The sequence below is a fragment of the Paenibacillus xinjiangensis genome (genome assembly GCF_059686975.1).
In genome coordinates this window covers 57,672-115,342 of record NZ_JCAALS010000012.1, presented here as the reverse complement: position 1 = coordinate 115,342, position 57,671 = coordinate 57,672, and the positions used below count along the sequence as shown (strand labels likewise).

Genomic DNA, 57,671 nt, shown 5'->3' with positions numbered 1-57,671 from the left:
GCGAATATTCGTATCCCCTTTAATAAACCACAATAATTCACTGACAATTAAGCGAAATGGAACGCGTTTCGTCGTTATAATCGGAAAACCTTTGTTTAGATCAAATCTCATCTGATAGCCGAACGTTGATATCGTTCCCGTACCCGTTCGGTCCTCTTTTCTAGTACCATGCTGCTGGACATGCCGGAGCAGCTCTAAATATTCGTTCTCGTTTGTATACTTCGTCATTGCCAATCAGCCCCCTGACCTTGTTTCTTTGTGTGAACACACTCCATTTATTTTAACATTTAGAGAGCAATCTGTCTTTCCTGTTTTCATAACTTCTAATATAAGGATATGCAAAAAGAGGCCCGCATGCTATATCAGCTGCGCAGCCTCTTCCTATACTTTACTAGTGCAAATTCTATATATTACTTAACTACTGTATGAATCGGATGTCCGAGTGCAACTTCCGCTGCATCAAGAACGATCTCTCCAAGTGTAGGATGCGCATGAATAGTTAGAGCAACATCTTCAAGCGTAGCACCCATCTCGATAGCAAGACCGAGCTCAGCAATCATGTTGGAAGCTTCCGTACCAATAATTTGTGCGCCAAGTACAAGGCCAGTATCTGCATCCGCAACAAGCTTCACGAAGCCTTCAGTCGCGTTAAGCGACATTGCGCGTCCGTTGATTGCGAATGGGAATTTGCCGACTTTTGTATTGTGGCCTTTTTCCTTTGCTTCTTTCTCGCTGTAACCAACGCTTGCGCATTCTGGATCAGAGAAGCATACAGCAGGCACACATTTGTAATCAATAACGCTTGGCAAGCCAGAGATAGCTTCTGCAGCTACACGGCCTTCATACATCGCTTTGTGCGCAAGCGCAGGTCCAGCAATAATGTCGCCAATTGCATAGATGTGTGGGTTGCTAGTACGGCATTGGCCGTCCACTTCAACCAGACCACGATCAGTGACGTTTACGCCTGCAAGGTCAAGACCGAGTTCGCCATCTGTGTTAGGACGACGTCCAACCGTAACGAGCAGGTAATCTGCAGTTACAGTCTCTTCTTTGTCGCCTACTTTGTAAGTGAGTGTAACATCATTGTCTGTTTGCACAGCGCTTTGCGCGAGTGCACCAGTAACGATATCCACTTTTGTACCTTTAAGCTTCTTAGCCACGATGTTGGACATATCTTTATCAAAGCCTGGAAGAATGGTGTCTCCACCCTCGATCACTGTAACTTTAGTGCCGAATTTGGAATACATTTGACCAAGCTCGATACCGATATAACCGCCACCGATAACGATGATGCTCTTAGGAATTTCAGGCAGCGACAACGCGCCAGTCGAAGATACGATACGTTTGCTGAACGGGAATGGCTTCAGCTCGATCGGACGGGAGCCTGTAGCAATAATACAGTTCTTGAACCGGTAACGAGGCGCTTCTTGATCATTGAAGACACGCGCTTCGTTCTCGTTGATGAACATAACCTCGCCGTTGAAATAATCGACTTTGTTCGCTTTCAGCAAAGAAGCAACGCCGCCAGTCAATTTCTTAACGATTCCGTTCTTGAAATCTTGTACTTTATTCCATTCAACCTTAACGTCGCTAGCCGTAATGCCGAATGCTGACGCATGGCTGATGGATTCATATTGATGAGATGCTGAGATAAGCGCTTTGGAAGGGATACAGCCTACGTTCAAGCATACGCCACCTACGTTTTCTTTCTCAACAACCAATACGCTTTGTCCAAGCTGTGCTGCACGAATAGCTGCAACATAACCGCCAGGGCCTGCACCGATGACTAGAGTGTCAATATCTAATGAAGCGTCTCCTACTACCATGTTCTTACACCTCCATGATGAATAGTTCTGGTTGACCCAGAAGCAGTTTAATATGGTTCATAAAGTTCTGTGCTGTTGCACCATCAATTAGACGGTGGTCGAAGCTGAGTGAAAGAGCCATGACTGGAGCAGCGACAATTTCACCGTTGCGAACAATAGCTTTTTCGGAGATACGGCCTGTTCCAAGGATAGCGACTTCAGGGAAGTTGATAACCGGTGTGAAGAACATACCGCCTGCAGAACCGATATTAGAGATTGTAATCGTGCTGCCTCTTAGCTCGTTCGCAGTCAGTTTACCGTCACGTCCACGAACCGCAAGGTCACGAATGGAGTCAGCAACCATGAAGATGTTTTTACGATCAGCATCCTCGATAACCGGAACGATCAAGCCGTTATCCGTATCTGTTGCAATACCGATGTTGTAATATTTGCGAAGAACGATTTCTTGATTAGCTTCATCAAGCGTAGCGTTCATGATTGGGAATTGGCGGCAAGCTGCTACAAGTGCCTTCACAATGAACGGCAGGTAAGTCAGCTTGGAACCTTTTTTCTCTGCATAAGGCTTATATTTGGAACGAAGGGCAACAAGCTCTGTTACATCAACCTCATCCATGATCGTTACATGAGGAGCTGTGTAGACAGATTTCACCATAGCGTTAGCAATCGCTTTGCGGATACCTTTGAACGGTACACGCTCTTCTGGACGGTAAGCTGTGCCAGCTGCTACAGGAGCTGCTGCTTTCTTATCTCCAGCATCGCTTGCTACTGCTGCTGTCTCTTGTGCTGGAGCTTCTGTTGATGCAGCTGGAGCTGCAGCGCCGTTGAAGCCAGTTACATCATCACGAGTAATACGGCCGTTTTTGCCAGTACCGCTCACTTGAGTGAGATCAACGTTTTGCTCACGTGCGAATTTACGAACGCTAGGTGTAGCTAGTACGGCTTCGCTCGTTGCTTTTGGTGCTTCAGTTGCTGCTGCAGGAGCTGATTGTGCTGGAGCAGCTGCTGGCGCTTCCGCTTGTGGAGCTTCAGCTGGAGCTTCTGCACCCTCAGGCAATTCGCCTTCAGCATCAATAATAGCGACAACCTCTCCTACATGACATACTTGACCGTCTTTAACGAATACTTCAAGAACTGTACCGTTAACTGGACAAGGGACTTCAACAATCGCCTTATCATTCTGTACTTCCATTACAATGTCGTCATCTGTTACCTTGTCACCTGGTTTAATATGCACTTTGATAATTTCGCCTTCGTGCAAGCCTTCGCCAAGCTCCGGGAACTTATATTCAAATTTAGCCACCGTGAGTACCTCCTTTACATTATGCCGCAATAAATTCTGTTACGGACTGTACCGCTGTATATATAGTAATTATTAGAAGTTCAACACTTTATTGGCAGCTGCAACGATGCGAGCTGGTGTAGGCAGCCAAGCATCTTCGATTTGAGCATATGGATACACAGTATCTGGGCCCGCAACACGAAGAACTGGCGCTTCAAGGTGAAGAATCGCTTTTTCGTTGATTTGTGCAATAACCTCCGCCGCTACGCCAGACGTTTTTTGCGCTTCTTGCACGACGATAGCACGGTTGGTTTTTTTGATTGATGCAACGAGTGTGTCGATATCGAGAGGTACCAGGGAGCGAAGGTCAATAACCTCTGCTTTCACACCGTTCTTCTCAAGCTCATCCGCTGCTTTCACAGCAGTGTGTACCATCATGCCGTAAGCAATGATCGTAACATCGCTGCCTTCACGAACAACGTTCGCTTTGCCGATCTCAACGGTGTATTCGCCTTCTGGAACTTCAGCACGGAATGCGCGATACAAGTTCAGATGCTCCATGAAGAATACAGGATCATTATCGCGAATAGCTGAGATCATTAGGCCTTTTGCATCGTAAGGGTTCGAAGGAATGACAACCTTCATGCCTGGTGTTTGTACAGCCAAGCCTTCCAGGGAATCCGTGTGCAGCTCAGCCGCTTTAACGCCGCCGCCGAAAGGCGTACGGAATACGATTGGCGCGTTGTAGCGTCCGCCAGAGCGGTAACGCATACGAGCAGCTTGTACGAACATCTGATCAAGTGCTTCATAGATGAAGCCTACGAATTGAATTTCAGCAATTGGACGGAAGCCTTGAATACCCATACCTACAGCCAATCCGCCAATAGCAGATTCAGCTAGAGGTGTATCAAAAACGCGCTCCTCGCCGAATTCCTCTTGCAGTCCTTCCGTTACACGGAATACACCGCCTACTTTACCAACGTCCTCACCGAAGATAAGTACGTTCTCGTCACGTTTGAGCTCGACGCGCATCGCGTCGCGAATTGCTTCCAACATATTCATTTGTGCCATTATAGTCAGATCCTCCCTCATTTTTGCTTCAAGCAAAACTCATTCAGCTGCTTATTCGAAATCAGCCTTTTGTTCTTCCAGATACTGAGGCGTATTCTCGAACATCGAATCAATCAAGCCTGCAACTGTCATTTTCTCAGTAGCTTCTGCTTTTTTGATATGCTCGTTCACTGTTGCTTTCGCTTCTTCCTTCACGCGGTTCGTATCTTCTTCCGTCCAAAGGCCTTTTTTCTCCAAGAACTTGCCGAAACGAGTGAGTGGATCTTTCAGAGCCCATTCAGCTTCCTCGTCTTTAGTCCGATATTTCGTAGCGTCATCTGCCAAGGAATGCGGACGGAAACGGTAAGTCAGCATTTCGATCAAGGTTGCGCCTTCACCGTTGCGGCCGCGCTCAGCAGCTTCGGATACAGCTTTGATAACTGCAAGTACGTCCATGCCGTCTACTTGAACACCTGTGATGCCGGCAGCAACCGCTTTATGAGCGATAGACAATGCTGCTGTCTGCTTCTCGAAAGGCGTTGTGATAGCATAACGGTTGTTTTGTACTGCAAAAATGACTGGAAGCTTGAATGCTCCAGCATAGTTAAGACCTTCGTAGAAGTCGCCTTCTGACGAACCGCCGTCACCTGTATAAGTAATAGCTACGCGCTTCTGGCCGCGTTTCTTGAATGCCATTGCTACGCCTGTAGCATGCAGGATTTGTGCGCCGATAATGATTTGTGGCATAAGCACATGCACGTCTTCAGGAATTTGGCCACCGTGCTGGTGTCCACGGGAATATAGGAATGCTTGATACAGTGGAAGGCCATGCCATACCAGCTGCGGCATATCGCGATAACCAGGAGCGATGAAATCATCTTTATTCAAAGCATACTCACTGCCTATCATCGAAGCTTCTTGACCAGATACTGGTGCATAGAAACCAAGACGGCCTTGACGGCCCAGGTTTACAGCACGTTCGTCCCAAGTGCGAGTGAATACCATGCGATACATAATTTCTTTTAATTGTTCATCCGTAAGATCCGGCATAAGGTCCGGATTAACGACGTCACCGTCGAGAGACAATACAGATAGCGGTTTTACAGGTTCTGTTTGAACTTCATATGGCAGTTTGCTAAGCAGTTTGCTCATTTTGAACGCTCACCTCAATCATTAATATTTGAAAATCGAAGCTCTCTGTTATAGAATTATTATAAACCTGTTTACTCAAAATGGTCAAAGCAAAAAACAAAAAAACCGTTGTTTTTTCGTACATTCAACCGTTTGTGTAAAGAAATTGTATATGTAACAGACTTGTTTATTCTGTATAACAGCATAATACAATCAACGGAATTGGATCTTTCTCCCTATATTTAAGGCTTGTCAGATTCAAAGACTTAGTTATACCTTACTATTGTTTACCCACAAGCACTGCATTCCATTCAATCACGGAGGGATTAATCATGACGGACGAACGATATTTGAAGCGCACCGTACTAAAAGAAACAGTAGCAAGCCGTTATTTGCCAGAAGGAGAGCGTAATCTTCGCGTCTATTTGCCACCAGGCTATAATGAAGTGCTGAGCTACCCCGTTGTCTATTGTCAGGATGGTGAGGATTTCTTCAACTTCGGACGTATTGCTACAACAGCGAACCGTATTATTCTGGATGAAGGCGTTGAGCCCTTCATTATAGTAGGCGTAGATGTGGACAAGAAGGTCCGTACCTCCGAATATACACCGAATGGCGAGCGTCATGCGAATTACGTCCGTTTTTTCGGTGAGGAGCTCATTCCTTTTATTGAAGCCAAATATCCGATCCGACGTGACCCAGAGCAGCGCTTGCTTGCCGGCGACTCGCTGGGAGGTACAGTTTCCTTCCACCTCGCTCTCACTTATCCGGAGCTGTTCACCAGAGTGATGTCCTTATCGGGCGCTTATTATGAGCGTTCGCATGAGATCATGCAAGAATCGGCCGACCTATCATGGCTTACGATGTACATGATCGTCGGACTGCAAGAGACTGAATATGAAACAGAGAGCGGTGTATTCGATTTCGTCGCCATTAATAGGGAAGCCAGATCTATCCTTGAGCAAAAAGGCGTAACAATCAGCTACACGGAGAAAGACGGCAAGCATCAATGGGGGTTCTGGCAGCAGGAAATTCCAGAAGCACTCGAGTACTTCCTTCAAGAATAGCCGAGCACTACAATAACAAAAGCCGCAACCGTTGATTCATCAATGGTTGCGGCTTTTGTTGCTCTTGGAGATTAGAGAGAATAGAGCTGCAGATCAGCCTTCACTCGCTCAAGAAGTCGCTTGGAGCCCTCTTCTACCAGCTCATATACAAATTCAAAGTTACCTGTGTAATAGGGATCAGGCACCTCTGTCGTTTCTTTCTCTGGAAGCAAGTCCATAAATTTAAAAATAGCAGCATTCCCGCCAGCCTTATCCTCGAATGAAGCAATAATCTGCTGAACATCCCGTTCATTCTTGCTGTCCATGCACACAATATAGTCATATGCGGCTTGGTCTTGCCCAGTGAACTGTCTTGCCTTCATGCCATCATAAGAAATTCCTTTGCTATCGAGAAGCTTCCGCGTTCCTTCATGAGGCTGATGGCCGATATGCCAATCCCCTGTACCCGCAGAGTCTACTTCAATCCGATCCCCGAGGGATTCTTTCTCTACCAAATGACGGAATACTGCTTCAGCCATTGGAGAACGGCAAATGTTGCCTAGACATACGAATAATACACGAGCTTTCATGACTGCACTCCCTCCTAGTTCGAACTATTTGCTTTGAGTGATCTTCGTGGCAGCTTCCACTTGTAATAGACGGAGAGCATACGCAGCGTAATAATAACAACGAATAAGAATAATAAGTCCAGCGTTGAATGAAACCAGCCCTGTCCAATGGCAAGGCCCGCGAGCATTGCCCATACGGCATAAATCTCATCCTTCAATACAAGAGGCTTCCTGCCAGCCAATACATCGCGTATAATACCGCCGCCAATTCCGGTTAGCATAGCTGCAACTAATACAGCACTAATCGGATGGTTCATTTCTGTTGCATACAGCGCACCTTGAATCGCGAAGGCTGACAAGCCGATTGCATCGAAGAAAGCTTCGCTTTTACGCCACTTGGAGATCCATGAGGTTGGGAGCAGAAAAGCTATCGTCATGGCGATAATCGCTATTTTGAGCAAATAGCCTTGATTCCACAAAGTCGTAACAGGCATACCGATCAATAAATTCCGCATGACCCCGCCTCCGAAGGCTGTCACTAATCCAAGTACAAACACACCTAGAATATCATACTCTTCCTCCATCGCTACAATCGCACCGCTCACTGCGAAAGCTACTGTACCAATGATGCTGAATAGACCGAAGATGTCCAAATTCAACCTCTACTCCTCCGCTTTGTTATGACCGATCTGGCATCTCCAGTCGGCACTGTCCTTTCCCATTTTAGCCTCGCTTATTCGGTTACGCAACGACTAGTTATTCTCTTTTTCGTTCTTTTTCAGCAAAACAGGTGGTTTTATAGTGTGCATTCGCTATATACTGACATTTGTGAACTGATATTGAAAGGATGAAAGTCATGAAGAGGCGAGTCATAATATGTACAGGCGGCAATCTGGGCAGCTGGGCCCTTTCCTATATTCAAGCTGACGATGTCTTAATTGGTGCAGACAAAGGGGCGTTATTCCTAGTAAAGCAAGGCCTGCAGCCTCACACTGCTATAGGTGATTTCGATTCCGTTACTGAGAAGCAGCTTGAGAGGATTCAACAAAATAGCATGGAAACCATCACCTGTGATCCCATTGATAAAAACTATACCGACACCGAGATGGCATTCCGCCGCGCGCTTAATCTGGAACCATCCGAAATTCTACTCCTGGGCGCACTCGGAAGCCGATTTGACCATTCACTCGCGAACGTTCATTTGCTTGCTCTCGCAGAAGAGCGTCACATCCCTGCTTCAATAATAGATGAGCATAACCGCATATCCCTTGCAAGCAGCATGCAGCAGCTGACCAAGGGCGAATTCAGCAACGTGTCCTTGCTTCCCTTGACGGAGAAGGTTACTGGTGTAACTCTTCACGGCTTCCAATATCCTCTGCATGAAGCGACACTAACCATTGGGCAATCGTTAGGAATCAGCAACATTATAATCAATAGGGTTGGCACTGTATCCGTACAGCAAGGCTTATTGCTCGTTATACAAAGCAGGGACTAGAGAAGCTTATGGCTGCTCTAGTCCCTCTTAGCATAGTTAACTGTTAAACGTATTAATCTTCATCTGCTTTTGTTTCAATCGATAGTCCTTCCACAAATTTCCGTCCCATCAGCTTTCGGATTTTGCGATTTTCTTTTGTCTCGAACACGATATCTAGATCATAATCAGCACCTGGATACAGCTTCTCTCTAGTAATCGACAGCCTTAGCCGCTTATGATTGAACTTCATTTTGCGTCCCTGCACTTGGACAACGACTTCACCTCGTTCATCAGCAGGCAGATAGACGATACCATTACGCTTTAAGGGATAGATCCATACCGAATCGCCTATCTCCAGCACAGGGAGCTTTTTCTTCTCAGGGACTTCTGCCTTCTCGAGACTGTGCTCTGTTATGCAGACCTCCGCTTCTCGCCTATTCATTAGACCTCCAAGATCATTCTCCTTCTCCGTTTCATCGCTGACAGCAAGTAATTCCGTCTGTCGATTCTCGGCCAGCTCCTCAGCTCGTTTCATTACATTCTCAGGCAATCCGTATCGCCTAGCAATAACGAACGCATGACTCTCTCCCGCTTCACCAATCTCTAATCGATATAAAGGGCGCAGCGTCTCTGGATCAAAAGCCATTCTCGCATTCATACAGCCAGGCGTACGTGAAGCATATCTTTTGATCTCATTAAAATGTGTCGTCGCCGCTGTCAATGACTTGCGCTTCAGCAGCTCTTCAAGAACGGCAATCGATAAGGCGATGCCTTCTCCCGGATCTGTCCCAGCAGCCAGCTCATCCAGCAGCAGCAAAGAATGTCCATCCGCTGCTTCCAGCATCTGCCTCAGTACATCTATGTGGGAGGAGAAGGTGCTGAGCGACTGCTCTAAGCTTTGACCATCTCCCACATCAGCAATTATATGACGAAACAGCCCGAAGCAGCTTCCCTCTTTCACTGGTACCAGCAGGCCCGATTGCACCATTAGGGCAAGAAGCCCGATTGTCTTAAGTGATACTGTCTTCCCCCCTGTATTCGGACCTGTAATGACCAACTGCCGCCACTGAAAGCCGAGTTCAACAGTAAGCGGCTCCCCACCGCTGCCCAGCAGTGGATGCCGAGCCTCCACCAGCCGAATCACAGGCTCATCCCTTACTATAACTGGCTTGCCATTATAGGAGTAGGACAGCTTCCCTCTCGCCATTATGAAATCGAACGTCGCCATCGCTTCTACGTTAGCCCTAAGCTCTGAGGAATAAGCCTCTGCCAAGTCCGACAATCCAGACAATATGACAGTCCTCTCCCTCTCTTCCTCCATGGCCCACTGGGATAGCTCCGTCTGCAGCTCCGCTACATCAATGGGTTCAATGAATAGTGTCTGGCCGCTTGCCGATTCATCCCAGACTGTACCGGGAACCTGCTTCCTGAACTCGCGCTTCACGGCAATCACGGATCTGCCGCTGCGCTTGCTGACAATAGGCTCTTGAAGAGCTGACTTATATTTGCTTAGCGCTGCCTCTACTCTACGTTGAATTTTATCCTCAATGGCGATCATATGCCTTCTTATTCTTGCTAGCTCACCACTCGCTTGATCGGTCAGACGACCATAGCGTATACATCTCGCCAGCTCTTCGCGAAGCTTCGGACAATCGTACATCGAATCCGCATATCCAGCTATCGTACTCGCTATCGTTCGCTTGCTGTCCATATAACGCTTCATTTGCGCTACCGAGATCAGCCAAATATGAAGCTGCTCTAGCTCACTCTCAGAATAGATTTTCCCTTTGCCAAGGAGAGACAGGAATACATCTATTCCATCCATTGCCGATAAGGGAATGCTGGCACCTGAAGCTAACAAAGCCACTGCCTCCTCCGTCTCTGTAAGCCATGCTCTGACCTGGTTCTTATTAGAGCTTGGTACATGCTTAACAGCCAATGCGCTTCCTGCCGGAGAAACCGTATACCCTACCAGCTGTTCCTTCAACTTGTCATATTCCAATCGTTTCAATGATGCTTCATTCATTGCTTAATCCACTCCTATTTCATTAGTGAGGTTGAATAAAATAAAAAAAACAGGAACAGAACGCATGAGCGCTCCATTCCTGTTTCAATAGCCAGCTTTTCATCTTGCATTCCAAGCTATACGTGTAGAAGACAATAGGACATACAATCGCAGTCCCTGCTTGAACCCTATTCGTATAAGCATATAAGAACGCAAAAAACCGTGCTGCAAGAGCACGGTGAAAAGGCCGCTGACCAATGTCATTTCAGGCGGAATCCACATGTTCTTAACTCATGGTATCGGAACAGGATCCAAGACGTCGCAATAGAAGCATGACATAGCTGAAAATTCAGCCAGCATGACCTATCCTTCGTTCCTGATCGAAGTCCGATCTATCCAATTAGGAGTTAAGAACACCTGTAATCATTAAAATTGCCCCTTCCAAAATGACACGATTCATTTTATTCATCAATTACTTCTCCATCAGTCTACGACAACGATAGCCTTGTCGTCAACTAGCTGATCATACACAAATTTCCATCCCTATCTCAGCGAATGCTGTATGAGCAGGGATAGCATAATCTATACATAGATTTATATCATGCGACATGTGGGTGAACAGAACCTTCTTGGGCTTCCATTCCTCAAGAAGCACAAGCGCTTCCGTCACATCGTATACCGATCGTGTATCGTAATCGAAATTCTCCTTATAGAAGCTGGTCCCAAGCACGAGCAGATCCAGCCCATATAATGGCTTCTGCTGCTCATCGGTCAATCCGATGGCATCGGAGCAATATGCCCATGACTTGCCAGACAGTGCATTATCGAAGCGAAAGGCGTACGAATAGCCATTCTTCCCGTGATTGACCCGCCATGCGTTAACCTGCCACTGTCCGAATGATGTCGGCTGATCAAGTGGAATGAACGTTATCTGTCTCTGCAGCCATGGGAACCTTGCGAGTACTTCAGTGATGACTTCTGATGGCGCATAAGCTTCACCAAGCCTGCCAAGCCATCGACAGGCATCAGCCCATTCGACGAGTCCACCAATATGGTCAAAATGTGCATGCGTGATCAGAATGCGATTCACGAAGCGAAGTCCTGCCGCCTCCATCTGCTTGCCCCAATCCGGTCCACAGTCAATCATCATCGTCCCGACATCGGGATCATCGAGCTGGACTAATGAACGCAGACGCCTGTTCCTGCCTGTCAAGCGAGCTTCCATACACACTTCACAGTCGCAATATACGCGAGGCACCCCCATGGAATCGCCTGTGCCACGAAACGTGATTCGCATCATAGCGGCAGCAGCGCTACCATATCCCTGCTGCGAAGCTCATTCATCATATCGAGCCAAGCCTGTGGCTTGTTCGGCAATGCAGCATAATAGCCCTCTAGAAACTCTACAACAAGTGCAGCAGGAATCTGATTTAACTCCTCATCTACAGGCAGGAAGCTTAGATTCAATCCTTCTACTGCTTGCCCTTCATGATCCCAAGATGGATGAACATAGTTCAGATTCAGACGTTTATAGCCAATATGAGACAGAACCTCTCTACGTACATAAGGATTCATCGGAGTTACCCCGCCGAATTCATGCTCTACGCTTAGATATGGATCGTAGATTTCTGCGAACATACCGATGGACACAGTTCCTGACTCAGCTTCAAGTCTAGCCAAGTCTTTCTCTCTATTGCTGAGCAGGAAGCGGCCAATCCCTTGAGAATGCTTACCAATAATAGTGAAATCAGTCATTGCTACTCTCAACTCCGAGTAATAGCGATACTCCGTAGAACCGACTACTTCACCATCCTCTATCGCAACGTATACATGGATCGACGGATCTTCAAGCGGCTCTCTCCACAGATCATAGGCTAGAACCTCCTCCGGAGGGAAAATACGCTTCAGCAAGGCATGTAATGAAGCGAAGTAAGCATCGTCAATAGACGTAATGCGATGATAGATCATATATCCATTCTCCTTTTTCACACGACTAGTATAATTAAAAAACTACCTCTATTAACCGCTCGATTTCGGCATCCGAGAGAAACGGATTGCGCCATTCCATAAAAACCGCGTTGTTCACAGATTCCTCGTCGTCTAGATAATTCTTAGCGATCCCAACCGGGGTACGCCCACAGCGCAGCAGGAACGTCACAACCGGGTCTTTGAATGTACCTCTCATGACTTGCTCCAGATAGTGTTCGGGCGTCATCTGAGCTGCATATCGATGATAGCCAGGCATACGTCCTGCTCCAAGCAGCCTCTGAAGTCCAAGCTGAACAACTGTCTCATACATCGTCTGCATGAGCCATTTGCCAATACCGGTCTTACGATATGCAGGTATAACACAAATATCTGCTATGTACAGTGTATTGCCATTGGGATTGTGATTGCGAATATAGCCGTTATCGGTAATGGTCCCCCAGTCATGTGAATGCTCATAATCAGACGGATCAACGATAAGCCCTGTCATGGAGCCAACAATCATCCCGTTGATGACAGCACATAGCGCACCTTCAGGGAAGCGATTCACATGCTCTGTCAATTGTGCATTGTTCCACCATAGCTCCTCTGGATAGGGTGCAGGGAAGCTCTCTCGCTGCACATCTATTAACGAATCGAAGTCATTGCTCGTATAACGCCGAATAATAGCTTGAACAGGCACTCCATCTGGATTAAAAACGTACAGCTTCTTCAGCAATATTGCTCTCCCCTTCCCCATGCGGATGGTTAGAGACTGGTTATTCCCAGTCTGTATACAGATCCGTTCTGCGATCACGCCAGGTTGTTACCGAGCCGCTCGATCTTACCTCTTCCAGCAGTTGAAGATCAAGATCAGCAACGATGAGCATATCATCATTAATGACTCCTTCACTGAGAATGCCTGCAGGTGGGAATGGAATATCATTAGGTGCAATTATCGCTGCCTGACCATAATTCGCTCGCATGAAATCAACCTTGCGCAGCGAGCCTACTGTCCCAGTAGTAACGATATAAAGCTGATTCTCTACTGCTCGTGCATGACAGCAGTATCTTACGCGGTAGAAGCCGTGGCGGTCATCGGTGCAGGAAGGACAAAAGATCACATTCGCCCCTTTGGCGCGTGCCATACGTACGATCTCAGGAAATTCAATATCATAGCAAGTAAGCATAGCTATCGTTCCGAACTCTGTATCGAATACGGCCAGTCCTTCACCTGGCGACATATTCCAATCAGACACCTCTGTTGGCGTTAGATGGATTTTATCCTGCCATTCGGATGGAATAAATGCGCGCAATTACGGCGCTTTCCCTCTCCTGCATCAATTACATGCGTTCCTCCTACAATATAGACGTCGTATTCAGAGGCCAGCTTGCAGAATAGCTGCTCATATTGCGCTGTGAATTCAGGCAGCCTCTCGATAGGCAGTGGGTTTCCGCTGTCATCCCCGATGGATAACAGCTAGGTAGTCATAAATTCCGGGAATAGAACGAATTGCGTTCCGTATTCGGAAGCATTGCGCACATAATGAGTGACTTGCTCAGCGAATTGTTCGAAGGAAGTAATATCCGCTAATTTGTATTGGACAGAAGCTACACGGTATTTCAATAAGGCTCCCCCTTATTTTCTTTGCTTGAATTGAAGTGTAATGGTTGTGCCAAGATCCGGCAGACTGAACACATCCACCTTGCCCTCATGCAAATCGATAATTCGCTTAGCAATGGATAAGCCTAGACCTACGCCGCCTGTTGCCCGGCTGCGAGCGCCATCCACTCGATAGAATCGTTCGAACATATGGGGAATCTCATTCTCTGGGATTCCGATTCCCTTATCTTTAACCTCGATTTTGACAATGTTCTTGATCAGGGAGACAGATACTTCGATTGGATCTTTACTATATTTAATTGCATTATCCAGCAGAATCACTAGAAGCTGCCTGATCTTATCTTTGTCTCCATACAAACGAACTACCTTCGACATCGATTTCACGCGAATCGGCCGTTGGAATGTCGTCTGCAGCATACCTGCCAGCTCATCAACGACGACCACAACATCGAACAGTTCCTGACGAAGCCAGTCCTCTTGCTCAGCCTCCGCCAGCATCAGCATAGACTTGGTCAAGTTCTGCAGCCTTGTTGCTTCACGGTCTATCGCTTCAATCGCTTCATTCCGGACATTCTCATCATCTCTTCCCCAGCGCTTCAGCATGCCCGCATAGCTGCTGATAACCGTAAGCGGAGTCTTGAGCTCATGCGAAGCATCAGCTACGAACTGCTTCTGCCTGGCGAAGGTTCGATCAAGTCGTTCAATCATCTGATTGAACGCTCGGACAAGCTGTTGAAGCTCGGCAGATTCCTCATGAGAAGTCGTCTCGATCATCCGGAGCTTCCCGCTTCGGTCAATTTCCCGCATCGTATTAACCATCTGCTGCATTGGAGCGGTTAAGCGCGAGGTGAACCAATACGTCCCGAATATCGCGAACAAGATCGCGCCGCCGCTCGTAACCGTAAGTGCTGCCACGAGAATTTGCAAATAATCGTCAAGCTCGTTCAGAACGCGGTTAACCTCCAGCATCGCCACGACATCGGAGCCTGCATATAGCGGCACACGCATATACAGAATGCGTTCACTTGACTTGGAGATCATGCCAGTATCATGCTGCCGCTGGAATGCTGCTGGCAGATTGAGCAGGACAGGGTCAGAGCCTGTAATATTAACGACCTTATTGTCGGGCAGTACGATCCGGATCATTTCATTCACATTGTAATATTCACTTAGCAGATCTGAATCGTACAAGCCCTTCCCATTCTGAATTTGCGGGTTCTCCAGCATGAGGTTCACTTTATTCCCGATGACGCGCTCTTCGCTCTCCGTTGTAATTTTAATCACATAGAAGTATACGAATATATTGAATAAAATCAGAATAAAGATCAGCCAAAATATGGTGAACAGCGTAAATCGTTTACGCAGTGTCATGCGTCAGGCTCCTTTATCATATAGCCTACACCGCGGACCGTATGAATCAGCTTATGACGATAACCCTTGTCCAGCTTTTGCCGCAAATAACGAATATAGACATCGACCAGATTGGTCTCCCCAATAAAGTCATAGCCCCATACCTCGGATAAAATGTCTTCGCGAGACTTCTCCTCATTCTTATTCTCGACCAGATAGACGAGCAATTCGAATTCACGAGGTGTCAGCTCAATAACGATATCTTTACGGAACACCTTACGCGTGCGCAGCTCAATCGTCAGATCACCAACTTTGATAAGATCAGAGCCTTCCGACTCTTTCGGGTATTGCTGGAATATCCGCAATATGTTGCGGACACGTGCCAGCAGCTCCTCCATCGCGAAGGGTTTCGTTATATAATCATTAGCTCCATGCTCGAAGCCGCTCACCTTGTCAGGTACGGTATCTCTTGCTGTAAGCAGAATCACAGGGACAGCGTTGCCAGCTTGACGCAAGCGGCGAAGCACCTCAATACCGTTCAGCTCCGGCAGCATGACATCCAACAGAACAAGCTCCCATTCACCTGTAGATGCCATCTCGTAGCCAATACGCCCATCTTCTGCGGTACCAACCGTATAGCCTTCATGCTCCAGCTCCAGCTGCAATACACGAGAAATACCAGCTTCATCTTCTACTATTAGTACTCTTTCATTCATTCTAGATGCTCACCTGCTTCCCGAAATCCTTATAGGACTCGTTTTTTTAATCATAATGAAGCTTTATTTCAAATGCAAGCAGGCCGCACCGCAGTTGCTGGGTCCGGCCTGCTTGCTTGAATAACGTGTGTACGGCCAGTGGATTAGGACTGGCTCTGCATCGACCATGCTTCAACATCCCACGTTTTGGTCACCCAGTCTTCATAGAATTCCGGTTCGTGGGATACAAGAACAACCGTGCCTTTGAACGCCTTAAGGGCACGCTTGAGCTCTGCCTTGGCCGTAACGTCCAGATGGTTCGTCGGCTCATCGAATAGAATCCAGTTGCTCTCATGCAGCATCAGCTTACATAGACGCACCTTCGCTTGCTCACCACCGCTCAATTGATTGAGCGCACGAGTGATATGCTCGTTCTTCAATCCACAGCGTGCTAGCGCAGCCCGAACCTCATGCTGATTCATGAAGGAGAAATCATTCCATACATCGTCAAGCGGCGTCATCGTCGGCGCTTTGGCCTCTTGCTCGAAGTATGCCGGATGCAGGTAATCTCCTCTATACAGCTTGCCATCCAGCTCTGGAACCACACCTAGAATGGTTTTGAGAAGAGTTGACTTACCCACCCCATTGCAGCCTACGATCGCAATTTTGTCGCCACGCTCGATAAGCATATCCATCTTAGGCAGCAGCGGCTTATTATATCCGATAACAAGCCCTTCCGCTTCGAACACCGTTTTGCCGCTCGTGCGGGATTCCTTGAAGTTGAAGGTCGGCTTAGCCGCTTCCTCCGGCTTGTCGATCCGATCAATCTTATCCAGCTGCTTCTCACGGCTCTTAGCACGGCCCGAGGTAGATGCCCGCGCTTTGTTTTTATTAATAAAATCTTCCTGTTTCTTAATATAATCCTTTTGCTTCTCATATGCCTCAATATGCTGAGCCTTATTCATATCCGCCATCTCAAGAAACTTCTCATAATTCGCGGTGTAGCGAGTCAGCTTCGAGAATTCCAGATGATAAATGACATTAGTGACTTGATTCATAAAGCCGGTATCGTGTGAAATGAGAACGAAGGCATAAGGATACGACTTCAAATAGTTCGTAAGCCAGTTAATATGCTCCTCATCCAAATAGTTCGTAGGCTCATCCAGCAATAGGACCGTAGGCTTCTCAAGAAGCAGCTTAGCAAGCAGTACCTTCGTTCTCTGACCGCCGCTGAGTGCTGTTACATCTCGATCCAGACCAATGGCATTCAGACCGAGACCATTAGCCATTTCGTCTACCTTCACATCAATGAGATAGAAGTCGCCAATATCAAGCTCTTCCTGAATTTCTCCCATTCGTTCAAGAAGCACCTCAAGCTTATCTACATCCGCATCACCCATTTGCGAAGCAATGTCATTCAGCTCCTGCTCTAGCTGCAGCATAGGCAGAAAGGCTTCCTTCAGCACATCCCGAATCGTCTTGCCCTCTGCCAGCTTCGTGTGCTGATCCAAGTAACCGTAACGAACTCTCGGTGTCCACTCGACCTTGCCCTCATCCTTCAGCAGCTTGCCGGTCAAAATATTCATCATCGTGGATTTTCCAGTTCCGTTGGCACCAACTAGGCCAACATGCTCGCCGGCAAGCAAGCGGAACGAGACGTTTCTAAATAATACCCGATCTCCAAACGTATGAGATAATTGCTCTACCGTTAACAAACTCATTTATACTCTATCTCCATTCATGGCTATGTTTATCTATTTATTCATTCTTAGTCAATAAAGACCGTCTCATTGTACCATAAGATCTATCTCTTGTATCCTGTCGGATTGGAGCCACTTCATTACGGGCTGTAAGGCCTTCTCTAATGGCCGGCGCATAGTATCGTCTTCCGTCGCCCATTTGCCACTCCACATTATATTCAGCCAGCTCGCGAATGGAAGCTGGGGAATAGCCGCAATTGGACGCTCAGGCAGCATGGACATCCATTCCTTACGGCCTTTGAACACCGTATCCTTATTAAGGATCCACTCGACTTGTCCCCCGCGTGCTTGCAGCTCTTGCGTGTGATGCAGGATGTACTGCAGCCGCTTGCTATCCCACTTCGATAGAAAAGGATCAGCTACAACAACCACAGCATGCGATTGCATCAGCCAACGGCTTACCAGCTCGTTATCCGCACAGCTTGGAATATCAATGAGCCGAATTCCCTTGTGATGCTGATTTAATTGGAGCATCAATTTCTCAACCTCATCAGCTGTATTCTCCACATTATTCTGTCGTTGTGCATACCAAGTCACTCCGTGTTCATGCCAGGAGTGGCCGTAGCCCTGACCATGCTGTACTTGAACAGGCATGGGCGCTGATTGCAGAAGTGTCCCCCATTCCGGTCTAACGGAAGGGAATTCCCCTGCTGCAACGTTCAATTTCTCTCTTCCTAGCAGCTTCGCTATTGTTATGGCTGTGAATGTAGCTCCAGAGCCAGGAGAAAGCGGAAGAATGGTAAGGGTAATTCCTGCCTGCTTCCGACTATAAGTGGGTAGACCAGAGGCGGTCATTCGATCATTCTCCGCGGCAATTAGCGGAAGAAGCTCATCCTCTGCTTCTTCCATTGCAGAATATCGCTGCTCTTTGTGCCACTGAAGCATTTTACCAAGTATGCGCTTGAAATTCGGTGGCACATCTCCTTGCAATAAGCGCATGGGATCACTCGCTCCCCCTTGGGTATGAGATGCCTCGTAATAACGGCCCCCACTTAACAGATAGTACAGCAGCGCACCTAGCCCATACATATCGGTTCGAGCATCACTTTGTCCTCCCGCCTCTCCTTGCTCTGGTGCTGCGAAGCCTGGTGTACCGAGCAGCATCGTATCCTGAGAAGCCTCAGACTTGAACTGTCTAGCGATGCCGAAATCAATTAATCTTACATGGCCATTCTCTTCGACCATTACGTTGGACGGCTTCAGATCACGATGAATAATTCGGGGCATCTGCTTGTGCAGATAAGCAAGGGCAGAGCATAGCTGCAGCGCTATTCTCAGAACCTCCTGGAAGGATAAACAACGCCCATACTTCGCGAATCGGGCACCAATCGTCTCCCCATGCACGAATTCCATGACAAGCGCTGCTGCCTGCTCTAGTTCGATGGTGAAGTAATCGATCATCAACGGCAGGTTAGGATGATGCAGTCGAATAAGCAGACTGGCTTCATCCGTCACTTGATTAGCTTGAACCGACTTTGCTTCAGCAGCAGCTGCCGTTACTTTAATAGCCCGCAGCTTTCCCTGAAGCTTCAAATCCTCAGCAGCATATACCGTACCCATTCCACCGCTTCCGAGCTTGCCAACAATTCGGTAGCGATCACAGATGATGCTTCCTGTCTCCCATATCGCATACCTCTCTGGTTTCCCCATCTCACTCATCACAATTGCCCTCCTGAACGCCAAAAAATCCCGATCTGAAACGATGAATGGATTAGCACTCATCATCAGATCGGGATTCTTTCCCGTTATTTATTCATTAGAAACAGAGTACCATAATTTCAATTTTGTCTCAAGAATGGTACGCCTCATTCATCTCTAGGATCATCTGATCCCCGCCAGCCTGTCTCCAACTAGCAATAGCCTGCTCGAACCCTTCCTCGTCTATGATGCCTAATATGTAGGAATAGGTAGCATTATGAATAATGGATCTGAGCTCACTCCCTCGCTCATTCTGTGTCACCGATTCCAGCGCCTCCGCTGGATTATAGACAATAAAGGTTCGGTTATCGTCATTCAACGTATCACTCTTGTCGCGTAAGGGATCACCGAACAGCTTGAACGATGGATTACTCATGCCCATCAACGAAATAAGCGGACGCACCTCCAGCTCCCATCTGTCGCCTTCCCCTTCAATCAGCTCCATAGCACCGCTATCCTTCATCCGGTAATGAACATCTTCCAATCCATAATTCAATAGGTTATACAGCTCTGGTTCAGCTAATTGGTCAAAAAAAGACAATATCCGCTTAAGCACCTCCTCCGTCTTCACTTCAGTCTTAGGAAAGACAAACATCCCGTTATGGCCGGACTGGGACCAGACATGAGGCAGTCCATCCGGACCATTAATCCGATTCACCATATCAATCTCAGCTAATGGATTAAGCTTCACCGCTGCCGCATGCAGATTGCGCGCATCGTCCATATTGCCGATATACATCCCCGCTTTGCCTTGAATGAATTCTTCCCATTGCTGCTGCTTGCTCATGACAGCGAACTGATCATTAATAAGCTTCTCTTCATAGAGAGTATGCATGAACCTCATAGCCTCTTTGTAACCATCGAACATGAATTCGGGTAATAGCCGACCATCCTTCAAGCCCCATTCATTCGGTGATCCGAAGTAAGAGGCCAGTGTCTGGAAAGCGCCGAACTTCAGGTCATTGCGATCAGTTAGCCCGAAGGTATCTGCTAATCCATTGCCGTCGGGATCCTCATTCTTGAACGCTTTGATGATCTCATACAAGCTTTCCAGATCATGCGGCGGCTGCAATCCAAGACGCTCGAGCCAATCTTTACGATAGATGACGCCTTGCCTGGATAAATCTCGCTCCCTGTAGATCCCATATAGCTTGTTATCAATCGAGATATTAGTCAGAATGGTCTCATCCATCCGGCTAAGATTCGGATAATCCTTCAAATAGGGACCAATCTCCCAGAAAGCCCCCGACCTGACCGCACTGAGAAATGCGGAGTTCTTAATATCCTGTATCGTAACGATTTGTGTCAGCGCTTCCGATGCGAGCGCAATATTCAGCTTATCCTCTTTCAAATTATCCGGAACCCACACAATAGATAGATCAGTATTCGTCAATTCTTCTAGGTGATCAATCACAAGGTCAGAGGGCGGTTGTGCCGTATATAATACCGTTGTCCAGGTCAAGCTCAGCCTGCTGCCCGCCGAATCCTGCACGGAAGCTCCATCAAGCAATGTCTTCTGCTGACAGCCGAAGAGAACAGCTGAAATAACGCAGGCACCTAGTGCAGCAGCAGCTATTGGTCGAAGGTGGTGACGGATATTAAACCTCATAGTCATTACCCCTTATTCTCTGTTATAATTAGGGTCATACACCTATATATGTGAATTGGAGGCCCCCCTTGAGTAAACTACCCAGTCGATACTTTTTGCAAATTCTTATCTTCGGTTTTATTATTAGCTCGCTTCCTGTTATCATTGTTGGGTTATTCTCGTATATCAAGTCTTCTGAAACCATACAACAAAATGTAAACGATTCCAAGTTGCAGCAGCTTCAGCAAATGCAGATGAATGTGGAGCAGGTCATGCGTACGGTTGATCATTCCGTTAATTACTTCGTAAACTCTTCATTCTTGAAATCTACCATTGAAGAGCCTCTAACTGTTACTCAATTCCAATTATTCAACCAAATTAAGCAAGAAGTCAACCATTTGCAAACATTTGATACAGGAATTGAAAATATTGTTCTGTTAAGCAGCAATCAGAACTGGTACATTGACAACTCAGGGCTCTATCGGCTTGATGAGCTGTCTACAAAGCAGGAGCTTCTCGATTATATGTCGCTTCCCTTCGACTCCCAGTGGATTACCGAAGCGGCGGAGGATACAATCCTGCTCGGACCTTCCGCCAGCCGTTGTTCTTATGGCATTAGTCTCGTCAAAAAGCTGCCACTGACCTCTTCCAATAAGAATGGTCTGGCTATTACAACGATTCCTTCCTGCTATATGAGCAATCTGCTGTCCTTCGACAAGAACAATGAAGCTATTCTTGTATTTGATGAACAGGGCAAGCTGATTATGAAGCAGAATGAGGAGCTTCTCCATGCGACTGATGACTACAGCACCTTATTCAATAATATAGCTGTCAGTAAAGAGGCGAATGCACAGTTCGATGCTGCACTGGATGGCACCGACTATACGATTACTTACCGTATATCGAATTACAACGGTTGGACTTATGCATCCGTCACTTCACTTCATGCGTTGTCCAAGCAATCACGGGCTATCGGCTGGTTCACGGCCATTATGTGCTTGACCCTGCTCGTCATTACCCTGCTGGTCACATGGTTCGGCTCCAATCGCCTGTATAAGCCAATCGAACGTCTATTCGCTAATGTATTCCACTTATTTCCATCTAAGCATGCCAAGCCTAGTGAAGATGGATTTGTCTATATTGCAGAACAGATCAGCCATGTGATACAAGCGAAGACGGAGCTTGAGAGTACCATGCAGACACAGATTGAGCAGCTCCGTACCCTATTTATGATGAAGCTGTACCAAGGCAAGAATAATGAACGGACGATCAGCGAGCGTCTTCATACTCTCTCTTATCCAAGCGATTACCATGGATATACCGTGATGATTCTGCGCATTCCTTCTTTTGAAGGCACAGCCTATGAGAGCAGTGACACTGATCTGTTATTGTTCGCTATCAACAATATGGTTGAAGAGCTTATCTCACCTGAGCTCAGGCTAACGCCAATCGTGTATGAGCAGTCACAGGTTAACCTGCTGCTTAACCGCACGAATGCTTCACAGGAGCCATTCATTGCGAGCATCCTGCCTATCATCCAGACCATTCTGGATACAGTTAAGCAGGTGCTTAATCTGACGGTTAAAGTCGGAATAAGCGGTTATCATGAGAAACTAAAAAAAGCCAATACTGCCCTTCAAGAAGGTCAGGAGGCCTATAAGCACTTGGCTCGATTCGGGGATTCACCGCTTATGTTCTACCGGGATCTGCCGCAGAAATATGCATTCAACACTTCTTATCCCGTTCGCTTGCAGACCGAGCTTAACGATGCAATCACTATTGCAGATCGGAATAAAGCAGAAGAAGCGCTTCAAGAGCTGTTCACTCATATTTTCAAACAGAATTTAGGGACACATGACTTCGAGCTCGTCACAGCCAGACTGTTGATTGATCTCATCCACTTGTCACAATCCTTGGGCATTCATGAGATGAGGTTCGCGGATCATTCTTCATTATTCGATCACTTGTTCAAGCTACATTCGGCTAAGGAAGTGAAGGGATGGTTCAGCAGCTCTATAATTGAACCGATTATTGTAGCAGTCGAGGAGCGTACACAATCGCAGTATAAGAATATCTCGGAGGAAATCATTCATATTATTCATCAGCAGTATGATCAGGAATTGACACTAGAGGCCATCGCTGCGCTCATGCATTATAACGCCAATTATGTAAGCAGCGTCTTCCGCAAGGAGACCGGCGTACCATTCAGCGAGTATTTAGCAGCTCATCGTCACCGGATTGCGTTAGAGCTATTAAAGGATACGCCTATGTCTGTCAAAGAAATATCAGAGAAGCTGCAATATAACAACTCCCAGAACTTCATCCGCTCATTCCGCAAAACAGAAGGCATAACGCCAGGCAAGTACCGAGAGCTGCATCAAGCCAATTAATGAGAAATGCGCCCCATCTCTACGCATGTGAGAACGATCTGCACTGTGCAGATCGTTCTCGCTTGTAGGTTAATTCCAAGCTAGTGACTTCTCTTGATTACTGGCCATGTTGGCCTGTTATTGATTCTTTCCTTAAGAAAATAATTTGCGTGGCGGCTGAAGTGGAGACTCAGCTACACCTGCCAGCTTATACAAAAGTGAACGAATTAGAACAGCTTGTGTGCCAGCGTTCATGTCCCCCTCCACCTTCCCCTCTCCTATGCATACAGGCAAGGGAAGATCAGGGTCATGTTCCTCTTCCTTGATTTGGGCGACGTTAGGAGCAGGCGGCGAACGATGAAGCTCTCTTGAGAAGCCTCCATCCGACCGCAATAGCCTTCGCATATTGCTATACGTAGCTGTCATGAGGCTCAGAAGCTCCCGATTATTCCTCTTCACATTCATATAGGAGAGTAGATGCACTGGATTGCGAATATAACACATATCTACAGCTTCATCCTCTGCAACTGTTCGTATGATGGACTCGTAGATTGTTTCCTCCAATGGCAGAGGCCTATTAAACCGATCATAATATAAATGCAGCTTGAAGGTCCCCGATAATTGAACATAGCGGGAGCCTTCACCCCACAATCCCGTTGCTTGATTCTGAAATTCACCCAAAAAATCAAATGCTGTACTCAAATAAGGATCACGAGCCTTTTTCTCCATTTGAGATAAATAGGCAGCTGTAACAGCAATACGGTCACATGCGCGCCAACTGTTCCGCATATTTACACGTTCCAGCCATTCTCTATAGGCCCTTGGAGTTTCCATATAGCTGGGCAATGAATGTTGAGCTAGTGGGAGCGGGAATAAAGGCTCTGCACCGAGCTTGCGCAGCGCACTGACACTATATTGGAGCGCCCTCCCAACCATAACCTCATCCTCTCTCATGTTCGGATGCTCGTCATAGAAATAACCAGAATGCTGTATTTGTCTGATATGGAAGAAATGAATCAGCCCCTGCCGCATAGACTCTTCAAGAGACTGCAATAGAGAACAACGCTCCAGGATGTTAATGGCCTGCGCAGTTGACTCCACATCAGGCGTGAAGTTCGATGCCACACGAGAGCTTCGCGCATAATAGAAGCCCCCTGTTAACGGATCATATTGCAGCTCTAGCCAATCCCAAAAGCCTTCAAACAGCTCGTCTATTTGTTGGAGGACCCTATGGATCTGATGATTGTAATGAAGGCTCATTCTCTATATCTCCTTATCTCCAGGATAAAGTAAGGTATTAAATGCCCTATCGAGCAGCATGCCACCCGTATATTCGAAAATAGGCATTATCCTTTTATTGAACCAAGCAGCGCACCTTTGTCGAAATACTTTTGCAGGAAAGGATAGACGAGCAGCACCGGAACGGTTGCAACAACGATGACGGCCATCTTGATTGTCTGATCTGGAGGTGTCACGAAATCATTGTCGAAGCCTGAGCTGTCAGAGCTTAATCCACTGGCTAGAATGACGATCTGCCGCAGCAGCACTTGAATTGGCCATTTCTCAGCGCTATCAATATACAAGATAGCTGGCAAATAGGTATTCCAGTAAGTAACTGCGTAAAAGAGTGAGATTGTCGCAATAGCTGGAAGGGATAGTGGGATCACGATGCGGAACAGAATACCCCAATCACTGCATCCATCGATTTTGGCCGATTCCTCGAGTCCGTCCGGCAAGCTCTGGAAAAAGCTGCGTAAGATGATCAGATTAAAGGCATTGATTGCGGTAGGAATAATTAATGCAAAGTAAGAGTCAATCAACCCAAATGCTTTTACAACGATGAAGCTTGGGATTAAGCCGCCGCTGAAGAGCATAGTGAATAGAACGAGGAACATGATCATTCTTCTGCCGACCAGATCTCTTCTAGCTAGTCCATATGCCATCAGCGAAGTCAGAAGCATACTGATGAAGGTTCCTGCAGCCGTTACGCCAATTGAGACGCCCATGCTGCGGAATATCGTATTGGTTGAGAAAATATACTTATAGGCGTCCAGGCTGAACTTGGTTGGAAATAGAACGAAGCGCTTCTGCGCCAATTCATCAATCGTCGTTAACGAGCCGGCAATAATATGCAGGAACGGCAATATGGTCACGAGCGCGATGAACAGAAGTATGATATAGATTGCGCCGTCAAACAGACGACCTCCGATTGTTTTGTCGTGTACCATGTTAGAGTCCTCCTTAAGGTTTTGCGTAGCAAAACCATCTTCGTAAGCGTGTGCCTAGGTTTTGCGTAGCAAAACCATCTTCGTAAATACTAGTAGACGCCTTCTTCACCGAATTTCTTCGCCAGCCAATTCGCACATACGACGAGGATCAGCCCTATGAATGATTTGAAGAAGCCTACTGCCGTACTATAGCTGAATTGGCCTTGCTTCAGCCCTGCTGTATAGACATACGTATCGAATATTTCCGCCACATTACGGTTCATCGCGTTAAGCAGCAAGTATACATGCTCGAAGCCGAGCTCTAGCACATCGCCAATTTTCAAGATAAGCAAAATCACGATGACACTTCGGATCGAAGGCAGCGTAATATGCCAGATTTGGCGGAAGCGTCCAGCACCGTCCATTCGCGAGGCCTCGTATAGCTGAGGATCAATTGCAGCAATAGCGGCAAGGTATACGATCGTACCCCAGCCTGCTTCCCGCCAAATGACCTGAAGCATGTACATCGGCCTGAACCAGTCTTCGTTAAGCAGGAAATTAATTTTTTCCATCCCCATTGAAGCGAGCCCTTCATTAATGACTCCCCCATCCATCGTTACCATGACGAAGGAGATCGAGACGATAATAACCCATGACATAAAATGCGGGATGTAAACAACGGTCTGAACGAATCGTTTGAATACCTGAATCCGCACTTCGTTGAGCATAATGGCTAATAGAATCGGCACAGGAAAGAAGAAGATAAGATTCATCACGAATAACACAAGCGTATTGCGGAAAATCGTCCAAAACATTGGTTCTGAAAATAACCTCGCATAATGCTTGAACCCTACCCAATCACTGCCCATGATTCCGTCATAAGGGCGATAATCCTGGAAGGAAATAACGAGTCCCCACATTGGGAAATACTTGAATACTACAAAATAAATCAGCCCTGGTAGAATCATTAGATAGATTGCTTTATTCTTCATTATTCGCTTCATAAGACCGCTGCGTCTTCCGGTTAATGAGGCGGTAGCTGTATTTTGCGTCATGTGTAACATCCTTTCAGTTGCAGAGATAACGATCATTCCTTGTTACTCTGGTTGGAGAAGAAGAAGCTGATCTCCCGCTCCTTCTCTTCCACCAGTATTTCCTATACAGCGATCATCTTATTGAACCTTGGACAGCGACTCATTGTATTCCGCAATGATCTGCTCTCCGCCGCCTTTTGACCAACGATCTACTTCCTTCTGGAAGCCCGCTGCATCCAAATCGCCTAGAATGTAACGGTATGTGGCATCATTGATGATCTGCTGCAGCTCAACCCCCTTCTCTCCGAACGTTTTGGAATCCAGCGCAGCGGCAGGGTCATTAATAAGCGTTGTGTTATTATCTAGGATCAGCTCTTCTGCTTTGGCCTTAGCCGGCAGTTTGTTGTAGGCTTTCAGCATATCGATCGTGCTCTCGCCCCCGACCTGCAGAATTTCATAAGGCTTTTGCTCGCGGTCTGTCAGCTTAACATCTTCGACCTTCTGCACTAACCCACCCTCAACCAATGTATAGTGCTTGCCTTCCAGTCCCCATTTCACCAGATTCGCAAGCTCTGGGCTCATCAGTTGGTCGAAGAAGGCAAGCAGGCTCTTCAGCTCTTCCTCTGACTTCACGGATGATTTAGGGAACAACACAAGATTTCCGTACCCTGGGATAGACCAGATTCCTGTGTTGCCATCCGGTCCTTTGACCCGGTTCGCTACGTCATACACAGCATCTGGATTAATTTCTATTGTCTTCGCATTCAAGCTCTGAACATCAGCCATGGAACCGATATACATACCTGCCTTGCCTGTAATCACTAGGTTTTGTTGATCCTCTTTGCTCGTTACAGGGAAATCCTTATTAATAAGCCCCTCATCATAGAGCTTTTTGAAGAAATTCATGGTGTCAGTATACTGCTGGAACATGAATTCCGGCTGCAGCTTGCCATCTACCAAGCCCCAATTGTTCGGAGTTCCGAAGTAAGAGGAGACTGTCTTGAATGCACCATAGATGAGATCACTGCGATCCGTTAAACCTATTGTATCGGGCTTGCCATTCTTATCGGGATCGCCTTCCTTGAACTGCTTCAGCATGTTGTACAGCTCATCCACTGTAGTCGGTGCTGCCAGCCCGAGATTATCAGCCCAATCCTTACGGAAGATCAGACCTTGACGCGAGAGTGGACGCTCTTGATAGATTGCATATACTTTGCCATCAACAGCCGTATTCTTCACTACCGTCTCATCCAGCTTGCTTAAGTTCGGATAATCCTTCAGGAAGGGACCGATTTCCCAGAATTGGCCATTACGGATCGCATCGCGGAACAAAATATACGTCCCTTGGTTCTTCATATAAACCGCTTGGGGCAGTGAACCTGTTGCGAATGCTGAATTCAGCTTCTCTTCATAGCTGCCGTCTGGCACCCAATTGATTGTGAGCTCCGTATTCGTCTTCTCTTCAATTAATTTCTCAATGTCATCAACAGGTACTTCTGGCGTATGCAGGTTCGTCATGATCGTGAATTTGAATGGAGCTTGGGGAGTATCTGTTGCTTCTGCAGCCGGCTGCTTGTTCCCTGCATTAGTAGCAGCAGGTGAATTCTCTTCTTCTTTTGCTCCTGACGAGCACCCGACTAGCAAGCCTCCGATCATTGTAACCGCACACATAGAGCTTAGAAATTTCGTATTAACTTTCTGTCTCATGCTTTCGACCTCCAAATGGTTATGATGTTATTGCCTACCCCTATCCTAATAGCTAGAAATTCAGTACGTATATAATCCTGAGTCCATTTTGTAGTAACGTGACACTCCAAAACCCTTATCTAGCAAGGGAATCTGAGATAATGATTATTCGGTAATGTGCACAAATAAGGATGTCCCGTAAGTCATCTGACCTTGGGACACCCTAGTTAATTAAGTCTAGCCTTGAAAATAAAAAAACGGCGTAACCGGTAATTGCTACCGTTACGCCGCTGCTTTGTATGCTTCAGATTATTATTTCAATCCACTAGTGCTGATTCCTTCTACAATGTACTTCTGGAACATGAAGAATATAGCGATTACTGGAACTAAGCTTACGATTGACATCGCGAACATCGCACCCCAGTTCGATACGCTCTCGCTATCCAAGAACATTTTGAGTCCAAGTGATACGGTGTATGAGCTAGGTTTGTTCAAGTACAGCAATGGACCCATTAGGTCTTCCCAACGCCAGTAGAAGGAGAAGATTGCTGCTGTAGCAAGCGCAGGAACAATTAGCGGCAGGATAATACGGAAGAATAATCCGAATTTGCCACAGCCGTCAATCGTTGCTGCTTCATCCATTTCTCTTGGTACCGAACGGATAAACTGTACAATCAGGAAGATAAAGAACGGTATTCCGAAAAATTGTGGTACAACGATTGGAGCAATTGTTCCAATCCAGCCGAGCTTGGAGAAGATGATGTACTGAGGAACAAGTACGACATCATGTGGCAGCATCAGAGTAACCATCATGATCGCAAACCAGAAGGAGCGTCCTACGAACTTCAGACGAGCGAAGCCGAAGGCAATAAAGGCTGACGATAGAACTGCTCCGATTGTAGAGATAATGACGATCTCCAGAGAGTTCGTAATAAAGCTCATAAACGTCTGTCCCGCTACCCCTAACCATCCCGTGCTATAATTTTCCCAAATCCAAGGGCTTGGCAGTAAAGAGCTTGATGTTGTGAATATGACCTCACTTTTTTTGAACGAGCTCATTAAGAGCCATAGAACCGGATAGACCATGATGATTGCTAAGGCACCGACAAGAATATGATAGAGAGGCCATCTGATTTTTTTAGCAGTCATGGATTAACGGCCCCCTTCTGATTCATAATGTACCCAGAGCTTAGATGACAAGAAGACAAGACCGGTTAGAATGCCGACAATAATGAGCATAACCCAAGCCATAGCAGACGCATAACCCATATCGAAGAAGACGAATGCTTGACGGAACAAGTACAGGGAGTACAGCAGTGTGCCGTCCATTGGGCCGCCCTCACCTTTAGAAATAATATACGCCGGAACGAAAGTCATAAAGGCACTAATCAATTGCATAATCAGATTGAACAGGATGATTGGTGTAAGCATAGGAAGCGTAATGCTGAAAAACCTTCTCATAAAGCTTGCACCATCTACGCTGGATGCTTCATACAGCTCACCTGGAATGTTTTTGAGACCAGCCAAGAAGATAAGCATGGAGGAACCGAACTGCCATACGGATAGAGTAATCAACATGATTAACGCAGCATCCGGATCGCCAAACCATCTGACACTATTGAAACCGAGAAATTGCAGGAGTCCATTAACAATCCCTTGATCACCGAACAAATTACGCCACATGATTGAAACCGCGACGCTTCCTCCAATAATCGAAGGCAAGTAATAAACAGTCCTGTATAACCCGACAGCTTTCGAAGTTGTGTTCAAGATCATTGCAACGAATAAAGCGAAGATCAGTCTTAATGGAACGCCGATAAATACATACAGCATCGTCACCTTAAGGGACATTGCATACCGATCATCCGTTGTGAACATGTTCACGTAATTATCTAAGCCTACCCAGCTTGGTGTAGATAACAGATCATAATCCGTGAATGAGAAATATAGAGACGCAATGACTGGAATCAATGTGAAGAACAGAAACCCTAGAACGAATGGAGAAATAAATGTATAACCGATCAGATTGTTTTTGAATGCAAATGATTTCATCATAACCAGCTCCCACTGAAGTCTGTCCTACCCTAAATTTAAAGCACGCTGGCTGGTTCGAGCCAACCAGCGTGCTATCTAGCTCTCTTTATTTGTTCTTCGAAAGGACGGCTGTTGCTTCTTTTCTGAATTTCGCAGCAGCTTCTTCTGCTGTAATCTGGCCATAGTTCATTGCCTCAGTCAAGCTTTTCAGTGATGCGAATACTTCAGCAGAGCCAATTGGATCAACTGGGTCCATTGGGGAGCTGTTCAATTCCGCCCATGCAACATAATCGAATACTTGTACTTGAGCTTCAGACAATAACGGCTTCAGCTCTTCCTTGATTACACTGGAGACAGGAACGCCACGCTCGCCAAGAATCAACTTGTTCGCTTCTACATCATTAACCCAGAAGTCAATGAATTTAGCAGCTTCTTCTTTTACTTTAGAGTTTTTGGAGATGGAGAAGAACATACTAGGTTTCAGGTAAAGACCTTTTTCCATTTCTGGACCAACCATTGGAGCGAGTTCCATTGGACGGTTAGCTACTTGTTGTAGAGCCGCATATTGGTTAGACCATTGCCATATACCAACTGCTGTGCCTTTAACAGTCATATCATCCTCAATACCTTTAATTTGAGCAAGCGTATCTGGTGTAGGTACTGCTTTCGTTTTCACGAGTTCTGCTAAGCGACCGAAGAAATCAACGAATTCTTTGTCGTCTTCATAGCCAAGTCCGTTGCCTTCGGCATTGTACAATGTTTTGCCAACTGTACGGAGGTAGTATCCGAAGAATACTTCAGCGCGCATACCGCTATCCATGAATAGTCCAGCATCTTTGACTTTAGCTGCGATCGCTACATAATCATCCCAAGTCCAGTTTTCTGGAATGCTGTCTACACCAGCTGTTTTCAGAATAGCAGGATCGTAGTGGAAGCCAAGTGCATTAACGCCAAGGTTCATGCCGTATACGCCTTCATTGAGCTTACCAGCGTTCAGTGCATTCTCAGTGATGTTCGTTACGTTGATTTGATTGCCGAAGTAAGGAGTCAAATCTTCAAGCTGATCTTTGCCAGCGTATTGAGCGTAGTAGCCTGTGTCGATTTGCAGAATATCAGGAAGCTCATTAGCTGCTGCTTGAGGTGCAATCTTCTTCCAGTAGTCATCGTAGTTGGAATATTCCATTTCAATCGTTACATTAGGATTTTTCGATTTGTACAGGTCAATTACTTTTTTAGTATAATCATGTCTTGGCTCTCCGCCCCACCAAGCGATCCGGACGGTTACTGGCTTGTCACCTGTGTTGGTGCTGCCGGCAGCGCCTTCTGTGTTGTTGCTGTTAGCTGCGTTGTTGTTGCCTCCACATGCTGCAACCAGTACTAGTGAAAATGCCATGAGAAGGAAAAGTACTTTTTTCGTGTGTTTCATTTGTTACTCCCCTTTCGTTTCTAGTCCCATATGTTTTTGTTGTCCTTACATTTATGATTATAACGGAATGAATGCGTTTTCTTAATAAAGAAAACCGTTCTTCTTGTTAAAAAAACAGAGATTGCTGTCGATTACAGCAATCTCTTGTATTCAGAAGGCGTATGCCCTGTATGTTTCTTGAATACTTGACTGAAATATTGAGGATTATCACCAAATCCGAATCGTTCTGCCAATTCGAACACTCTCACATCGTCTATACGTCGTATTTCCTCCACCGCTCGTTCAATTCTCATTCTCATTACATAATTTGAAAATTTCTCATTCGTCTCTTTTTTGAATAGTTTGCCTAAATAATCTGGATTCATATATAAAATTTCATTCGCTACCCAATTTAAGGATAATTCCGGATAGGCAATATTGCTCTCGATAACGGCAATCATTTTTTTAATCACGTTAGACTGCTTGGACTTCAATGAATTCAAATTGTTCTCACAGATTTCCTTAGCAACGGTAATGACAAAAGTCTCGATGGCGCGCAGGGTATTCAGATCGTCCAAGCTCGCAATCATTTTCAAATAATCATTCATACAATCTCGTGCACTCTGCCTGGCAATGGATACGAATAAAGGGATAACATAAGATTTCGTAATCACCGTGTCCATTCTCTGCTCGGAGATCGTATTGAAGAAACGCTGAAGCTCCTCATGAACCTCCGTCCAATTGCCTGCCTTGATCTCCATACACAGCTGCTCATCATCATAATAGAATGGCTGATCTTCAGTAGCAGATGTGAACACATCCTGCTTCGTAATGATCGTTCCCTCTCCGAGGTGAAATCGATGATTCAAGCATTCCAGCGTTTCCCGATACATGGTCCGGGCGTCCGTAATTTCTCCTTCTTCACTAACAGCAATCGTCGTATCCAGCTTATAGAAATTGGAGAAGGTGAGCTTAATCGCCGAGAGCTGTGTGAAGAGTACATCACGGTCTACGGTCTCTTTAATGAGCAGCAGCACATGCTTCCCAATTGTTGTGCTTAGCATGACTATACGATTGCCTAACGTATCCTCAGCAATATTCGTTAAGGCGAATAAATGCTCAAATTCATAATTGCCTTCCACTTGCAGTAAGATAAGACGCACCTGCTGGGTTTCATAGGCTAGATGGAACATTCGACGATAATCATCCCAGTCCCGCTTGCCATAGGTTTTATTCGTCACCAGCTCCTTCAGAAATTGCGCCTTCGCATGCGGGATAACCTTGGACAGCTCTTGTTGAATGTTCATCACGAACTGATGCTGACTTTGCTTAGCCTTCAGTTCCTCTACAACCTCAGATAAAGCTTCAGCGATCGTGTTCTCATTGCATGGCTTCAATAAGTAATGCTTAACGCCAAATTGCATCGCCGTGCGTGCATAATCGAATTCGCTGAAGCCGGACAGCATAATGAATTGAATATGGGGGTAATCCTCATGCACCTTCTCCACGAGCTTAAGCCCATCCATGCCCGGCATCTTAATGTCAGTAATCACAATATCTGGATGATTCTCTTCAATAAAGGCTAACGCTTCTAGACCATTGCGAGCAGTACCGATTAACTCGGATTCGTATGTTCCCCAAGGAATCATTCTAGAGATGCCCTCGAGTATAATTCTCTCATCGTCCACAAGCAGTACTTTAACCAAGTTGATCCCTCATTTCGAACGGAAGTACTAAGCTTACTTTCGTACCGGCGTGCAAAGCGCTCTGAACCTTCATTCCATAGGATTCGCCGTATAGCAGCTTAATGCGCTCCTCAATATTTTTCAGCCCCAGACCAGACCCCTTCGTCTTCATTTCCCCACTGAGAAGCTGATCTGCATATTCCTGTTTCATTCCCGGCCCATTATCTTCAACGGTGATGATGACATGATTCTCCTCGCGTACAACCCTTACTTTAATTATGCAGGTATCAATCATCTGCTCTAAACCGTAGTTGACAGCATTCTCAATAAGCGGCTGTAAGGAGAGCTTAGGAATTCCACAATATAACATATCATCCGGTACATCCAGCTGAAAATCAAGTCTTTCCTCGAATCGGAATTTCTGAATTGTAATATAATGATTCACAATTTCAAGCTCTTTGCTTAAAGGAATGATAGGCTCCTTCAGATTAATCGAGGTTCGCAGCAGTGAGCCTAGCGCTTCTACCATTTGCGAGATTTGTGTCTGATTGCTCATTTTGGCCGTCCAGTTAATAGACTCCAGTGTATTGTATAAAAAATGCGGATTGATCTGGGCTTGAAGCGCTTTGAATTGGGTATCTTTGATTGCTAGCTGCTTCACGTAGTTCTCTTTAATCAATTCATTGATGCGCTCTAGCATAACTCGAAAATTACGATGCATCTGGCCGACCTCATCCATCGTAATACTCGGCTCATCGACGATATCGAAGTTGCCTAGCTGCACTCTCTTCATCTTAGCATTAAGACGTTCAATCGGCTGAGTAATATGATCGGCGAACTTAATGACAATAACGACGGCTGCAAGCAGCAGAATACCTAGCGCGATGAAGATCGTATTCTTAACCTGCACGATACTCTGAAAAATATCATCAAAAGGTAAGACCGTATAATAGGTCCAGCTCGTATTGAAGGAGTTCACATACGTAACAAAATATCGTTTGCCTTGCTCGGTAATCATTTTGTAGCCCCGATTCCCATCCGCAAGCTCATATAAGGTGTGTGTTGGGAAATCAGGGGTTTCTGGATAAATCGCTAAGGCATCATCCATAATGAACATTTGAGTATCACTGCTGCTAATTCCTCGTGAATAGTCCGCGAACAGCTTATTCGTATCCACTCGCACAGCAATCGTACCTAGATAATCGAGATCTATATTCTGAAAGCTTCGTATTTCTCTTCCGGCGGTTAACGATGAATCGAACGAATCTGGAGAGATCCAAGTATTGCCGCCTTGATTAACCTTCGTTTCATTCTGAATTCGCTGCAATCGATCTTTGCTCAGCGTAATGGCTCTGACTCCAATCGCATATTCCTTGTTGTTCACATCATAGAGCTGAACAGACTCCACATACTTGTCCAATGCACCGAGATCAACCATTCGGTCTCTAATATTTGTAAATAACAAATAGTTATCATAGGTCGAGCCCCCCATCATGATGGAGCGCAAATATTTCTGAATGGTCGGATCTGTCGCAATGGCATAGGACAGCTTCTCTATCTTCTCGAGCTCATTCTCAATACTAATTGAAGATAAGCTTAACCCTTTGGCAGATTGCTCATATATTTTTTCATCATATATACCGAATGCATACTGCTGCATCCCTGTGCCAACCACCGTAATGACAAGCAATACGATCGATAGAAGAAGAAAAAGCTTATATTTAATCCGCATGTTCGTATAAAGCGCTTTCAATTTTGACATACGAAGGGCCTCCTTTCCATAATAAAGCCCCTTATACAGGGGCATGAACGCTATTTAAGCTTCTTATGGAGATACAACGTAATTTCTTCACGGTTATGGAACAGCTGCTTGGCTCGCTGAATAACAAAGCCTGAACCAAGACGCTCTTTAACTTCTCTTATCGTCTGAAGAGGCTTGCGGTGCATCAGCTTAACTGTAATAATCGCAGTGGCTTGCGGTGTTAATGCTGCATCCAAATCCAGAACAAGGCGGCACATCTGCATTGGACTCCAGCTCATATCACACACCAATAAATCGAACATCCCTTGCTGAAGCTTCACATCTGAAGCGTTCCGTTTCAGATAAGTTAATGAAGGATGACCCATCAAGGAAGGATGAAGCTCTCCCGGATCAATCGCAGTGACACGCAGCCCTCTCTCAAGCAGCAATGACGTCCAGCCTCCAGGGGCAGCGCCAATATCGAGTGCTTGTCGGAAAGTGGTGTAATCCAGACCGAATTCCCGTTCTGCCTCTAGCAGCTTGAACTTGGCACGCGAGATTTGACCCTCTTCCCGCTGGAACCGCACCGCTCCGCCCGGCCAATCAGACAGCATGTCCGAGGGTTTGCCGAAGCCCACATATAATTCGGATGCCGCTGCATAGATCGCAACGATTAGATCCGGCTGTTGAACGACTGGCTCTGAATCAATCTCAGCTAATACCGCATCGAGAACGGCCTTCGTATCAGCTGCTGAATAAGGATACGACGTTCGGGCTGCTTTCCTTAGATGGATAGAGACACGCTTGTCCACAAAGAGAGGAAGAGCCCGACGGAGCGTGTCCGACAGCTCTTGCAGATCGTCAGCGTTACCTTTTATTTCAATGACACGATCAACGGGCTGCAAATGACGCAGGAAAATCGGCAGCTCCTGTTGAACCGCGTGGGCCAATTCTTCCTTCGATTGCGATGCTTCGAACATAAATACTTCTCCGGCATTAAGCTGCGTGACCTTCACGCTGCCTGCCAATCGCCGGAGCTCTTCTATTGCATAGGGTGAATACCCTTGATTAGCTGTACCAATCCATTGACTCAAGCTTCGACACCTCCTGATGCTTACAGTGAAGCGATTTCCTCCAGCAGAGAAGTCGGCATTGGACCGTTCACAAGCTTAATCTCCTTAGGAGCATGAGTGGCTAACTCATGATACATCTGCATTCTTCCTGCTGCACTGGATGTATGCAAATACACTTGCTGTGGATAACGACCCGTAGCTACTATATGACGCACGACCTCATAGCCGGTAGGCTCACTCCACCCTAAATCATAATCTAATGATAATATACCGATCGTCTCCGAATCGATTAATAACTTGCATGCTTCAGCATTAAGAGCCAATACGAAGCCTTGAGGACAAGACCGATAATCATCCAAATACACATGAATCATGAATGATTCCCCCATTCACGCATTAATTTCAATTGCTGGGCGTAAGTCCCGTCCTCATCTGGAGGCGTTTCCAGAATGAATGGCACTTCGCGTAATTCAGGAAGAGACATAAGCCACTCCATTCCCGCCGTCCCGATGTAGCCTCGGCCTACACTTGCGTGCCGATCACGGCGTGCTCCCGCTTGAAACATCGAGTCATTGAAATGAACGGCAGCAACCTCTTCAAGTACACCGAGCTTGCGCGCTTTCGTTGCCCATTCGGCGTCCAGCTCTCCCGTCCATAGCCCACTGGCGAACATATGGCAGCTGTCCAGACAATAGGCAAGCTGCTGAGGGCGGGCACATAAAGAACGAATCTGTGTCAGCTCCTCGAGCGTTACACCCATCATGGTATGCTCACCTGATTGTATTTCAATAAGCAGCTTGGCCTGCCCGCTCCAGTTAGCTGTAACGTCATCCAAGGTTCGTATAATCGTCTGATATCCTTTAAGCAGCTCCGGCCCCTTATAAACACCGAAATGGACAACAACTCCAATTGAGCCGCATGCTTCAGCAATATCCAGATCATTGAGCAGAGAATCGACTGTTCGACTTCTCAGCTCTTCTTGTTCAGCTGCTAAATTGGTCGGATATGGGGTGTGAGCCACTGAAACCAGGCCATATTGCTTGCATAGTTCCGAGCATTTGGCAGCATCCGTTCGATCGAACGCTTTGAGCGTGAGGCTTCTAGGGTTTTTCGGAAAATATTGAAAAGCTTGAATGCCTTCAGAATAGGCGGCTCTAGCTGCCGCTGCATAACCACGCCTTATGCTCAAATGACGGCCTATACGCATAGGTTACTGTTCCTTCTGGCAAGTCGGACATACGAACGCTTTTCGAGACGAGACTTCGATCTGTTCAATTGTCGTGCCACAGTTCATGCAAGCCTCACCTCCACGATCATAGACCTTACAATGATCGTTGTAGCCTCCGGTCAGCAGATCGGTTGGTGTCAAAGGCTGCTCCATGTAACCGCCGCGACCGATAGCATCCCTTAGTACACTATGCATAGCGTTATAGATACGTGCCCATGTGGACTCTTCAATCAGAGGTATTCTTGCATCTGGACGTATGCCCGCAACAAAAGCAATCTCATCCGCATAACAATTGCCAATTCCAGCAATGACATGCTGATCTACGAGGGCAGATTTGATAGCACCACGTTTTTTGCTGAACCGTTCTACGAACTTCTGAACAGACAAATTTTTGTCAAAAGGATCCGGTCCAAGTCCAGCAAGCTTAGCATCCGCCTCTCTGACAGACATCAGATGCAAATAGCCTAATCTTAGGCCGATGAAATAGAGATTTCCGCCCTCAAAGCGGATCGTCACCTGCACACTACGTTCAGGACGCTCTTCGTCTGTGCCATAAAACATAGTCCCACCAAGCATCAGATGAAGCAGCAGCCGCTTCCCATTATCGAGGTGAAACAATAAATGCTTACCACGCCGCTCTACGAACCAAATCGTACGTCCGATCAATTGCTGCTCGAATTGCTCCGAGCTTATATTAATGGAGGGCTCGCGTGTAACTTCTGTTCCTGTAATTTGAGCGCCAACAATACGCTCGCTCAGCATGATTCGATAGGTTTCCATTTCCGGTAATTCCGGCATTGAAGTCGCTTCCTTCCTGTCCGTTCGCTTCCTTCTCTTATATCCCGATAGAGCTCTGAATATACGAGATCAGCTCATCTAAATTTCCGCATATGGCATCTGGCGTGCAGGCTGCCCTAGTTGCATAATCTTCATAATTATTGGTATTCGTTAATCCGGTTAGCACCAATATCGTTCCGCAGCCCGAAGCTCTTCCGGCAGCGATATCCGTAGCAAGATTATCTCCAACAACCCATGTCTCTTCTGCTGCAAGACCTATGTCCCGAAGGGAATAATCCATCAATATATGCGATGGTTTGCCTATGAGTACAGGCTCTTTACCGCCTGCTGCCTTCAGCATGGCTCCTATTGAGCCTGCTCCAGGGAATAATCCTCCCTCACCAGGAAGCAGCAGATCTGGGTTCGTAAGCACATATTCCGCTCCTTGGTGAATACTGCGAACTGCCGTCGTCAGCCGCTCATAGGATAGATTCCGATCTATGCCTTGAAGCACGAAATCCGGGTTCTCCTCTGTAATACAGAGCCCGGCCTGCTCAGCTGCTTCATATAATCCTGTTTCTCCAACAATGAAGACAGATGCGCCGGGCTTCGTCTTAGCAATATATTGCGCAGAAGCTTGTGCAGATGTACATACATCCTTGCCCTCCGCAGCAATACCCATTGTATTCAATCGTTCTGCAATCGCCTCTGGTGATACGGAAGAATTATTCGTTACGAAGCGATACGGAAGCTGACGCTCCCTTAGGAACTGCAGCAGCCTGTCCGCTCCTTCAATCCGCTTCGTCCCATGATATACAGTGCCGTCTAAGTCTAGTAATAATCCCTTCATTAACGGCAATTGCCTGTCCATTCAACCAAGCTTCCTTCCTGTTTTGCGTTCGAGACGTTCCCTCCGCTTGCGAAGATTGTCGATTTCGGTACGACGCTTCGCATCTTTCCTCTGCAGCAAAGGGTGACTTAATGCCTGCTCGAGCGCTTCTGTCGCATATAATAAAGCTGAATCAAAGTCCTTCAGCTTATGTTCGTAATACATGGCGAGCTCAATATACGCACTCATTGAGGTGACGCCATATTTTGCCGGTGACAGTACAGCCTTCTGCCACAATAACACAGCTCGCGGCCAATTTCCAGCCTTCTTGTCCCTTCCGGCAAGCATTAATAACGCGGCAATCGAAGTGTTATTCATCTCTGCCGCTATCGCGAACAATCGTTCCGCCTTGTCACAATGTCCCATTTTCTCAAGCCATAGTCCTGTACGAACCAATTCCTCCTGTTCTTCTGGAAGAGGAAGCATAGCATCACCTGCTGCACCGCTGCTCAGCAAGTGTCCGAATCGAATCGCCAAGCAAGCCAAGGACAGCATGTCGATCTCATTATGTCGAAATACGCCTGCTAATGGCTCGGGATTGCCGTCAGACAGATACTGATAATAGAGCTGCGGAGCAAGCGATCCTGGAACATCATCCACCCGTTCAATACCAAGACGTTCCTCCTCAACATGACTTAATCGACAAGACGTTAGTGTGTTGCGCCAAATGCTCCGAGAAGGATGCAAGAAGTCCAAATGGAGGGGCTGCCAGATTTCCTTCACTCGTCCGTTCATAATGAATCTGTTCTGCATAACCGGCCAATCGAATGTTCTTCCATTATAAGTGACGAGGTAGCGATAATCAGACAGCTTGCTGCTGATATAGGCCAGCATCGCTCTCTCCTCCACGGGGTGGCGAATTAACGCTTGCTCCACGATGAACTCGCGTCTTGTTGTCCAATAAGCAATACCGACCATGAACGGTACGTTGCCTGCGCCTACACCGAGGCCAGTCGTTTCCAGATCAAGGAATAGCAGCTGCTCCGCTTGCAGCGGCTGCTGATGGAAGGCAGAGAGCCCTCCTGCTGCCTTTTCCAGCTCTTGTAGGCGGTGAATGCCATGCTTGTGACCAGCCTCGTAACGGATGGTGCGAAGCAGGAAGCTTCCTGCTTCATTCTTCTGAAGCTTGACCCCTATAGCTGTCCAGCTGTCAGACAGTATCTCTTCTTCCTCATCGCCAGCTTCCGTCTTCAATAGAAGCTGATCATCCAAGACGGCTACTTGCTCTGCCTGATCCTCGACTGGGCGATAGGATTGATCACTGCTGCCGCTGCTGCCTCTCAGGCGGTTCATTTTATCCCTAAGTCCGCTCACTGTGTCCCCTCCGCTTCTATTCCGACAGGAAAACGTATCATAATACGCTAAGCAGCTCCACGCTAGTTCGTTTGGCATGAAGTCCTTCTATCTCCGTACCAATACAAGATGGACAACCATCCTCGCATGGGCATCGACGAATCAAATGGCTGGCAGCTGCTTTTATCTCATCGAACCGCTTATACACATCCTCAGCTAGTCCAATGCCGCCAGGATAATGATCATAGATGAATATGGTAGGCAGCTGCGTATGCTCTGCCCTTATTTGTGATACGACATGAATATCGCTTCGATCGCACATGACATGGATAGGCACAATATGCTTCAATACATTAGCAATACCTAGCAGCAGCTGCTCCAGCGTCTTCGTTTCTAGTGCCGGGTCGACCTCTCGCAGCTCGATCCATGTTGCGCTGGTATGCAGCTCTTCTTCTGGAAGACTGATCGGGCCATACCCGATATTTTCGAAACTCGACAACCGAATTTTTTTGAAAAGCGTTGGCATGAAGTTGACGACTACATCACCATAATGAATAGCAGCCGTTCTTCTCCTATCTGTCCGGTCTGTAGCTAATACCTTAAGCTTGACTGCAAGGTTCGCATCCGTATAATACTCCACATCAACCTTCCGAACATAAGCCTTCTTATGCTCCCAGTCCAATTTCTCCACTTGGAATTGCACACCCTCATGCAGATAGATTGCTTCATCATGCAGCAAGGTCATCGCACTGAACCGATCCATTTCGCCGATGATTCGCACATTCGCGACTTCTGACTGATCGATAATAACGACATTCTCCTGAGCAGCAGAACGCAAGCTTACTTCACTTGCCGGGAAAGACAGATTTGCCCAATAAAACGTATCGCCAGCATACGTGAGCACACGCTCCTCCACGAGATACTCCAATACATCTGTTGTCTCTAAGGCTCCGAACTCTTCCCCTTTCTTGAAGGGCAGCTCGTAAGCGGCACAGCGCATATGATCAACTAGAATAAGTAAGTTCTCCGGATTAATTCTAGCTGATTCGGGCGAACGGTCGAAGAAGTATTCAGGATTCTGGACAATATACTGATCAATTGGCGTATTGCTTGCTACCATGAGTACCAAGGCCTCACCGTGTCGTCTTCCTGCGCGGCCTGCTTGCTGCCACGTGCTTGCTACACTCCCCGGATAACCAGTCATTATGCACACTTGCAGCTGTCCAATGTCTACCCCGAGCTCTAGAGCATTCGTGCTTACTACGCCTACTATTTCTCCGTTCCTTAATCCTCTTTCAATTTCCCGGCGCTGATTAGGGAGATACCCTCCCCGATAGCCACGAATGGACTTGGCACCAAGCTCATTTTTAACCAGCTCCTGTATATGGCTAAGAATAATCTCGACTCTCACCCGGCTGCGTGCAAATATAATCGTCTGAATTTTATTCTTAAGAAACTCCTTAGCTAAGTCGTTCACCTCAACCGTAGCACTCTTCCGAATATTTAAGGGCTTATTTACGATTGGCGGGTTGTAGAAAACAAAATGCTTCCTGCCTCTTGGTGCGCCGTTATCATCTATCAGCCTCATCGGATTCCCTGTTAGCTGCTCTGCCAGCTCCTTAGGATTGGCTATTGTTGCTGATGTACATATAAATAGAGGATTGCTGCCGTAAAATTTGCAAATGCGTTTAAGCCTTCTCACCACATTCGCTACATGGCTTCCAAACACGCCTCTATAGGTATGCAGTTCATCTATTACAATATATTTAAGGTTGCTAAATAAACTGACCCATTTCGTATGATGAGGCAGAATTGCTGAATGCAGCATATCTGGATTCGTAATGACGATATGTCCTACCGTTCTTACTAGCTGCCTGATAGCTGGCGAAGTATCTCCATCGTAGGTAAAGCTCTTAATATCGATGCCCATCTCAGATATAATCTCGTTTAGCTCGGACTTTTGGTCCTGCGCAAGAGCTTTGGTCGGGAATAAATAAAGCGCTCGGCTGCCGTCATCCTCTGCTATCGACTGCAAGACAGGCAGGTTATAGCATAACGTTTTCCCTGAAGCTGTCGGGGTTACAGCAACGATATTCTCTCCTCTGCGCACAGTTTCATAGGCCGTATGTTGATGTGTATATAATTGTGCAATTCCCCGCTTGGTGAAAGCCGCTTGGATTCTCGGGTCAACACTGTCTGGCATAGGTTTGGTTCGAGCCTCTTGCGGCTCTATTTCCTGCCAATTAATGATGTTCTCATTGGCTCTTAAGCTCTCAATCATATCAGAAAGTGATTTCTTCTTAATCATTATTCGCACCTCGCTAATATGTATATCTTAGCGAATATTTGTTCCCTTTGCTAGTCTAACCTTCCCTAAGAAAAAACTAGAAACATAAACCAGCTGCTGTATATACGAATGATAAAAAGACGGAGCAGGAATAACCCCGCACCGCCTTTATTGTTATCGATCATTAGCTATGGAAGTTCATACCGTTCGTAACAGCCTCTACATAGCCTGTGCGAATAACGAAATCGCCAAAATGCTCGCCTTGGACACGCTCTGCAGCGTAACGGTTGATTATACGCTTAAGCGTATCGATGATTTCCTCTTCTCCGATGTTCTCACGGTACAGCTTGCTCAAACGGTCACCCGAGAAGCCCGCTCCCATGTACATGTTGTACTTGCCTGGCGCTTTCCCGATGAAAGCAATCTCACCCAAGGCAGGACGTGCACAGCCATTCGGGCAACCCGTCATACGGATGTTGATCTCTTCATCGCGCAGACCAGCTTGCTCCATAATCGGCTCCAGCTTATCGATCAAGCTTGGCAGGTAGCGCTCTGCCTCCGCCATAGCAAGGCCGCAAGTCGGCAAGGCCACACAGGACAAGGAGCTGCGGCGAATAGCTGAATGCTCCGAGCCTTCTGTAATGCCGTACTCCTCCAGAAGAGCTGCAATCTTGGTCTTCTTCTGGCTAGTGACGTTCGCAATGACCAAGTTCTGATTCGCTGTAAGACGGAAATCACCCGTATGAATCTTAGCGATTTCACGTAGCGCTGTTCTTAGCTTATAGTCTTCCGTATCTGCGATACGTCCGCTTTGGATGTACAGCGTCAGATTCCATTTGCCGCCCTTGCCTTTAATCCAACCATAGCGGTCTCCCGTATGATCGAATTGGAATTCACGTGCCGATTCAAGCTCCCACCCCAGACGATCCTGAAGCTCATCTACGAACCACTCTAGACCATGACGGTCAATCGTATATTTGAAGCGAGCGTTCTTACGAACGGAGCGGTTACCGTAATCACGTTGAATCGTAACGGTCTTCTCCGCCAAGTCGATAATGCGATCAGGCGTAACGAAGCCGATTACACGCGCCAGCTGCGGATAAGTCGCTGTGTCGCCATGAGTCATCCCCATACCGCCGCCTACGCTCACGTTAAAGCCGACAAGCTTGCCCTCTTCTACGATCGCAATGAATCCTAAATCCTGTGAATAGACATCCACGTCATTGGACGGTGGAACTGCAATACCGATCTTGAACTTACGCGGCAAATAGACAGGGCCGTAGATAGGCTCAACCTCGACTGCTGCTTCGTTGTTCTCCAGGCTGTCAACGACCTTCTCACCATCCAGCCAAATTTCATGGTAAGCAGGTGTTTTCGGCGCTAGATGCGAAGTAAGCTGCTGCGACCAGTAGAATACCTCGCTGTGAATGTCAGACTGATAAGGGTTCGGATTACACATCACGTTACGGCTAACATCTCCGCACGCAGCAAGAGTTGTCAGCAATGCGTCATTGATTTCCCGAATGGTGTTTTTCAAATTCCATTTGAGTACACCATGCAGCTGGAAAGCTTGTCTTGTCGTTAGACGAAGACTTCCTGTTCCATATTTATCAGCTAACTCATCCATGACGAGCCATTGAGCAGGAGTCGATACGCCTCCTGGCGTAACGACACGCAGCATGAACTGATAGTACGGCTCAAGCTTCTGCTTCTGACGTTCATTGCGGTAATCACGATCATCCTGCATGTAACTGCCGTGGAATTTGAGCAATCGGTTATCAAGCTCGGGTAATCCGCCCGTAATCCGATTATTAAGCGAATCAGTCATCGATCCGCGCAAATAGTTACTTTCTCTTTTCAGCTCTTCAACGTCGCTCGGAGGCCCGCCGATCGGCTCTACTTTATGGATTTTTGCCATTGCTGCTCGCTCCTTTAACCACTTCATATCTTCATGCTTCGTACATCTATCATTGAAACTCCTGTATGAGCTTAATAGACGTCGCGCTGATAGCGTCCTTGTTCCTGCAGCTGAGTCAGATAAGCAGATGCTTCCTCTGGACTCGTACCGCCATGCTGCTCGATAATGCTGAGCAGTGCGGATTGCACGTCATGCGCCATATGCTTCTCGTCTCCGCAGACGTACACATGAGCACCCTCTTGGAGCCACTGATACAGCTCTTTGCCACGCTCCAGCATCCGCTGCTGAACGTATACCTTCTCGTCTGTATCCCGTGAGAATGCTACGTCCAGATTCGTCAGAACACCATCCTTCAGCATGCGCTGCCAATCAGTCTGATAGAGGAAGTCCGTCACGAAATGTCTGTCACCGTAGAACAACCAGGATTGCCCTGTTGCGCCCAGTTCCTCGCGATCCTCCAAGAAAGCTCTGAATGGTGCAACGCCTGTGCCTGGCCCAACCATAATAACCGGTGTTTCTGGGTTAACTGGCAGCTTGAAGTTAGGGTTCTGCTGGATGAAGATCGGAAGCTTATCTCCTGGCTGTAGTCGTTCCGATGTATACACCGAGCAGACGCCTTTCCGCTCACGGCCATGTGCCTCATACTCTACTTTTCGAATAGTCAGATGCACTTCCTCCGGATGGGAGTTCACGCTGCTGGCAATCGAATAGAGACGTGGCGGCAATTTGCGAAGCAAAGCTGCTACATCCCCAGCAACAAGCTTCCACGGAGCGAAATCGTTCAGAAGATCAAGCAGATCACGGCCGTTCATATAGGCCTTCAGCTCTTCTTTATTCTCAGGCTTCACGAGCTCAGCCAGCTTGCTGCTGCTTGAGAAGGAAGCTGCTTTTTCCATTAACGGCTTCGTAAGCACTGTAATTTCATAATGATGAAGCAGTGCAGAACGCAGCGGTGAAGTCTCACCTGACTTGCCGGTTACAACCGATTCCTCTGGGTTCCAGTTCAGAGAAGCAATAATGCCATCTACAAGTTCTGGGTCATTCTGTGCATAGACGCCAACAGCATCGCCTGGCGCATACGTTAGGCCCGAACCTTCTAGCGACAGCTCCAGATGTCTGGTCTCACGGTCAGAGCCTCGACCGTTCAAATTCAAGTTGTCCAGCACTTCCGCCATATAAGGGTTTGAACGTGAATACTCCGACTCGCCTGCTGCATTAGCAGTAGCTGTAACTACTGCAATTGTACCTTGGGAAGCTGTTCCAGCAGCTGCAGCGCCTACTGCGCTATCAACAGCTGTAATCCAGCCTGCAGCGGATTCTTCGAAGTCAACGTCGCAATCCACTCGGTCAGCTATGCGCTCTGCTCCAAGCTCAGCGAGCCTCGTGTCGAAATCTTGGCCCGTCTTGCAGAAAAATTCATATGAGGTATCGCCCAGCGCAAGCACGGAGAACTTCGTACCGTCCAGCTTAGGCGCCCTTTTGCTATGCAAAAATTCGTAGAACGTCAAAGCATTATCCGGCGGATCGCCTTCGCCATGCGTACTGACGAGTACAAATAGATAACCTACTTTTTTAAGATTATTCGTTTTGAATTGATTCATCGCCGACAGGGTAACCTCGAAGCCTTGCGCCTTCAGCTTGTCAGACAAGCGATTCGCCAGCCTCTGTGAGTTGCCCGTCTGAGAGCCGAACAATATCGTTGCTTCTCGCGGTCCTTGCGGCTCTACTACAGCGGCAGGGACTGGCGCGTCAAGAATGATGCTGCTTGCCAATTCTGTTATAGCTGCACTTGCATTCCCTGCTCGATAAAAGGTTAAATATCCGCCTAGCCATTGAATTTGGGCTTCCGTTAACGTTGGCAGCAGCTTATTAATAAGCTCCGCTTGTTCACCTGTGAACGGACTATTCGTTACTTGAAGTTGCAACAACATCCACCTCGCATCAAAATTCCGAGTACGTTACTCTGCTTTTATACTTTTATATACTAACGTAGTCTGCATCAAGGTTCAATGCGTCTGTCGATATTTGTTTATAAATAATTTTTCAAGATATTCAAGTTCTACTTATAAACCAGCTCTAATAGAAAACCATTCTCAATTACGTTATTTTATCCCCTAAAAATAGGAATTATAAGTACAGTTACCCAATTAAAAACGACGTATTTTCAACAACAACATGAAGCGGCTAAAAGAAAGAAGGAGATGTCCCTGACAAGGACTTCTCCTTCTTGAATAGCACCCTAAAAAGGATACTGCCTTGGAATCAAACATGCTCCCTATTCTTCACACATGTGGTGGCTCCCATGACTTCTTATTCCATCCAAGCCGATGATGCAGCACCTTCATATCCCGATCCAGCGTAACAGCCACGCCGAATGGCATCCGATTATTGCTCCAGAAGCGAAGATCACTCCAAGTGACTTCATACCCATCCCTATTTTCCTGCACTTGCACATGCACGCGATCAGCAAATTTCAGAAAGGCTTGCACTCCATCCTCATGGATAGCAGCCTGTATAGCATGTTCTAGTGCTATATGGCCTTCCTGCGTCTTCAACACAGTCGTATCTACCCTTACCATCCCTCTATGCACGCTGCCCGCCTTGTAGCAATCACCGCAATCCGCAGTAAATTGCCAGCTTCTCCCCCATAGAGTAGGCACTAGCGTAACCCGAGTGCTGCTTCCGAACTCGTAGCGCAGCCTTTTTCTAATCCAGCCACTCCTATACAGCCGCCATAGGATATAAGCCAACGTTACTATATAAATAATCGCGAACATGGGAGCAGGACTATAGGTTCCAGTCAGCCATAATGAGACTCCAATACTATGCAGACCGAACATATAGGGATCGAATAAACACAAGGTATCGAGATGCCACCATTTGCGTGAGAAAGGCCTTAAGCATTGAACACCGTATGCGTTGAACAGATCGAGAAAAATATGAAAGCATACCGCAATGAACGTCCAACCGACAACTAACAGACTATGCTCCAGGACACCAAATCCCCAAGCGATCGGAATGCCGAGAGTTGCTGCCCACACTAGAGGAGCAGGCAATGAATGCGTAACACCTCGGTGATGACGCACATAGGCAGCCTGACCCTTCAGACGGACAACGGTGTCCATATCCGGTGCATGGCTTCCGACAAGTGTAGCCGTAATAATGGCATAAGCGAGCTCTGGCTGGGCAGCAACTACAGGATCAATAAAGCTAAGTCCTCCTAAAGTCATACCAAACAGCAAATGGCTTCCCGTATCCATGTTAGCAGCACCTCCGATTGATTACATCGGAACGATCATAATCCCGAATCGTTAACGGATCATTCTCGGAGCATGTTGATTTTGTAAGGAGTGCACTTAATCCAATTTGTGTATCTTCGTATGGTACAAATCATAAGCCGCGGTTGCGTTTACAAAAACACTCTTCGCTTCTTCTTCCAAGGCAGCCAAGTCCTCTAGGGCAAACCGCGAACTGAAATGCGTCATAATGAGCCGCTTGGAGCCTGCTGCTCTAGCAATCTCTGCAGCCTCGACCGTTGTAGAGTGCCCGTAGAGATGAGCCTTCGCCTCTTGTCCAGCAGCAAAAGTAGCCTCGTGAACGAGCACATCTGCATCCTGCGCCAGCTTCATTGCATTGTCACAAGGCTTCGTGTCTCCCGCAATAGCGATAATACGGCCTTTATGCGGCTCTCCTGTCACCTCTTCCGAACGAATTAATTGCCCACTTGGCAGCAGCACGTCATCGCCCCGTTTCAACTGTCCATACAAAGGACCTTCTTGTACGCCAAGCTGCTTAAGCAGCTCTATATCTAATTTCCCTGGGCGGTCACGCTCCGTAATCCGATAACCGAAGCAAGGAAGGCGATGCTCTAACGGCCAAGCCTCTACAATGAAGCGCTCATCCTCATAGATGACGCCTTCCGTAATTTCTTCAATATGCATTTCGTAATCGATACGAGTTCCACTAAGTCGCATCGATACCTCGATGAATTCACGAATACCCGGAGGACCGAATATACGCATTGGATCATTGCCTCCTACATAGGAGCGAGTGCTTAATAAACCAGGAATACCAAAGGTATGATCGCCATGAAGATGAGTTACGAATAGGATATCCAGCTTATTCAGCTTGATCGTTGATCGCATGAGTTGATGCTGCGTGCCCTCTCCGGCATCGAACATCCACACCTTGCAGTCCGGCTCCGGCAGCCTTACAGCTATAGAAGTGACGTTCCGCTCCTTCGTCGGCCTTCCTGCTCCTGTTCCAAGAAACCACATTTCCATCTATCTCACCTCACGTTGCTGCGGTATGAAACCGCGGAATAGGATGAAAGCCCCCGCAGGATGCTGATTATAGCAATCGATGCGGAGGCTTTTATGAATGCTGCTGCTATCTTTCTACCTTTTCTACGTTGAAATATTGCGCTTCTGGATGTGCGAACACCATCGCCGATACTGAAGCCTCCGGCTCCATCATGAAGCCCTCGGTAAGCTCAACACCAATATCCTCCGGCTTCATCAGATCGAACAGCGGCTCTTGATCCTCCAGATTCGGACATGCCGGATAGCCGAACGATACACGAATCCCTTGATAACGTGCACCATGACGCTGCTTCATTGTCATTGTACTAGAGTCTGGGAAGCCCCAGACATCACGCATCATATGGTGAACGCGCTCTGCCATCGCTTCCGCTACTTCAAGCGCAACGGATTGAAGCGCATGAGAACGCAAGTAATCGCCTTGGTCTTTCCATACATTCGCAAGATCACGAACGCCTTCTCCAGCTGTTACAACCAGGAATCCAACATAATCCATAATACCGCTGCTTACCGGCTTCAGGAAGTCTGCAAGACAGAGGAACGGTTCCACCTGTTGACGAGGGAAGGTGAAGCGTTTGATTTCTTTCGTCGTATCCTCTGGGTCATAAATAATAATGTCATTGCCCGAGGACTGCGCAGGGAAGAAGCGATACATGCCATGCGCGCGAATAATTTTCGTTGCAGCTGCTTCTTGAAGAATGCCATCAACCGTCGCCTTCAGCTGTACCGCCTTATCATTGCCCTCTTTGAGCAGATTGTCTACATTGCCTTTGAGCCCAAGGTGATGGCCCAGCAGCATCTGCATATTGACATAAGGCACGATGTGCGGAATGCGTACATCACGCAGTACATGTCGATTCAAGTCAGGCGGAATGTACACCGGTGCATCAACGGAAACGTTCGAGCGAACCGCACGGGTAAGCTGTGGCAATGGCTTCTTCTCTTCAACATCCTCGCCTCCCGAAGCTTTGAATGCCGCCATTTCCTCTTCCATTCGATTACGGTGCTCTTTATCCATCAGCTTGTTCGCTAGATCGAGCCCATCCATCGCATCCTTGGCATAGAGAACAAGGCCATCATACTCTGGGCCGATACGATTCTTGGTGAACTTCCGAGTCAGAGCTGCGCCGCCTACCATAATCGGTGCATCAATACCGGCATTACGCATATCCTGCGCGGTGATAACCATCTGCTGAGCTGATTTAACGAGCAGACCCGACAGACCAATGACATCCGCTTTTTCATTGCGATAAGCTTCAATCAGCTTCTCTGGCGGAACTTTGATGCCTAGATTGATTATTTTATAACCATTGTTCGACAAAATAATTTCAACCAAGTTTTTACCGATATCATGCACATCGCCTTTAACTGTAGCTAGAATAATCTTGCCTTTCACTGACGTCTCGTCCTTCTCCATGAACCCTTCCAGGTAAGCCACAGATGCTTTCATAACCTCGGCGCTTTGCAGCACTTCCGCTACGATCAGCTCATTGTTGTTGAATAGACGTCCGACTTCCTCCATACCGCGCATCAATGGTCCGTTAATGACCTCGAGAGCCGTATATTTCGCAAGAGCAATTTCTAAATCCGGGATAAGTCCTTCTTTCGTACCTTCCACGACATAGGAAGCCAAGCGCTCTTCGAGGGTAAGAGTAGAGATTTTCTCTTTCTTGACGACTTTCTTCTCACGGAAAGCTGCCACGAACGCCGCTAGAGTCTCATCTGTTGTATTGTAGATCAAGTCCTCAGCCAATCTGCGCTCTTCCTCCGGAATGGACGCATAACGCTCCAGCTTCTCCGTATTCACGATAGCGTAGTCAAGTCCCGCCTTCGTGCAGTGATACAGGTAAACGGAGTTGAGCACCTCTCTACCCGCGTCGGGCAAACCGAACGAAATATTGCTTAGTCCCAGAATAGTTTTGGCTAGCGGGAACTTCTCTTTGATTAGCTTAATCCCTTCTATTGTTTCCACAGCAGAGCCGATATATTGCGGATCACCAGAACCGATTGGGAACATATTCGGGTCAAAAATAATATCTTCCGGGTTCATGCCATATTTATTAACGAGCAGGTTATACGATCTCTCCGCTACTTCCAGTTTCGCTTCTCTGGAGACAGCCTGTCCGCGTTCGTCTATAAGAATCATTACAACTGCGGCACCATACCTATGGATGAGTGGCAAAATCTGTTCGAACTTCGCTTCGCCGTCCTCAAGGTTAATGGAGTTAATAATCGCTTTACCTTGCGAATATTTCAGACCGAGCTCAATGATGTGGTCGTAGGTCGAATCAAGCATAAGAGGCACTTTAATCTTCTTAACAACCTCCGGCAAGAAATTGTGAACAGCATGAGCCTCATCAATATCGGTATCTTGTAGATTGATATCGATGACATGAGCTCCGCCCTTCACCTGTGCTCTCGCTATCTCAGATGCTTCATCGTATTTCTCTTCTTTAATCAAGCGTTTGAATTTGCGTGAGCCCGAAATATTCGTTCTCTCACCGATCATGATCGGACGATTCTCAGGCTCAATATATACGGTTTCAATACCAGATACCGCTGGAGGGTGCTCACCATACTTCAAACGCGGTGCATATTGTGCCATCGTATCCGCTAATGCGCGAATATGTGCAGGTGTTGTACCGCAGCAGCCGCCGGCAATGTTCAACCAGCCTTGCTGGGCGAAATCACCGATTTTTCGCGCAAGCGATTCTGGCGATTCATGATAATGTCCGTTCTCATCCGGCAATCCTGCATTCGGGTAACAGCTGATTGCTGAATCAGCAATCTCACTAAGTGAACGAATATGGTCACGCATGAATTCCGGCCCTGTTGCACAGTTCAAGCCGATCGAGATAGGCTTCAAATGCTCCAAAGAAATATAGAACGATTCAATATTCTGACCAGCAAGCGTTGTTCCCATCGGCTCAATCGTGCCCGAGATCATAATCGGAAGCTCGCGGCCTAACGTTTGAAAAGCATTCTTAATACCGATACTGCCCGCTTTTACATTGAGCGTATCCTGTGAGGTTTCCAGCAAGATTGCATCTACATCCGCTTCCATCAGGGCAACTGTCTGCTCGTAATAGCTGTCAACCAGCTCTTCGAACGTCACACCGCCGGTAACAGAAAGCGTCTTCGTCGTTGGACCTAGTGCTCCCGCTACATAACGCGGATGCTCAGGAGTGGAATATTTATCAGCAGCCTCGCGTGCAAGTCTTGCAGCAGCAAGGTTAATTTCACGAGCTTTTTCCGGAATATCATATTCTGCAAGCACTACACTCGTAGCACCGAACGTATTCGTCTCTAAGATGTCCGCGCCTGCCTCCAAATATTGCTCATGGATTGTGCGAATAACGTCGGGACGTGTCAGTACGAGAATCTCATTACAGCCATCCAGGTCTTCTCCCCCGAAATCATCCTCGGTAAGATCCGCTTGCTGGATCATCGTACCCATTGCACCGTCCAGGATGAGTATTCGTTTCTGCATCATTTCTTGTATGGTCGGTCTAGACAATTGTGTGCACCCTTCCTCCGAAAATCATTAACAAATAGTGTAACAGAATCCTTGCTTGCTGAAAAGGTGATCCATCGACAATCGCTTGATTTTGCTATATAATTAGCATATCAGTTAATTTCAATTGGAAAAGAGGGAATGAGCATGGCTGAAATTCGCATTCGTAACACAGAGGAACGTATAACTGGCGAAGAGAATGTTCGCGCTTTTTTAGAGGGTCAAGAGGTTTTATACGAGCACTGGGACGCTTCGAAGCTTCCAGCGCATCTGCAAAATAAATTTGTTCTATCCGATGAAGAGAAAGCAGAAATTCTAGCTACATTCGACGAGGAAATCCAAGAAATTGCAGCACGCCGCGGCTATCAAATCTGGGATCTGATCGCATTGTCTGATGCTAACCCGGATCTGAATGCACTGCTTCAGAAATTCGAACAGGTACACACGCATACGGAGGATGAAGTTCGTGCAATCACTGCCGGCAAAGGTATCTTCATTATCAAAGGCGCTGGCGATGTCGGCTACTTCGACGTTGAGCTAGAGCCAGGCGATGTGATCTCCGTACCTGAGAGATTCCCACACTTCTTCACGCTGATGGACAACCGTGAGATCGTTGCGATTCGTCTCTTTATTGAGAAAGATGGCTGGATTGCTGAGCCATTCGAAGATCCTACCTTTACGAAATAATACTTGATCATGCTTTAGCAATTATAAGCCCCTCGTTCCATCTTATGATGGATACGAGGGGCTTTTTTGATCGTATATGAGACTAGATTAGATATGTTACATCAAGCGAGATTCGACGTTACTTAAAGACACCTAAGCCTCTAGAATTTGCAGCAATTGCTCCAGATGCGAGATCTCATAAGTAGGAATAATCTCATCGTTACGGACAGCGCCATGACGGTTGACCCATACCGAAGTCATACCAATCGTGTTCGCACCAAGAATATCCGTCGTTAGCTTGTCCCCTACCATGATGCCATGGTCAGGCTCTATTCCTAAGCGCTCCAATGCATGAAGGAATATTGGAGCAGCAGGTTTCCCTTGTCCGAACTCACCAGAAATAATAATATGGTCAAAATACGGGGCCAGCTCTGGTACACCAGTCAGCTTCTCCCTCTGCAGATCTGGTGAGCCATTCGTCAATAGAAGCAGCTTATATTTGCCCTTGAGTGCATCAAGGACCTGGAATGTCTCTTCATAGACAATAGGACGCTGGCGGCGTTCAGCCGGGAATTGTTCAGCAAGCTTCGCACCAAGAGCTTCATCCTCAACACCAAGAGCACGAAGTCCTCTCGTCCAAGCCTCCTTACGGTAAGAAGGAGCCAATTGCTCTAGCTTACGGAACTCTGCTTGCTCGCCTTCACGGAAGTCCGCCCACAAGCCTTCAAATGGGTTGATCCCGATCATCTTCGTGAATGGAAACGTCTCATACGATTCATATAAGGAGCGAGCTTCTTGACGTACTGCCTCAAGCAGCTTGACCGGGTCGACACCAGCAGCCTCTGCCCCCGCTTGGCATGTTATCTCAAAAGCTTCTTTCACACTGCGTTCATCCCATAGCAACGTATCATCTAGATCAAATAAAACTGCTTGCTTAGCCATTGTTCCTAACTCTCCCATTATCTATTTTTGGTTAAACGTAATGCCATTCACCTTGGCGAATTCTTTCAGTCGCTCGCTAATGATATCTGTTGGATAGCGATACAGCATACGAGAGAACACCCAGTTGCCGCCTTTCTGCTGTTCAATAATAACGTAGCCCGATTGAACACTGATCGCTTTAATCGCAGCAGTGTTCAGACGCTTATCTCCAGTCATTTTACGTGTCTGAACATAATCCTTGCCTATCGCTATGTACGGACGGCGCAGGAAGAAGACAACAGCCAGTAGAATATAACAGCCGACAGTGACCCAGAACATCGTGGTCATCTCGAAGGTTGGATCACCAGATACAATGAACACATACATCGAAATAAACAAGATGAGCAGTATCGGCGCAATATAGCTTCTTCCTTTGAAGCGTTCTACCTTATCCACTTGGGGAGTAAATCTCGGAGCACCTTGCTTCTTTCTCTGCTGATTAATGACACTCGTATTTTTACGGACTTTGCGTTCCCACGTACGTGACAATGTGTTTCCTCCTCAAATGTGTGAATCAAATCCCGCTCCCATTAGAACGGACGCTTGAACTTCGTAATAAAGCGATTCGGATAGTCATCCGGCAGAGCACTTATATCATCTAGTCGCTTCCATGCTTCTTCAGGAAGCGTCCATCCAACTGAGCCGATATTATCCTCATACTGAGCCAGCGTGCTTGCGCCAAAGATTGGTGAAGTGATCCCTTCGCGCTGAAGCAGCCAGTTCAGAGCAACTTGGGCAGGTGTCTTATCCAGCTCAGAGGCAATATCTCGAACTGCATCGAGGATGGCAAAGTTGCCTTCACTCGCTCGGTTATGCCATGCACTCTCCCCAATCTTCGATGTCAATCGGCCTTCGGTAGGCTCGTTCCGATCATACCGGCCCGTTAGAAAACCACCGCCTAGTGGTGCCCATGGAATAACACCGACATTCTCCTCCAAGCACAGCGACATGACTTCAATATCCATTTGTCTGCTTACAAGGCTGTATTGAGGCTGAATAGACACGAACCGAACGTAACGGTTCACATCACTCCATGATAACGACTTCATTAATTGCCATGCCAAGAAATTCGAGCACCCTATGTAACGTACTTTACCGGATGTGACCAGGTCATCCAGTGTACGAAGTGTTTCATCTATAGGCGTTGCATGATCCCATACATGAACCTGATACAAGTCGATATAATCCGTCTGCAGTCGCTTTAAGCTTGCTTCAACACCGTCCATTATATGCTTGCGCGACAAGCCGACACCGTTAATATGCGGCTCCGTCGTCATTCTAACCTTCGTTGCAAGAACAACCTCCGAGCGGCGATCTTTAATCGCTTTACCCACAATCTCCTCAGAACGACCGCTTACATACACATTGGCAGTGTCAAGGAAATTACCTCCGTGGGCGAGAAAACGGTTAATCATTTCTATAGAATCCTGCTCACTCGTCGTATTGCCAAAAGTCATGGTGCCCAAGCACAGCTCCGATACGGCGAGACCGCTTCTTCCAAGTAAATTATAACGCATTATCATCATTCCTTCCCAAGTGTTATTCTTGCAAACCTTCTATTATTGCTTGACGGGGTTACCGTCTTCATCCTCAGCCCATTTAATAGTGTCCAGCTGTTGACGGAAGTTGCTTTTGAAGTTATCCATATATTTTTTGCGCAATAGGGCACGTTCTTCCGTTTCTCCAGCAGTTAAGCCAGTTGATTTATGTTTGCGTGACAATTCGTTAATACGTGCAATTAATTCTTCCACTATATGCTCACCTCACTTGCTATATAAAAATAATTCCTTAACTACTTTGACATCTCCCACAATCAATTGTCAAGGCGTTGAACCTAACTGTTGCAAAAAGGACAGGTAGAGTCGGCATCTTCATGCGCCTCTACCTGTCCTATCATACACTTCCTAATTAGGAATAATCAATTTCTGTCCGGGTTGAATGCTTGCCGACTGAAGCCGATTACGCTGTTGAATCTCGTATATTGTTCTCCTTATGTCATCTCTTCCATCTGTATAGCGCTTGGCTATTGACCAAAGCGTATCTCCATAGACCACGATAACACTTATCTCATCAGCACTCGCGACCAGCTCTTCTGTCGATGCGTCTGTCTTCATTAATAGGAAGCTGCTGAATAGCAGCATAAAGACGAGACAGCTGGCAGCGAGCTTGACCCCATGCCGCTTAATCACTCTGTGTAACCGATTATGCAAAGACTCTGTGGGTCTAGTTGTTTCTTCATGGATTGTTTTATAAAAAGCCGGATTCATCATCATCATTATCATCCACCCCAAACGTTTGTTCTGTTCTTAGAATACACGAACAAGTGTTTGCGGTCAATAGAAAATGCGAACTTTTGTTTTTAAGAACTTACGTTTGTACGAACTCCGGTTCTATGTTATAATTTGCTACAAATCTATTAATGGAGTGATTTCTTTGTCGAAGATTTCTAACCGCCAACAGTCGATTCTTGAATTTATAAAGAATGAAGTCAAGGATAAAGGATATCCGCCTTCCGTTCGTGAAATTGGCGAAGCAGTCGGACTCGCATCAAGCTCCACTGTTCACGGACATTTGGATCGCTTGGAGAAGAAAGGCCTTATTCGCCGCGACCCTACGAAGCCTAGAGCAATTGAAATATTAGATCAAGAAGGCGTTGACGGCATTATTCGTCCATCCGTCGCGCAAGTTCCTATAGTCGGCAAAGTTACAGCAGGTATCCCGATTACAGCTACTGAGAATATAGAGGAGTACTTCCCGCTGCCTTCACATTTTGTCGGTGATGACGATGTCTTCATCCTCAATGTCATCGGAGAGAGCATGATCGAGGCCGGTATACATAACGGCGACTATGTCATCGTACGCCAACAGCCAACTGCGATTAACGGCGATATTGTTGTAGCGATGACCGAGGATGATGAAGCGACTGTCAAAACCTTCTACCGCGAGAAGGATCATATTCGTCTGCAGCCTGAGAATTCATCTATGGAACCAATCAGACTTCAGAATGTGACTATACTCGGCAAGGTAGTCGGCCTATTCCGTGACTTCCACTAGATTGAACCCAAAGAGGCTGTTCCCGCAATAACCGATCACGATCGGATTGCAGGAACAGCTTTTTTCGTGCACTAATCTGGAAAATCGACGTTTGGTTCAGCCTTACCTTAGACAGAATTAAACATTCCGCTAATGTACGTATTCAATCTTGTTCCCATCTCGTTACGTACCATATGACGCAGCAATGCGTATTCGCTCACATAGCCGCGCAGCCTAATTTCATAAAGCACGCCCTCTTCGTTGCGCCTAACTTCTGAAATTACGGCATTCATTGCTCTGATCTGCTGCCTCACCTCATTCATGTCCTTATTAATGATACGCATTAGCATATCGGAGCTGTTAATAAACAGCTTCTTAATCGAATATTCACTATGCTCCAATTTCTCCTTATTCCGGTCAACCATATCGAGCAGCATTGGCAATATACAATAGTCCTTAATCAGCTTCATTT

At 46.8% G+C, this 57,671-nt stretch carries 48 protein-coding genes and 1 pseudogene (2 of these 49 cut by a window edge); 5 read left to right on the top strand and 44 right to left on the bottom strand.

The annotated features are described in order from the left end of the window. The 5 genes from AC6ESP_RS13995 to pdhA form a co-directional block, all read right to left on the bottom strand. A protein-coding gene (locus tag AC6ESP_RS13995) for a thymidylate synthase (protein WP_497097351.1) crosses the window boundary here: on the bottom strand, window positions 1-228 show its 5' portion. It extends 738 nt beyond the left edge of the window; 228 of the gene's 966 nt are visible here — the first part of the coding sequence; its start codon is at window positions 226-228; the stop codon falls past the left edge of the window. A 182-nt stretch (window positions 229-410) separates the two neighbouring features. After that, complete coding sequence (gene lpdA / locus AC6ESP_RS13990) at window positions 411-1,826, bottom strand: dihydrolipoyl dehydrogenase (protein ID WP_497097350.1); 1,416 nt, start codon at window positions 1,824-1,826, stop codon at window positions 411-413. A gap of 4 nt (window positions 1,827-1,830) precedes the next feature. After that, window positions 1,831-3,126 (bottom strand): dihydrolipoamide acetyltransferase family protein, encoded by a 1,296-nt coding sequence (locus AC6ESP_RS13985; protein ID WP_497097349.1) that lies wholly within the window; start codon window positions 3,124-3,126, stop codon window positions 1,831-1,833. A gap of 72 nt (window positions 3,127-3,198) precedes the next feature. Continuing rightward, entirely contained in the window at window positions 3,199-4,176 is a 978-nt protein-coding gene (locus tag AC6ESP_RS13980; protein ID WP_497097348.1) for an alpha-ketoacid dehydrogenase subunit beta, read from the bottom strand. Window positions 4,177-4,227: 51 nt separating this feature from the next. Further along, entirely contained in the window at window positions 4,228-5,307 is a 1,080-nt protein-coding gene (pdhA, locus tag AC6ESP_RS13975) for a pyruvate dehydrogenase (acetyl-transferring) E1 component subunit alpha (RefSeq protein ID WP_497097347.1), read from the bottom strand. A gap of 311 nt (window positions 5,308-5,618) precedes the next feature. Here pdhA and AC6ESP_RS13970 point away from each other — a divergent pair, with 311 nt between their 5' ends. Beyond that, entirely contained in the window at window positions 5,619-6,353 is a 735-nt protein-coding gene (locus AC6ESP_RS13970) for an alpha/beta hydrolase (RefSeq protein ID WP_497097346.1), read from the top strand. Between the two features lie 71 nt (window positions 6,354-6,424). On the opposite strand, the gene AC6ESP_RS13965 is transcribed toward AC6ESP_RS13970, so the two are convergent. Next, the gene (locus AC6ESP_RS13965; protein WP_497097345.1) at window positions 6,425-6,922 is read right to left on the bottom strand and encodes a low molecular weight protein-tyrosine-phosphatase; all 498 of its coding nucleotides are present in this window, start codon (window positions 6,920-6,922) and stop codon (window positions 6,425-6,427) included. 14 nt (window positions 6,923-6,936) lie between these two features. Then, window positions 6,937-7,554 (bottom strand): trimeric intracellular cation channel family protein, encoded by a 618-nt coding sequence (locus AC6ESP_RS13960; RefSeq protein ID WP_497097418.1) that lies wholly within the window; start codon window positions 7,552-7,554, stop codon window positions 6,937-6,939. Between the two features lie 203 nt (window positions 7,555-7,757). Here AC6ESP_RS13960 and AC6ESP_RS13955 point away from each other — a divergent pair, with 203 nt between their 5' ends. Then, a complete protein-coding gene (locus tag AC6ESP_RS13955) occupies window positions 7,758-8,396 on the top strand; it encodes a thiamine diphosphokinase (RefSeq protein ID WP_497097344.1) in 639 nt (212 codons plus the stop codon). A gap of 52 nt (window positions 8,397-8,448) precedes the next feature. Here AC6ESP_RS13955 and AC6ESP_RS13950 read toward each other — a convergent pair whose 3' ends face one another. The 10 genes and pseudogenes from AC6ESP_RS13950 to AC6ESP_RS13905 all read right to left on the bottom strand — a co-directional run bounded on the left by AC6ESP_RS13950 (window position 8,449) and on the right by AC6ESP_RS13905 (window position 21,081). After that, window positions 8,449-10,401 (bottom strand): endonuclease MutS2, encoded by a 1,953-nt coding sequence (locus AC6ESP_RS13950; protein ID WP_497097343.1) that lies wholly within the window; start codon window positions 10,399-10,401, stop codon window positions 8,449-8,451. Window positions 10,402-10,903: 502 nt separating this feature from the next. After that, entirely contained in the window at window positions 10,904-11,680 is a 777-nt protein-coding gene (locus tag AC6ESP_RS13945; RefSeq protein WP_497097342.1) for an MBL fold metallo-hydrolase, read from the bottom strand. Beyond that, a complete protein-coding gene (locus tag AC6ESP_RS13940; protein ID WP_497097341.1) occupies window positions 11,677-12,348 on the bottom strand; it encodes a GNAT family N-acetyltransferase in 672 nt (223 codons plus the stop codon). Before AC6ESP_RS13940 ends, AC6ESP_RS13945 begins: the two co-directional genes overlap by 4 nt. A gap of 34 nt (window positions 12,349-12,382) precedes the next feature. Then, on the bottom strand, window positions 12,383-13,105 hold the full coding sequence (locus AC6ESP_RS13935) for a GNAT family N-acetyltransferase (RefSeq protein WP_497097340.1): 723 nt from the start codon (window positions 13,103-13,105) through the stop codon (window positions 12,383-12,385). A gap of 19 nt (window positions 13,106-13,124) precedes the next feature. Continuing rightward, window positions 13,125-13,972, bottom strand: a pseudogene (locus AC6ESP_RS13930) (carbon-nitrogen hydrolase family protein). Window positions 13,973-13,984: 12 nt separating this feature from the next. Beyond that, window positions 13,985-15,340 carry a HAMP domain-containing sensor histidine kinase gene (locus tag AC6ESP_RS13925; protein WP_497097339.1) on the bottom strand — a complete coding sequence of 452 codons (1,356 nt, stop codon included), beginning with the start codon at window positions 15,338-15,340 and terminating at the stop codon, window positions 13,985-13,987. Next, entirely contained in the window at window positions 15,337-16,035 is a 699-nt protein-coding gene (locus tag AC6ESP_RS13920) for a response regulator transcription factor (RefSeq protein WP_497097338.1), read from the bottom strand. Before AC6ESP_RS13920 ends, AC6ESP_RS13925 begins: the two co-directional genes overlap by 4 nt. A gap of 143 nt (window positions 16,036-16,178) precedes the next feature. Then, window positions 16,179-17,735, bottom strand: coding sequence for an ABC-F family ATP-binding cassette domain-containing protein (locus AC6ESP_RS13915; protein WP_497097337.1), 1,557 nt, complete (start codon window positions 17,733-17,735; stop codon window positions 16,179-16,181). Between the two features lie 66 nt (window positions 17,736-17,801). Then, window positions 17,802-19,433 carry a serine/threonine-protein kinase gene (locus AC6ESP_RS13910; RefSeq protein WP_497097336.1) on the bottom strand — a complete coding sequence of 544 codons (1,632 nt, stop codon included), beginning with the start codon at window positions 19,431-19,433 and terminating at the stop codon, window positions 17,802-17,804. A 130-nt stretch (window positions 19,434-19,563) separates the two neighbouring features. After that, window positions 19,564-21,081 (bottom strand): extracellular solute-binding protein, encoded by a 1,518-nt coding sequence (locus tag AC6ESP_RS13905; protein ID WP_497097335.1) that lies wholly within the window; start codon window positions 21,079-21,081, stop codon window positions 19,564-19,566. 68 nt (window positions 21,082-21,149) lie between these two features. On the opposite strand from AC6ESP_RS13905, the gene AC6ESP_RS13900 reads away from it, so the two are divergent. Continuing rightward, window positions 21,150-23,450 (top strand): helix-turn-helix domain-containing protein, encoded by a 2,301-nt coding sequence (locus AC6ESP_RS13900; RefSeq protein WP_497097334.1) that lies wholly within the window; start codon window positions 21,150-21,152, stop codon window positions 23,448-23,450. 132 nt (window positions 23,451-23,582) lie between these two features. Here the strand turns inward: AC6ESP_RS13900 and AC6ESP_RS13895 are convergent, their stop codons facing one another. From AC6ESP_RS13895 to metH, 21 genes are all read right to left on the bottom strand, one after another. Further along, a complete protein-coding gene (locus AC6ESP_RS13895; protein WP_497097333.1) occupies window positions 23,583-24,689 on the bottom strand; it encodes a hypothetical protein in 1,107 nt (368 codons plus the stop codon). Window positions 24,690-24,775: 86 nt separating this feature from the next. Then, complete coding sequence (locus tag AC6ESP_RS13890) at window positions 24,776-25,657, bottom strand: carbohydrate ABC transporter permease (RefSeq protein ID WP_497097332.1); 882 nt, start codon at window positions 25,655-25,657, stop codon at window positions 24,776-24,778. Between the two features lie 89 nt (window positions 25,658-25,746). Beyond that, window positions 25,747-26,640, bottom strand: a complete 894-nt coding sequence (locus tag AC6ESP_RS13885; RefSeq protein WP_497097417.1) for an ABC transporter permease — start codon at window positions 26,638-26,640, stop codon at window positions 25,747-25,749. A gap of 168 nt (window positions 26,641-26,808) precedes the next feature. Beyond that, window positions 26,809-28,377: an extracellular solute-binding protein gene (locus AC6ESP_RS13880; protein ID WP_497097331.1), complete on the bottom strand. Its 1,569-nt coding sequence runs from the start codon at window positions 28,375-28,377 to the stop codon at window positions 26,809-26,811. Between the two features lie 291 nt (window positions 28,378-28,668). Then, window positions 28,669-29,505 (bottom strand): carbohydrate ABC transporter permease, encoded by an 837-nt coding sequence (locus tag AC6ESP_RS13875; RefSeq protein WP_497097330.1) that lies wholly within the window; start codon window positions 29,503-29,505, stop codon window positions 28,669-28,671. A 3-nt stretch (window positions 29,506-29,508) separates the two neighbouring features. Further along, window positions 29,509-30,408, bottom strand: coding sequence for a carbohydrate ABC transporter permease (locus AC6ESP_RS13870; RefSeq protein ID WP_497097329.1), 900 nt, complete (start codon window positions 30,406-30,408; stop codon window positions 29,509-29,511). An 88-nt stretch (window positions 30,409-30,496) separates the two neighbouring features. Continuing rightward, window positions 30,497-31,816: an ABC transporter substrate-binding protein gene (locus AC6ESP_RS13865; protein ID WP_497097328.1), complete on the bottom strand. Its 1,320-nt coding sequence runs from the start codon at window positions 31,814-31,816 to the stop codon at window positions 30,497-30,499. A gap of 131 nt (window positions 31,817-31,947) precedes the next feature. After that, window positions 31,948-33,501, bottom strand: a complete 1,554-nt coding sequence (locus AC6ESP_RS13860) for a response regulator (RefSeq protein ID WP_497097327.1) — start codon at window positions 33,499-33,501, stop codon at window positions 31,948-31,950. After that, entirely contained in the window at window positions 33,494-35,242 is a 1,749-nt protein-coding gene (locus AC6ESP_RS13855; protein ID WP_497097326.1) for a cache domain-containing sensor histidine kinase, read from the bottom strand. The genes AC6ESP_RS13860 and AC6ESP_RS13855 overlap by 8 nt, the downstream gene beginning before the upstream one ends. A gap of 50 nt (window positions 35,243-35,292) precedes the next feature. Beyond that, window positions 35,293-36,315: a 23S rRNA (cytidine(2498)-2'-O)-methyltransferase RlmM gene (locus AC6ESP_RS13850; protein WP_497097325.1), complete on the bottom strand. Its 1,023-nt coding sequence runs from the start codon at window positions 36,313-36,315 to the stop codon at window positions 35,293-35,295. 20 nt (window positions 36,316-36,335) lie between these two features. Then, window positions 36,336-36,668: a cyclic-phosphate processing receiver domain-containing protein gene (locus AC6ESP_RS13845; RefSeq protein WP_497097324.1), complete on the bottom strand. Its 333-nt coding sequence runs from the start codon at window positions 36,666-36,668 to the stop codon at window positions 36,336-36,338. Continuing rightward, entirely contained in the window at window positions 36,665-37,501 is an 837-nt protein-coding gene (locus AC6ESP_RS13840; protein WP_497097323.1) for a deoxyribonuclease IV, read from the bottom strand. The genes AC6ESP_RS13845 and AC6ESP_RS13840 overlap by 4 nt, the downstream gene beginning before the upstream one ends. Window positions 37,502-37,504: 3 nt before the next feature. Continuing rightward, on the bottom strand, window positions 37,505-38,320 hold the full coding sequence (mutM, locus tag AC6ESP_RS13835) for a DNA-formamidopyrimidine glycosylase (RefSeq protein WP_497097322.1): 816 nt from the start codon (window positions 38,318-38,320) through the stop codon (window positions 37,505-37,507). A gap of 37 nt (window positions 38,321-38,357) precedes the next feature. Beyond that, the gene (locus AC6ESP_RS13830; RefSeq protein WP_497097321.1) at window positions 38,358-39,170 is read right to left on the bottom strand and encodes a TIGR01457 family HAD-type hydrolase; all 813 of its coding nucleotides are present in this window, start codon (window positions 39,168-39,170) and stop codon (window positions 38,358-38,360) included. Beyond that, window positions 39,171-40,502: a ribonuclease H-like domain-containing protein gene (locus tag AC6ESP_RS13825; protein ID WP_497097320.1), complete on the bottom strand. Its 1,332-nt coding sequence runs from the start codon at window positions 40,500-40,502 to the stop codon at window positions 39,171-39,173. It abuts the gene before it with no gap. A 37-nt stretch (window positions 40,503-40,539) separates the two neighbouring features. Further along, window positions 40,540-42,786, bottom strand: a complete 2,247-nt coding sequence (locus AC6ESP_RS13820; RefSeq protein ID WP_497097416.1) for a DEAD/DEAH box helicase — start codon at window positions 42,784-42,786, stop codon at window positions 40,540-40,542. 166 nt (window positions 42,787-42,952) lie between these two features. Beyond that, on the bottom strand, window positions 42,953-44,686 hold the full coding sequence (gene cysI, locus AC6ESP_RS13815; protein WP_497097319.1) for an assimilatory sulfite reductase (NADPH) hemoprotein subunit: 1,734 nt from the start codon (window positions 44,684-44,686) through the stop codon (window positions 42,953-42,955). A gap of 71 nt (window positions 44,687-44,757) precedes the next feature. Next, the gene (locus AC6ESP_RS13810; RefSeq protein ID WP_497097318.1) at window positions 44,758-46,611 is read right to left on the bottom strand and encodes an assimilatory sulfite reductase (NADPH) flavoprotein subunit; all 1,854 of its coding nucleotides are present in this window, start codon (window positions 46,609-46,611) and stop codon (window positions 44,758-44,760) included. Window positions 46,612-46,968: 357 nt separating this feature from the next. Then, window positions 46,969-47,946 (bottom strand): metal-dependent hydrolase, encoded by a 978-nt coding sequence (locus AC6ESP_RS13805; protein WP_497097317.1) that lies wholly within the window; start codon window positions 47,944-47,946, stop codon window positions 46,969-46,971. A gap of 96 nt (window positions 47,947-48,042) precedes the next feature. Continuing rightward, the gene (gene rnz, locus AC6ESP_RS13800; protein ID WP_497097316.1) at window positions 48,043-48,969 is read right to left on the bottom strand and encodes a ribonuclease Z; all 927 of its coding nucleotides are present in this window, start codon (window positions 48,967-48,969) and stop codon (window positions 48,043-48,045) included. Window positions 48,970-49,075: 106 nt separating this feature from the next. Then, window positions 49,076-52,498 carry a methionine synthase gene (gene metH / locus AC6ESP_RS13795; protein ID WP_497097315.1) on the bottom strand — a complete coding sequence of 1,141 codons (3,423 nt, stop codon included), beginning with the start codon at window positions 52,496-52,498 and terminating at the stop codon, window positions 49,076-49,078. A gap of 168 nt (window positions 52,499-52,666) precedes the next feature. Here metH and AC6ESP_RS13790 point away from each other — a divergent pair, with 168 nt between their 5' ends. Then, complete coding sequence (locus AC6ESP_RS13790; protein WP_497097314.1) at window positions 52,667-53,206, top strand: 1,2-dihydroxy-3-keto-5-methylthiopentene dioxygenase; 540 nt, start codon at window positions 52,667-52,669, stop codon at window positions 53,204-53,206. A 132-nt stretch (window positions 53,207-53,338) separates the two neighbouring features. On the opposite strand, the gene AC6ESP_RS13785 is transcribed toward AC6ESP_RS13790, so the two are convergent. From AC6ESP_RS13785 to yneA, 5 genes are all read right to left on the bottom strand, one after another. Next, the gene (locus AC6ESP_RS13785; RefSeq protein WP_497097313.1) at window positions 53,339-54,127 is read right to left on the bottom strand and encodes an HAD family hydrolase; all 789 of its coding nucleotides are present in this window, start codon (window positions 54,125-54,127) and stop codon (window positions 53,339-53,341) included. A 21-nt stretch (window positions 54,128-54,148) separates the two neighbouring features. Then, on the bottom strand, window positions 54,149-54,655 hold the full coding sequence (locus AC6ESP_RS13780; RefSeq protein ID WP_497097312.1) for a hypothetical protein: 507 nt from the start codon (window positions 54,653-54,655) through the stop codon (window positions 54,149-54,151). A 41-nt stretch (window positions 54,656-54,696) separates the two neighbouring features. After that, complete coding sequence (locus AC6ESP_RS13775; RefSeq protein ID WP_497097311.1) at window positions 54,697-55,683, bottom strand: aldo/keto reductase; 987 nt, start codon at window positions 55,681-55,683, stop codon at window positions 54,697-54,699. 42 nt (window positions 55,684-55,725) lie between these two features. After that, window positions 55,726-55,917, bottom strand: coding sequence for a DUF896 domain-containing protein (locus AC6ESP_RS13770; protein WP_497097310.1), 192 nt, complete (start codon window positions 55,915-55,917; stop codon window positions 55,726-55,728). Window positions 55,918-56,070: 153 nt separating this feature from the next. Next, complete coding sequence (gene yneA / locus AC6ESP_RS13765; protein WP_497097309.1) at window positions 56,071-56,439, bottom strand: cell division suppressor protein YneA; 369 nt, start codon at window positions 56,437-56,439, stop codon at window positions 56,071-56,073. Between the two features lie 160 nt (window positions 56,440-56,599). On the opposite strand from yneA, the gene lexA reads away from it, so the two are divergent. Next, on the top strand, window positions 56,600-57,220 hold the full coding sequence (lexA, locus tag AC6ESP_RS13760) for a transcriptional repressor LexA (RefSeq protein ID WP_497097308.1): 621 nt from the start codon (window positions 56,600-56,602) through the stop codon (window positions 57,218-57,220). 107 nt (window positions 57,221-57,327) lie between these two features. Here the strand turns inward: lexA and AC6ESP_RS13755 are convergent, their stop codons facing one another. Further along, on the bottom strand, window positions 57,328-57,671 hold the 3' portion of the coding sequence (locus AC6ESP_RS13755; RefSeq protein WP_497097307.1) for a YhjD family protein. 34 nt of this gene lie beyond the right edge of the window; only the last 344 of its 378 coding nucleotides appear in the window; the start codon falls outside the window, past its right edge — the gene reads right to left on this strand; its stop codon occupies window positions 57,328-57,330.

Coding starts and splice junctions, on each gene's coding strand:
- lpdA (WP_497097350.1), bottom strand. CDS start 1,826: ATGGTAGTAGGAGACGCTTCATTAGATATTGACACTCTAGTCATCGGT.
- AC6ESP_RS13980 (WP_497097348.1), bottom strand. CDS start 4,176: ATGGCACAAATGAATATGTTGGAAGCAATTCGCGACGCGATGCGCGTC.
- pdhA (WP_497097347.1), bottom strand. CDS start 5,307: ATGAGCAAACTGCTTAGCAAACTGCCATATGAAGTTCAAACAGAACCT.
- AC6ESP_RS13970 (WP_497097346.1), top strand. CDS start 5,619: ATGACGGACGAACGATATTTGAAGCGCACCGTACTAAAAGAAACAGTA.
- AC6ESP_RS13965 (WP_497097345.1), bottom strand. CDS start 6,922: ATGAAAGCTCGTGTATTATTCGTATGTCTAGGCAACATTTGCCGTTCT.
- AC6ESP_RS13955 (WP_497097344.1), top strand. CDS start 7,758: ATGAAGAGGCGAGTCATAATATGTACAGGCGGCAATCTGGGCAGCTGG.
- AC6ESP_RS13950 (WP_497097343.1), bottom strand. CDS start 10,401: ATGAATGAAGCATCATTGAAACGATTGGAATATGACAAGTTGAAGGAA.
- AC6ESP_RS13945 (WP_497097342.1), bottom strand. CDS start 11,680: ATGATGCGAATCACGTTTCGTGGCACAGGCGATTCCATGGGGGTGCCT.
- AC6ESP_RS13940 (WP_497097341.1), bottom strand. CDS start 12,348: ATGATCTATCATCGCATTACGTCTATTGACGATGCTTACTTCGCTTCA.
- AC6ESP_RS13935 (WP_497097340.1), bottom strand. CDS start 13,105: ATGGGGAAGGGGAGAGCAATATTGCTGAAGAAGCTGTACGTTTTTAAT.
- AC6ESP_RS13925 (WP_497097339.1), bottom strand. CDS start 15,340: ATGACACTGCGTAAACGATTTACGCTGTTCACCATATTTTGGCTGATC.
- AC6ESP_RS13920 (WP_497097338.1), bottom strand. CDS start 16,035: ATGAATGAAAGAGTACTAATAGTAGAAGATGAAGCTGGTATTTCTCGT.
- AC6ESP_RS13915 (WP_497097337.1), bottom strand. CDS start 17,735: ATGAGTTTGTTAACGGTAGAGCAATTATCTCATACGTTTGGAGATCGG.
- AC6ESP_RS13910 (WP_497097336.1), bottom strand. CDS start 19,433: ATGAGTGAGATGGGGAAACCAGAGAGGTATGCGATATGGGAGACAGGA.
- AC6ESP_RS13905 (WP_497097335.1), bottom strand. CDS start 21,081: ATGAGGTTTAATATCCGTCACCACCTTCGACCAATAGCTGCTGCTGCA.
- AC6ESP_RS13895 (WP_497097333.1), bottom strand. CDS start 24,689: ATGAGCCTTCATTACAATCATCAGATCCATAGGGTCCTCCAACAAATA.
- AC6ESP_RS13890 (WP_497097332.1), bottom strand. CDS start 25,657: ATGGTACACGACAAAACAATCGGAGGTCGTCTGTTTGACGGCGCAATC.
- AC6ESP_RS13885 (WP_497097417.1), bottom strand. CDS start 26,640: ATGAAGCGAATAATGAAGAATAAAGCAATCTATCTAATGATTCTACCA.
- AC6ESP_RS13880 (WP_497097331.1), bottom strand. CDS start 28,377: ATGAGACAGAAAGTTAATACGAAATTTCTAAGCTCTATGTGTGCGGTT.
- AC6ESP_RS13875 (WP_497097330.1), bottom strand. CDS start 29,505: ATGACTGCTAAAAAAATCAGATGGCCTCTCTATCATATTCTTGTCGGT.
- AC6ESP_RS13870 (WP_497097329.1), bottom strand. CDS start 30,408: ATGAAATCATTTGCATTCAAAAACAATCTGATCGGTTATACATTTATT.
- AC6ESP_RS13865 (WP_497097328.1), bottom strand. CDS start 31,816: ATGAAACACACGAAAAAAGTACTTTTCCTTCTCATGGCATTTTCACTA.
- AC6ESP_RS13855 (WP_497097326.1), bottom strand. CDS start 35,242: ATGTCAAAATTGAAAGCGCTTTATACGAACATGCGGATTAAATATAAG.
- AC6ESP_RS13845 (WP_497097324.1), bottom strand. CDS start 36,668: ATGATTCATGTGTATTTGGATGATTATCGGTCTTGTCCTCAAGGCTTC.
- AC6ESP_RS13840 (WP_497097323.1), bottom strand. CDS start 37,501: ATGCGTATAGGCCGTCATTTGAGCATAAGGCGTGGTTATGCAGCGGCA.
- mutM (WP_497097322.1), bottom strand. CDS start 38,320: ATGCCGGAATTACCGGAAATGGAAACCTATCGAATCATGCTGAGCGAG.
- AC6ESP_RS13830 (WP_497097321.1), bottom strand. CDS start 39,170: ATGGACAGGCAATTGCCGTTAATGAAGGGATTATTACTAGACTTAGAC.
- cysI (WP_497097319.1), bottom strand. CDS start 44,686: ATGGCAAAAATCCATAAAGTAGAGCCGATCGGCGGGCCTCCGAGCGAC.
- AC6ESP_RS13805 (WP_497097317.1), bottom strand. CDS start 47,946: ATGGATACGGGAAGCCATTTGCTGTTTGGTATGACTTTAGGAGGACTT.
- rnz (WP_497097316.1), bottom strand. CDS start 48,969: ATGGAAATGTGGTTTCTTGGAACAGGAGCAGGAAGGCCGACGAAGGAG.
- metH (WP_497097315.1), bottom strand. CDS start 52,498: ATGATGCAGAAACGAATACTCATCCTGGACGGTGCAATGGGTACGATG.
- AC6ESP_RS13790 (WP_497097314.1), top strand. CDS start 52,667: ATGGCTGAAATTCGCATTCGTAACACAGAGGAACGTATAACTGGCGAA.
- AC6ESP_RS13785 (WP_497097313.1), bottom strand. CDS start 54,127: ATGGCTAAGCAAGCAGTTTTATTTGATCTAGATGATACGTTGCTATGG.
- AC6ESP_RS13775 (WP_497097311.1), bottom strand. CDS start 55,683: ATGCGTTATAATTTACTTGGAAGAAGCGGTCTCGCCGTATCGGAGCTG.
- yneA (WP_497097309.1), bottom strand. CDS start 56,439: ATGATGATGAATCCGGCTTTTTATAAAACAATCCATGAAGAAACAACT.